This window comes from Pseudomonas sp. TWI628, assembly GCF_039673865.1.
Taxonomy (GTDB): domain Bacteria; phylum Pseudomonadota; class Gammaproteobacteria; order Pseudomonadales; family Pseudomonadaceae; genus Aquipseudomonas.
Map to the genome: position 1 here is coordinate 1 of NZ_JBDJMM010000031.1, position 54,679 is coordinate 54,679.

General features: G+C 62.7%; 59 protein-coding genes and 1 pseudogene (1 of these 60 cut by a window edge). 50 read left to right on the forward strand and 10 right to left on the reverse strand.

Going from position 1 to position 54,679, the window contains the following annotated elements:
- The 14 genes from bamA to ispD form a co-directional block, all read left to right on the forward strand.
- Positions 1-1,225, forward strand: a 1,225-nt coding sequence (gene bamA / locus ABE528_RS21855; RefSeq protein WP_346654042.1) for an outer membrane protein assembly factor BamA, incomplete at its 5' end; no start/stop codon positions are given.
- A gap of 44 nt (positions 1,226-1,269) precedes the next feature.
- Positions 1,270-1,773, forward strand: a complete 504-nt coding sequence (locus ABE528_RS21860; RefSeq protein WP_003252311.1) for an OmpH family outer membrane protein — start codon at positions 1,270-1,272, stop codon at positions 1,771-1,773.
- A 1-nt stretch (position 1,774) separates the two neighbouring features.
- Complete coding sequence (gene lpxD, locus ABE528_RS21865) at positions 1,775-2,830, forward strand: UDP-3-O-(3-hydroxymyristoyl)glucosamine N-acyltransferase (protein ID WP_346654043.1); 1,056 nt, start codon at positions 1,775-1,777, stop codon at positions 2,828-2,830.
- A gap of 113 nt (positions 2,831-2,943) precedes the next feature.
- Positions 2,944-3,384 (forward strand): 3-hydroxyacyl-ACP dehydratase FabZ, encoded by a 441-nt coding sequence (fabZ, locus tag ABE528_RS21870; protein WP_003252314.1) that lies wholly within the window; start codon positions 2,944-2,946, stop codon positions 3,382-3,384.
- Positions 3,381-4,157: an acyl-ACP--UDP-N-acetylglucosamine O-acyltransferase gene (lpxA, locus tag ABE528_RS21875; protein WP_152957228.1), complete on the forward strand. Its 777-nt coding sequence runs from the start codon at positions 3,381-3,383 to the stop codon at positions 4,155-4,157. The genes fabZ and lpxA overlap by 4 nt, the downstream gene beginning before the upstream one ends.
- Before the next feature lies 1 nt (position 4,158).
- Positions 4,159-5,286, forward strand: coding sequence for a lipid-A-disaccharide synthase (lpxB, locus tag ABE528_RS21880; protein ID WP_346654044.1), 1,128 nt, complete (start codon positions 4,159-4,161; stop codon positions 5,284-5,286).
- A 1-nt stretch (position 5,287) separates the two neighbouring features.
- Positions 5,288-5,911 (forward strand): ribonuclease HII, encoded by a 624-nt coding sequence (gene rnhB, locus ABE528_RS21885; RefSeq protein ID WP_152957230.1) that lies wholly within the window; start codon positions 5,288-5,290, stop codon positions 5,909-5,911.
- Positions 5,912-6,000: 89 nt separating this feature from the next.
- Entirely contained in the window at positions 6,001-9,525 is a 3,525-nt protein-coding gene (gene dnaE, locus ABE528_RS21890; protein WP_346654045.1) for a DNA polymerase III subunit alpha, read from the forward strand.
- A 105-nt stretch (positions 9,526-9,630) separates the two neighbouring features.
- Positions 9,631-10,578, forward strand: a complete 948-nt coding sequence (gene accA / locus ABE528_RS21895; RefSeq protein ID WP_346654046.1) for an acetyl-CoA carboxylase carboxyl transferase subunit alpha — start codon at positions 9,631-9,633, stop codon at positions 10,576-10,578.
- Positions 10,579-10,633: 55 nt separating this feature from the next.
- Positions 10,634-11,917, forward strand: coding sequence for a tRNA lysidine(34) synthetase TilS (gene tilS / locus ABE528_RS21900; protein ID WP_346654047.1), 1,284 nt, complete (start codon positions 10,634-10,636; stop codon positions 11,915-11,917).
- A 269-nt stretch (positions 11,918-12,186) separates the two neighbouring features.
- Positions 12,187-13,815, forward strand: a complete 1,629-nt coding sequence (locus tag ABE528_RS21905) for a CTP synthase (protein WP_152957234.1) — start codon at positions 12,187-12,189, stop codon at positions 13,813-13,815.
- Positions 13,816-14,015: 200 nt separating this feature from the next.
- Positions 14,016-15,305: a phosphopyruvate hydratase gene (eno, locus tag ABE528_RS21910; RefSeq protein ID WP_346654048.1), complete on the forward strand. Its 1,290-nt coding sequence runs from the start codon at positions 14,016-14,018 to the stop codon at positions 15,303-15,305.
- Positions 15,306-15,461: 156 nt separating this feature from the next.
- Positions 15,462-15,743 (forward strand): cell division protein FtsB, encoded by a 282-nt coding sequence (gene ftsB / locus ABE528_RS21915; RefSeq protein ID WP_023534037.1) that lies wholly within the window; start codon positions 15,462-15,464, stop codon positions 15,741-15,743.
- Positions 15,740-16,447: a 2-C-methyl-D-erythritol 4-phosphate cytidylyltransferase gene (gene ispD / locus ABE528_RS21920; RefSeq protein ID WP_346654049.1), complete on the forward strand. Its 708-nt coding sequence runs from the start codon at positions 15,740-15,742 to the stop codon at positions 16,445-16,447. The genes ftsB and ispD overlap by 4 nt, the downstream gene beginning before the upstream one ends.
- 35 nt (positions 16,448-16,482) lie before the next feature.
- On the opposite strand, the gene ABE528_RS21925 is transcribed toward ispD, so the two are convergent.
- Entirely contained in the window at positions 16,483-17,379 is an 897-nt protein-coding gene (locus ABE528_RS21925; protein ID WP_152957236.1) for a LysR substrate-binding domain-containing protein, read from the reverse strand.
- Positions 17,380-17,487: 108 nt separating this feature from the next.
- On the opposite strand from ABE528_RS21925, the gene ABE528_RS21930 reads away from it, so the two are divergent.
- From ABE528_RS21930 to rpoS, 8 genes are all read left to right on the forward strand, one after another.
- Complete coding sequence (locus tag ABE528_RS21930; RefSeq protein WP_103445319.1) at positions 17,488-18,600, forward strand: S-(hydroxymethyl)glutathione dehydrogenase/class III alcohol dehydrogenase; 1,113 nt, start codon at positions 17,488-17,490, stop codon at positions 18,598-18,600.
- Between the two features lie 8 nt (positions 18,601-18,608).
- Positions 18,609-19,463, forward strand: coding sequence for an S-formylglutathione hydrolase (fghA, locus tag ABE528_RS21935; protein WP_152957237.1), 855 nt, complete (start codon positions 18,609-18,611; stop codon positions 19,461-19,463).
- A gap of 76 nt (positions 19,464-19,539) precedes the next feature.
- Positions 19,540-20,013 carry a 2-C-methyl-D-erythritol 2,4-cyclodiphosphate synthase gene (gene ispF, locus ABE528_RS21940; protein WP_152957238.1) on the forward strand — a complete coding sequence of 158 codons (474 nt, stop codon included), beginning with the start codon at positions 19,540-19,542 and terminating at the stop codon, positions 20,011-20,013.
- Entirely contained in the window at positions 20,010-21,068 is a 1,059-nt protein-coding gene (truD, locus tag ABE528_RS21945) for a tRNA pseudouridine(13) synthase TruD (protein WP_346654050.1), read from the forward strand. The genes ispF and truD overlap by 4 nt, the downstream gene beginning before the upstream one ends.
- Complete coding sequence (surE, locus tag ABE528_RS21950; protein WP_346654051.1) at positions 21,056-21,805, forward strand: 5'/3'-nucleotidase SurE; 750 nt, start codon at positions 21,056-21,058, stop codon at positions 21,803-21,805. Before truD ends, surE begins: the two co-directional genes overlap by 13 nt.
- A 41-nt stretch (positions 21,806-21,846) precedes the next feature.
- Positions 21,847-22,485 (forward strand): protein-L-isoaspartate(D-aspartate) O-methyltransferase, encoded by a 639-nt coding sequence (locus ABE528_RS21955; RefSeq protein ID WP_178120103.1) that lies wholly within the window; start codon positions 21,847-21,849, stop codon positions 22,483-22,485.
- Positions 22,486-22,645: 160 nt separating this feature from the next.
- The gene (locus ABE528_RS21960) at positions 22,646-23,509 is read left to right on the forward strand and encodes a peptidoglycan DD-metalloendopeptidase family protein (protein ID WP_346654052.1); all 864 of its coding nucleotides are present in this window, start codon (positions 22,646-22,648) and stop codon (positions 23,507-23,509) included.
- Between the two features lie 109 nt (positions 23,510-23,618).
- The gene (gene rpoS / locus ABE528_RS21965; protein ID WP_016392283.1) at positions 23,619-24,626 is read left to right on the forward strand and encodes an RNA polymerase sigma factor RpoS; all 1,008 of its coding nucleotides are present in this window, start codon (positions 23,619-23,621) and stop codon (positions 24,624-24,626) included.
- Between the two features lie 502 nt (positions 24,627-25,128).
- Here rpoS and fdxA read toward each other — a convergent pair.
- Positions 25,129-25,452 carry a ferredoxin FdxA gene (gene fdxA, locus ABE528_RS21970; protein ID WP_346654053.1) on the reverse strand — a complete coding sequence of 108 codons (324 nt, stop codon included), beginning with the start codon at positions 25,450-25,452 and terminating at the stop codon, positions 25,129-25,131.
- 140 nt (positions 25,453-25,592) lie between these two features.
- On the reverse strand, positions 25,593-28,166 hold the full coding sequence (mutS, locus tag ABE528_RS21975; protein ID WP_346654054.1) for a DNA mismatch repair protein MutS: 2,574 nt from the start codon (positions 28,164-28,166) through the stop codon (positions 25,593-25,595).
- Between the two features lie 140 nt (positions 28,167-28,306).
- Here mutS and ABE528_RS21980 point away from each other — a divergent pair, with 140 nt between their 5' ends.
- The 21 genes and pseudogenes from ABE528_RS21980 (at position 28,307) to recX (ending at position 44,633) form a co-directional block, all read left to right on the forward strand.
- On the forward strand, positions 28,307-29,053 hold the full coding sequence (locus ABE528_RS21980; protein ID WP_152956405.1) for a S24 family peptidase: 747 nt from the start codon (positions 28,307-28,309) through the stop codon (positions 29,051-29,053).
- Between the two features lie 475 nt (positions 29,054-29,528).
- Positions 29,529-29,867, forward strand: coding sequence for a phage holin family protein (locus ABE528_RS21985; RefSeq protein WP_060479503.1), 339 nt, complete (start codon positions 29,529-29,531; stop codon positions 29,865-29,867).
- An 11-nt stretch (positions 29,868-29,878) separates the two neighbouring features.
- Positions 29,879-30,376 carry a hypothetical protein gene (locus ABE528_RS21990; protein WP_152956406.1) on the forward strand — a complete coding sequence of 166 codons (498 nt, stop codon included), beginning with the start codon at positions 29,879-29,881 and terminating at the stop codon, positions 30,374-30,376.
- Positions 30,373-30,933: a phage baseplate assembly protein V gene (locus ABE528_RS21995; RefSeq protein ID WP_152956407.1), complete on the forward strand. Its 561-nt coding sequence runs from the start codon at positions 30,373-30,375 to the stop codon at positions 30,931-30,933. Before ABE528_RS21990 ends, ABE528_RS21995 begins: the two co-directional genes overlap by 4 nt.
- Before the next feature lie 72 nt (positions 30,934-31,005).
- Positions 31,006-31,332, forward strand: coding sequence for a GPW/gp25 family protein (locus ABE528_RS22000; protein WP_346654055.1), 327 nt, complete (start codon positions 31,006-31,008; stop codon positions 31,330-31,332).
- Positions 31,329-32,210, forward strand: a complete 882-nt coding sequence (locus ABE528_RS22005) for a baseplate J/gp47 family protein (protein WP_346654056.1) — start codon at positions 31,329-31,331, stop codon at positions 32,208-32,210. The genes ABE528_RS22000 and ABE528_RS22005 overlap by 4 nt, the downstream gene beginning before the upstream one ends.
- 1 nt (position 32,211) lies before the next feature.
- Positions 32,212-32,820, forward strand: coding sequence for a phage tail protein I (locus ABE528_RS22010; RefSeq protein WP_346654057.1), 609 nt, complete (start codon positions 32,212-32,214; stop codon positions 32,818-32,820).
- Positions 32,813-33,610, forward strand: a pseudogene (locus tag ABE528_RS22015) (phage tail protein); the annotation flags it as partial. The gene ABE528_RS22010 and the pseudogene ABE528_RS22015, both read left to right, overlap by 8 nt.
- Before the next feature lie 1,347 nt (positions 33,611-34,957).
- Entirely contained in the window at positions 34,958-35,389 is a 432-nt protein-coding gene (locus ABE528_RS22020) for a phage tail protein (RefSeq protein WP_346654058.1), read from the forward strand.
- 85 nt (positions 35,390-35,474) lie between these two features.
- Positions 35,475-36,641, forward strand: a complete 1,167-nt coding sequence (locus ABE528_RS22025) for a phage tail sheath family protein (protein WP_346654059.1) — start codon at positions 35,475-35,477, stop codon at positions 36,639-36,641.
- A gap of 13 nt (positions 36,642-36,654) precedes the next feature.
- Positions 36,655-37,164 (forward strand): phage major tail tube protein, encoded by a 510-nt coding sequence (locus tag ABE528_RS22030; protein WP_027920000.1) that lies wholly within the window; start codon positions 36,655-36,657, stop codon positions 37,162-37,164.
- Positions 37,165-37,174: 10 nt separating this feature from the next.
- Positions 37,175-37,477, forward strand: a complete 303-nt coding sequence (locus ABE528_RS22035; protein WP_346654060.1) for a phage tail assembly protein — start codon at positions 37,175-37,177, stop codon at positions 37,475-37,477.
- A gap of 125 nt (positions 37,478-37,602) precedes the next feature.
- On the forward strand, positions 37,603-39,267 hold the full coding sequence (locus ABE528_RS22040; protein ID WP_346654061.1) for a hypothetical protein: 1,665 nt from the start codon (positions 37,603-37,605) through the stop codon (positions 39,265-39,267).
- Between the two features lie 9 nt (positions 39,268-39,276).
- The gene (locus tag ABE528_RS22045; RefSeq protein ID WP_152956415.1) at positions 39,277-40,122 is read left to right on the forward strand and encodes a phage tail protein; all 846 of its coding nucleotides are present in this window, start codon (positions 39,277-39,279) and stop codon (positions 40,120-40,122) included.
- Positions 40,097-40,303, forward strand: a complete 207-nt coding sequence (locus ABE528_RS22050; protein ID WP_346654062.1) for a tail protein X — start codon at positions 40,097-40,099, stop codon at positions 40,301-40,303. Before ABE528_RS22045 ends, ABE528_RS22050 begins: the two co-directional genes overlap by 26 nt.
- A gap of 4 nt (positions 40,304-40,307) precedes the next feature.
- Positions 40,308-41,342 (forward strand): contractile injection system protein, VgrG/Pvc8 family, encoded by a 1,035-nt coding sequence (locus ABE528_RS22055; protein WP_346654063.1) that lies wholly within the window; start codon positions 40,308-40,310, stop codon positions 41,340-41,342.
- A 27-nt stretch (positions 41,343-41,369) separates the two neighbouring features.
- Positions 41,370-41,918 (forward strand): glycoside hydrolase family 19 protein, encoded by a 549-nt coding sequence (locus ABE528_RS22060; protein WP_152956418.1) that lies wholly within the window; start codon positions 41,370-41,372, stop codon positions 41,916-41,918.
- 5 nt (positions 41,919-41,923) lie between these two features.
- Positions 41,924-42,415 (forward strand): lysis system i-spanin subunit Rz, encoded by a 492-nt coding sequence (locus ABE528_RS22065; protein WP_346654064.1) that lies wholly within the window; start codon positions 41,924-41,926, stop codon positions 42,413-42,415.
- A gap of 82 nt (positions 42,416-42,497) precedes the next feature.
- On the forward strand, positions 42,498-42,980 hold the full coding sequence (locus ABE528_RS22070) for a nicotinamide-nucleotide amidohydrolase family protein (protein ID WP_346654065.1): 483 nt from the start codon (positions 42,498-42,500) through the stop codon (positions 42,978-42,980).
- Between the two features lie 103 nt (positions 42,981-43,083).
- Positions 43,084-44,151, forward strand: coding sequence for a recombinase RecA (recA, locus tag ABE528_RS22075; protein ID WP_054883434.1), 1,068 nt, complete (start codon positions 43,084-43,086; stop codon positions 44,149-44,151).
- An 11-nt stretch (positions 44,152-44,162) separates the two neighbouring features.
- Positions 44,163-44,633: a recombination regulator RecX gene (gene recX / locus ABE528_RS22080; protein ID WP_152956420.1), complete on the forward strand. Its 471-nt coding sequence runs from the start codon at positions 44,163-44,165 to the stop codon at positions 44,631-44,633.
- Positions 44,634-44,697: 64 nt separating this feature from the next.
- Here recX and ABE528_RS22085 read toward each other — a convergent pair whose 3' ends face one another.
- The gene (locus ABE528_RS22085; RefSeq protein WP_346654066.1) at positions 44,698-45,816 is read right to left on the reverse strand and encodes an LOG family protein; all 1,119 of its coding nucleotides are present in this window, start codon (positions 45,814-45,816) and stop codon (positions 44,698-44,700) included.
- A 303-nt stretch (positions 45,817-46,119) separates the two neighbouring features.
- Here ABE528_RS22085 and ABE528_RS22090 point away from each other — a divergent pair, with 303 nt between their 5' ends.
- Positions 46,120-46,323, forward strand: a complete 204-nt coding sequence (locus ABE528_RS22090) for a hypothetical protein (protein WP_152956422.1) — start codon at positions 46,120-46,122, stop codon at positions 46,321-46,323.
- On the opposite strand, the gene ABE528_RS22095 is transcribed toward ABE528_RS22090, so the two are convergent.
- Positions 46,324-46,743 carry a quorum-sensing-regulated virulence factor family protein gene (locus ABE528_RS22095; RefSeq protein WP_152956423.1) on the reverse strand — a complete coding sequence of 140 codons (420 nt, stop codon included), beginning with the start codon at positions 46,741-46,743 and terminating at the stop codon, positions 46,324-46,326. It lies immediately after the preceding gene.
- Between the two features lie 225 nt (positions 46,744-46,968).
- Between ABE528_RS22095 and ABE528_RS22100 the strand changes: the two genes are divergently transcribed.
- From ABE528_RS22100 to ABE528_RS22110, 3 genes are all read left to right on the forward strand, one after another.
- On the forward strand, positions 46,969-47,679 hold the full coding sequence (locus tag ABE528_RS22100) for a tRNA-uridine aminocarboxypropyltransferase (protein ID WP_152956424.1): 711 nt from the start codon (positions 46,969-46,971) through the stop codon (positions 47,677-47,679).
- A 179-nt stretch (positions 47,680-47,858) separates the two neighbouring features.
- Complete coding sequence (erdR, locus tag ABE528_RS22105) at positions 47,859-48,509, forward strand: response regulator transcription factor ErdR (protein WP_152956425.1); 651 nt, start codon at positions 47,859-47,861, stop codon at positions 48,507-48,509.
- Positions 48,510-48,582: 73 nt separating this feature from the next.
- Complete coding sequence (locus tag ABE528_RS22110; protein ID WP_010952700.1) at positions 48,583-48,948, forward strand: diacylglycerol kinase; 366 nt, start codon at positions 48,583-48,585, stop codon at positions 48,946-48,948.
- Here ABE528_RS22110 and finR read toward each other — a convergent pair.
- Positions 48,945-49,871, reverse strand: coding sequence for a LysR family transcriptional regulator FinR (gene finR, locus ABE528_RS22115; RefSeq protein ID WP_152956426.1), 927 nt, complete (start codon positions 49,869-49,871; stop codon positions 48,945-48,947). The two genes, ABE528_RS22110 and finR, sit on opposite strands and share 4 nt — an antisense overlap.
- Positions 49,872-49,989: 118 nt before the next feature.
- On the opposite strand from finR, the gene fpr reads away from it, so the two are divergent.
- On the forward strand, positions 49,990-50,769 hold the full coding sequence (gene fpr / locus ABE528_RS22120; protein ID WP_110637249.1) for a ferredoxin-NADP reductase: 780 nt from the start codon (positions 49,990-49,992) through the stop codon (positions 50,767-50,769).
- Positions 50,770-50,837: 68 nt separating this feature from the next.
- On the opposite strand, the gene tsaA is transcribed toward fpr, so the two are convergent.
- From tsaA to ABE528_RS22140, 4 genes are all read right to left on the reverse strand, one after another.
- Positions 50,838-51,533, reverse strand: a complete 696-nt coding sequence (gene tsaA, locus ABE528_RS22125) for a tRNA (N6-threonylcarbamoyladenosine(37)-N6)-methyltransferase TrmO (RefSeq protein WP_152956427.1) — start codon at positions 51,531-51,533, stop codon at positions 50,838-50,840.
- Positions 51,534-51,539: 6 nt separating this feature from the next.
- Complete coding sequence (locus ABE528_RS22130) at positions 51,540-52,001, reverse strand: DUF1456 family protein (protein ID WP_346654067.1); 462 nt, start codon at positions 51,999-52,001, stop codon at positions 51,540-51,542.
- A gap of 47 nt (positions 52,002-52,048) precedes the next feature.
- Complete coding sequence (locus ABE528_RS22135) at positions 52,049-52,759, reverse strand: rRNA pseudouridine synthase (RefSeq protein ID WP_152956429.1); 711 nt, start codon at positions 52,757-52,759, stop codon at positions 52,049-52,051.
- Positions 52,760-52,878: 119 nt separating this feature from the next.
- Entirely contained in the window at positions 52,879-53,334 is a 456-nt protein-coding gene (locus tag ABE528_RS22140) for a GNAT family N-acetyltransferase (RefSeq protein ID WP_346654068.1), read from the reverse strand.
- Between the two features lie 210 nt (positions 53,335-53,544).
- On the opposite strand from ABE528_RS22140, the gene ABE528_RS22145 reads away from it, so the two are divergent.
- Together ABE528_RS22145 and ABE528_RS22150 are read left to right on the forward strand one after the other, a co-directional pair.
- The gene (locus ABE528_RS22145; protein ID WP_346654074.1) at positions 53,545-54,276 is read left to right on the forward strand and encodes a hypothetical protein; all 732 of its coding nucleotides are present in this window, start codon (positions 53,545-53,547) and stop codon (positions 54,274-54,276) included.
- Between the two features lie 192 nt (positions 54,277-54,468).
- Positions 54,469-54,679, forward strand: partial view of a DUF6502 family protein gene (locus ABE528_RS22150; protein ID WP_152956432.1) — the 5' portion only. Its footprint extends 635 nt past the window's final position; only the first 211 of its 846 coding nucleotides appear in the window; its start codon is at positions 54,469-54,471; its stop codon lies beyond the right edge, outside the window.

Genomic DNA, 54,679 nt, shown 5'->3' on the forward strand with positions numbered 1-54,679 from the left:
GGCTTCGACCTACCTGATCGACCAGTCCAAGACCCGTCTTGAGCGCCTGGGCTTCTTCAAGGAAGTCAACGTCGAGACCCCGGCGGTGCCAGGCACCGACGACCAGGTCGACGTCAACTACAGCGTCGAAGAGCAAGCCTCCGGCTCGATCACCGCCAGCGTCGGTTTCGCCCAGAGCGCCGGCCTGATCCTCGGTGGTTCGATCAGCCAGAGCAACTTCCTCGGTACCGGTAACAAGGTGTCCATCGGCCTGACCCGTTCGCAATACCAGACCCGTTACAACTTCGGCTTCGTTGACCCCTACTTCACTGCCGACGGCGTGAGCCTGGGCTACAACGCCTTCTACCGCAGCACCGACTACAGCGACCTTGACGTCGACGTGGCCAGCTATGCGGTGGACAGCGTGGGTGCCGGTGTCAGCCTTGGCTACCCGATCAGCGAAACCTCGCGCCTGACCTACGGCCTGAGCGTTCAGCAGGACAAGATCAAGACCGGTAAGTACACCGTTGACGAGATCTTCGACTTCCTCAAGCAGGAAGGCGAAAACTTCACCAACTTCAAGGCCTCGATCGGCTGGTCCGAGTCGACCCTGAACAAAGGTGTGCTGGCGACCCGTGGTCACTCCCAGAGCCTGACGCTTGAGAGCACCATTCCGGGCAGCGACCTGTCGTTCTACAAGCTCGACTACCGCGGCCAGCTGTTCAAGCCGATTACCAATGACTACACCCTGCGCCTGCATACCGAACTGGGCTATGGTGATGGCTACGGCAGCACTTCGGGCCTGCCGTTCTATGAAAACTACTACGCGGGTGGCTTCAACTCCGTGCGTGGTTTCAAAGACAGCACCCTGGGTCCGCGCAGTACGCCTAGTACCGGCAAGAACCCTGGCACCATCGCCGACCCGGATCAGGATCCGCTGCCGTTCGGTGGTAACGTGCTGGTGCAAGGTGGTGTCGAATTGCTGTTCCCGCTGCCGTTCGTCAAGGACCAGCGCTCCCTGCGCACCTCCGTGTTCTGGGACGTGGGTAACGTGTTCGATACCAATTGCGGCAGCAAGCCGGATTGCGAAAAGGTCGGTTTCTCGGGCATGGCCAGTTCGGTCGGTCTGGGTGTGACCTGGATTACTGCTCTGGGCCCGTTGAGCTTCAGCCTGGCGATGCCGGTGAAGAAGCCGAGCGATGCCGATACCCAGGTGTTCCAATTCTCTCTGGGCCAGACCTTCTAAGGTCGGCCCTTGCTTAACGACAACGGTTTTTCCAGGAGTGCATCGTGCGTAAATTGGCTCAACTGGCCGTAGTGGCCGCGGCGCTGGTCGCCACCCCGGCTTTCGCCGAAATGAAGGTCGCCGTGCTGAACTATCAGATGGCCCTGCTCGAATCCGATGCCGCCAAGAAGTACGCGGTCGATGCCGAGAAGAAGTTCGGCCCGCAACTGACCAAGCTGAAAAGCCTGGAAAGCAGCGCCAAGGGCATCCAGGACCGTCTGATCAAAGGCGGCGACAAGATGCAGCAGCAGGAGCGTGAGCGCCTGGAGCTCGAATTCAAGCAGAAAGCCCGTGACTTCCAGTTCCAGTCCAAGGAGCTGAACGAGGCCAAGGCCGTTGCTGATCGCGACATGCTCAAGCAGCTCAAGCCGAAGCTGGACGGCGCCGTCGAGGAAGTGATCAAGAAGGGCGGTTACGACCTGGTTCTCGAGCGCGGCGCGGTCATCGATGTCAAGCCTCAGTACGACATCACCCGCCAAGTCATCGAGCGCATGAACCAAGCGCGTTGATATGACCGTGACCATGACGCTCGGCCAGCTGGCCGAGGCCCTCGGGGCCACACTCAAAGGCCCTGAGGCGCTGCAGATTACCGGGCTGGCCACCTTGCAGGAGGCCGGCCCCGGTCAATTGAGCTTCCTCGCCAACCCGCAGTACCGCAAATACCTGGACAACTGCCAGGCCGCTGCGGTGCTGCTCAAGGCTGCGGACGCCGAAGGCTTTGCCGGCAATGCCCTGATCGTGGCTGACCCGTACCTGGCTTATGCGCGCATTTCCCACCTGTTCGACCCCAAACCCAAGGCTGTGGCGGGTATTCATCCCAGCGCCGTGGTGGCGGAGGATGCCCAGGTGGATGCCAGTGCCAGTGTCGGGCCGTTCGCGGTCATCGAAAGCGGTGCGCGTATCGGCGCCAACGTCAGCATCGGCGCACATTGCTTCGTCGGTGCCCGTTGCGTGGTCGGTGAAGGCGGCTGGCTGGCACCGCGGGTCACGCTGTATCACGACGTGACCATCGGCAAGCGTGTGGTCATTCAGTCGGGTGCCGTGATCGGCGGCGAGGGCTTCGGCTTCGCCAACGAGAAAGGCATCTGGCGCAAGATCGCCCAGATTGGCGGCGTCACCATTGGCGATGACGTGGAAATCGGCGTCAACACTGCCGTTGACCGTGGCGCGCTGTCCGACACCCGGATTGGTGATGGGGTCAAGCTCGACAACCAGATCCAGATCGCCCACAACGTGCAGGTCGGTGATCACACGGCCATGGCTGCCTGTGTCGGGATCTCCGGCAGTACGCGCATCGGCAAGCATTGCATGCTGGCGGGTGGCGTGGGCCTGGTGGGGCATATCGATATCTGCGATAACGTATTCGTCTCCGGGATGACCATGGTCACCCGTTCGATCACCGAACCAGGGTCCTATTCATCCGGCACGGCCATGCAGCCCCTGGCTGACTGGCGCAAGAGCGCGGCGCGAATTCGCCAGCTCGATGACATGGCCAAGCGGCTCCAGCAGCTGGAAAAACGTGTCGATACCGTGACCTCAGGTGGCCAGCCGACATCAGAAGGCTGATACCATTTCCTGAGCAAGAGTGAACAGTCGCTAGCTGGCTCCTCTTTGGACTGCAAAAGGAGCGTGTGGTCAGCACCTGCGCTCCCTATTCTTATTACAGGCTTCCCCCCGAAATGATGGACATCAACGAGATTCGCGAATACCTGCCTCACCGCTACCCGTTCCTGCTGGTAGATCGCGTGACGGATCTGGACTTCGAGGCCCAGAGCATTCGTGCCTACAAGAATGTCAGCATCAACGAGCCGTTCTTCAATGGCCATTTCCCGGCACACCCGATCATGCCGGGCGTCCTGATCATCGAAGCCATGGCCCAGGCGGCCGGCATCCTTGGTTTCAAGATGCTCGATGCCAAGCCGGCCGATGGCACCCTGTACTACTTCGTCGGTTCCGACAAATTGCGCTTCCGTCAGCCGGTACTGCCGGGCGACCAGCTGGTGCTGGAAGCCAAGTTCCTCAGCCGCAAGAGCATGATCTGGAAGTTCGAGTGCCGCGCCCTGGTCGACGGCAAGCCGGTGTGCTCGGCTGAGATCACCTGTGCGGAACGCTCCCTATGAGTTCGATTGATCCGCGGGCGATCATCGATCCGTCGGCCAAGCTGGCCGATGGCGTCGAGGTTGGCCCGTGGTCGATCGTCGGCCCCGACGTCGAAATCGGCGAGGGCACCGTCGTTGGCCCCCATGTAGTGCTCAAGGGGCCTACCCGGATTGGCAAGCACAACCGTATCTACCAGTTTTCCTCGATTGGTGAAGACACCCCTGATCTCAAATACAAGGGTGAACCGACGCGCCTGGTGATCGGTGATCACAACGTGATCCGCGAAGGTGTGACCATTCACCGTGGTACGGTCCAGGACCGTGCGGAAACCACCTTGGGTGATCACAACCTGATCATGGCCTATGCCCACATCGGCCACGACAGTGTCATCGGCAACCACTGCATCCTGGTCAACAACACCGCGTTGGCCGGGCATGTGCACGTGGGTGACTGGGCGATCCTGTCCGGTTTCACCCTGGTGCATCAGTATTGCCACATCGGCGCCCATGCGTTTTCCGGCATGGGCACGGCGATCGGCAAGGACGTGCCGGCCTTCGTCACGGTATTCGGCAGCCCTGCCGAGGCCCGCAGCATGAACTTCGAAGGCATGCGCCGCCGTGGTTTCAGCGATGAGGTCATCCATGCCCTGCGCCGTTCCTACAAGATCGTCTATCGCCAGGGGCTGACCGTGGAAGAGGCGATCAAGGAGCTGGACGAGCTGGCCGCCAAGCACGAGCAGGTCGAGCTGTTCCGCCAGTCGATCGTGAACTCCGCCCGCGGCATCACCCGCTGACATGGCGCAGCTTTGCGTAGCCCTGGTCGCGGGTGAGGCCAGCGGCGATATTCTCGGTTCCGGTCTGATGCGCGCCCTCAAGGCGCGCCATCCCGATGTTCGCTTTATTGGTGTGGGTGGCCCGTTGATGGAGGCCGAAGGCCTTCAGTCATACTTCCCCATGGAGCGCCTCGCAGTCATGGGCCTGGTCGAAGTGCTGGGTCGCCTGCGTGAGCTGCTCAAGCGGCGCAAGCTGCTGATCCAGACCCTGATCGACGAAAAGCCCGATGTGTTCATCGGCATCGATGCCCCCGATTTCACCCTCAATATCGAACTGAAACTGCGTCAGGCCGGGATCAAGACTGTGCATTACGTCAGCCCGTCGGTCTGGGCGTGGCGGCAGAAACGTGTGCTGAAGATCCGCGAAGGTTGCGACCTGATGCTCACGCTGCTGCCCTTCGAAGCACGTTTTTACGAAGAGCAGGGTGTGCCGGTGCGATTTGTCGGCCACCCGTTAGCCGATACCATTGCGTTGACGGCGGACCGTCAGGCTGCGCGAAACGAACTGGGCCTGACTGATGGGCCGGTGGTGGCGTTGATGCCGGGTAGCCGTGGTGGTGAGGTCGGGCGCCTGGGGGCACTGTTCCTCGACGCCGCCCAGCGCCTGCGCGAGCTGGTGCCTGGTGTGCGTTTCGTGTTGCCGTGTGCCAACGCAGCGCGGCGTGCCCAGGTCGAGCAGATGCTCGAAGGCCGCGATCTGCCGTTGACCCTCCTTGATGGCCAGTCGCACCAGGCCCTGGCCGCCTGCGACGCGGTGCTGATCGCTTCGGGTACCGCCACGCTGGAGGCGCTGCTGTACAAGCGCCCGATGGTCGTGGCCTATCGCCTGGCACCGTTGACCTACTGGATTCTCAAACGCCTGGTGAAAAGCCCCTACGTGTCGCTGCCCAACCTGCTGGCCCAGCGTGAGCTGGTGCCTGAGTTGCTGCAGGATGCCGCGACCAGCGAAGCGCTGGCACAGACCCTGGCGCCGCTGGTCACCGACGGTGCCCGGCAGACCGAACGCTTCGACGAGATTCACCGCACCCTGCGCCGCGACGCCTCCAACCAGGCGGCCGACGCGGTGCTCGCCCTGCTCAAGGATCGCTGACATGCAGATTGGACTGGACTTCAACCTGGTCGAAGACCTGGTCGCCGGCGTCGACGAAGTCGGCCGCGGCCCGCTGTGCGGTGCAGTGGTCACGGCGGCGGTGATCCTCGACCCGGCTCGGCCGATTCTCGGCCTGAACGATTCGAAGAAACTCACCGAAGCCAAGCGCGAGGCGCTGTTCGACGAGATCTGCGAAAAAGCCCTGAGCTTCTGCATCGCCCGCGCCGAAGTCGAGGAAATCGACCGGCTGAACATCCTGCAGGCGACCATGCTGGCCATGCAGCGAGCGGTGGAAGGGCTGCACGTGACGCCGAAGCTGGCACTGATCGACGGTAACCGTTGCCCGAAGCTGGCAGTGCCGGCTGCGCCGGTGGTCAAGGGCGATAGCCAGGTACCGGCAATCGCTGCCGCCTCGATCCTGGCCAAGGTGACCCGTGATCGGGAGATGAGCGCGTTCGAGCTGATCTATCCGGGTTACGGGATGGGTGGGCATAAAGGCTATCCGACGCCTGTGCACCTCGAAGCCCTCGCGCGCCTCGGTCCCACGCCCATTCATCGGCGCTCGTTCGGCCCGGTGCGGGCCGCCTGGGAAGCCCGCGAAGGCATCACCAACGCGTTGATCTGATGAACTGGGGCCGCTATGCGGCCCCAAATGTTTTAAGCAATTACGCTACAATCCCGCCCTTGTCGTTCAGCACTGCTACAGGACTTTCCATGTCGGTTCCCTTCGTTCACCTGCGCGTCCACTCCGAATTCTCGTTGGTCGACGGCCTGGTGCGGATCAAGCCGCTGGCCAAGGCGCTGGCGGGGATGAACATGCCGGCGGTGGCGATCACCGACCAGAGCAACATGTGCTCGCTGGTCAAGTTCTACAAGACCGCCATGGGCGCCGGGATCAAGCCGATCTGCGGTGCCGACCTGTGGCTGGCCGGCGCCGACCCGGATGCACCGCTGTCGCGCATCTGTTTCCTGGCCATGGACCCCAAGGGCTATCGCAACCTCACCGAGTTGATCTCCCGTGGCTGGACCGACGGCCAGCGCAACGGCCTGGTGATCCTCCAGCGTGAGTGGATCGCCCCCGCCAGCGAAGGGCTGATCGCCCTGTCCGCCGGCAAGGAAGGCGATATCGGCATGGCCCTGATGAATGGTCGCCAGGATGAAGCCGAAGCCCTGCTGCGCGACTGGATGGGCATGTTCCCGGAGCGCTTCTACGTCGAAGTGCAGCGCACCAACCGCGCCGGCGACGAAGAATACGTTCACGCCGCCGTGGCCCTGGCCGACCAGCTCGGCGCGCCACTGGTCGCCACCAACGACGTGCGCTTCATCAAGCAGTCCGACTTCGACGCCCACGAAACCCGCGTTTGCATCGGCGAGGGCTGGACCCTCGACGATCCGCGACGCCCGCGTGGCTACAGCGACCAGCAGTACCTGAAGTCGGCCGAGGAAATGGCCGAGCTGTTCAGCGACCTGCCCGATGCCATTGCCAACACCGTCGAGATTGCCAAGCGCTGCAACATCCAGGTGCAGCTGGGCAAATACTTCCTGCCTGATTTCCCGACGCCCAACGGCATGGGCATCGATGACTACCTGCGCCACGTCTCCCACGAAGGCCTGGAGGAGCGCCTGGCGGTGCTCTGGCCGAAAGAGACCACCCCGAATTACGAAGAGAAGCGCCAGGTCTACCTGGACCGCCTGAAGTTCGAACTGGACATCATCATCCAGATGGGCTTCCCCGGTTACTTCCTGATCGTTATGGACTTCATCAAGTGGGCCAAGAACAACGACGTGCCGGTTGGCCCGGGGCGGGGTTCGGGTGCGGGCTCGCTGGTGGCCTACGTGCTGAAGATCACCGACCTCGACCCGCTGGCCTACGACCTGCTGTTCGAGCGCTTCCTCAACCCTGAACGTGTTTCCATGCCCGACTTCGACGTCGACTTCTGCATGGACGGCCGGGACCGGGTGATCGACTACGTGGCCGAAGCCTACGGCCGCAACGCGGTGAGCCAGATCATCACCTTCGGCACCATGGCCGCCAAGGCGGTGGTGCGCGACGTGGCGCGGGTGCAGGGCAAGTCCTATGGCCTTGCCGACCGCCTGTCGAAGATGATCCCGTTCGAAGTGGGCATGACCCTTGAGAAGGCCTACGAGCAGGAAGAGATCCTGCGTGACTTCCTCAAGGGCGACGAGGATGCCCGTGAGATCTGGGATATGGCACTCAAGCTCGAGGGTGTCACCCGTGGTACCGGCAAGCACGCCGGTGGCGTGGTCATCGCCCCGACCAAGCTCACCGACTTCTCGCCGATTGCCTGCGACGAAGAGGGCGGCGGCCTGGTGACCCAGTTCGACAAGGATGACGTCGAGGCTGCCGGCCTGGTGAAGTTCGACTTCCTCGGCCTGCGTACCCTGACCATCATCAAGTGGGCGATGGAGATCATCAACCGCGAGCAGGCCAAGAAGGACCTGCCCGCCCTCAATATCGACTTCATCCCGCTGGACGACCGCAAGACCTACGAGCTGCTGCAGAAGGCCGAGACCACAGCGGTGTTCCAGCTCGAATCGCGGGGCATGAAGGAGCTGATCAAGAAGCTCAAGCCCGACTGCCTGGAAGACCTCATCGCACTGGTCGCACTGTTCCGCCCGGGCCCGCTGCAGTCGGGCATGGTGGACGACTTCATCAACCGCAAGCACGGTCGTGCCGAGCTGGCCTACCCGCACGCGGACTACCAGTACGAAGGCCTGAAACCGGTGCTGGCACCGACCTACGGCATCATCCTGTACCAGGAACAGGTGATGCAGATCGCCCAGGTGATGGCGGGCTATACCCTCGGCGGCGCCGACATGCTGCGCCGGGCGATGGGTAAGAAAAAGCCTGAGGAAATGGCCAAGCAGCGCGGTGGTTTCATCGAAGGTTGTGTGGCCAACAATATCGATGCGGACTTGGCCGGTAACATCTTCGACCTGGTAGAAAAGTTCGCCGGCTACGGCTTCAACAAATCCCACTCCGCCGCCTATGGCCTGGTGTCGTACCAGACTGCCTGGCTGAAGACCCATCACCCGGGGCCGTTCATGGCCGCAGTACTGTCGGCGGACATGCATAACACCGACAAGGTGGTGGTACTGGTCGAGGAAGTGCGCAGCATGAAGCTGCGCCTCGATGCGCCGGACGTGAACTTCTCCGACTTCAAGTTCACCGTCAACAACGACGGCCGCATCGTCTACGGCCTGGGTGCGATCAAGGGCGTCGGCGAAGGCCCGGTGGAAGCCATTGTCGAGGCGCGTGCCCAGGGTGGCCCGTTCAAGGACTTGTTCGACTTCTGTGAGCGCATCGACCTCAAACGGGTCAACAAGCGTACCCTCGATGCGTTGATCCGCAGCGGTGCGCTGGATCGCCTGGGCCCGCATTTCCATGATGAGATCAAGGCCTATCAGGCCAATATCGACCTCAACCGTGCGACCTTGCTGTCTGCCTTGGGCGAAGCCATCAAGGCCGCCGAGCAGGCGGCCCATACCGCTGACAGTGGCCACGTCGACCTGTTCGGCGGCATGTTCGACGAGGCAGATGTCGACGTCTACGCCAACCACCGCAAGGTGCGCGAACTGACCCTCAAGGAGCGCCTGAAAGGCGAGAAGGACACCCTGGGGCTGTATCTCACCGGCCATCCGATCGATGAATACGAGACCGAGATCCGCCGTTTTGCCCGCCAGCGCATCATCGACCTCAAGCCGTCGCGCGAGACCCAGACCATTGCCGGGATGATCATTGCCTTGCGGGTAATGAAGAACAAGAAGGGCGACAAGATGGGCTTCGTCACCCTGGATGACCGTTCCGGGCGCATCGAGGCCTCGCTGTTTGCCGATGCCTACATCGCGGCACAGTCCTTGCTGCAGAACGATGCCATGGTGGTGGTCGAAGGCGAGGTCAGCAACGACGACTTCTCTGGCGGCCTGCGCCTGCGGGTGAAGCAGGTGATGACCATGGAGGACGCGCGCACCAAGCTGGCCGAGAGCCTGCGCCTGAAGGTGGCACACGAGGCCCTCAAGGGCGATCGCCTGAAGTGGCTGGGCGAACTGATCACCCGCCATCGCGGGGCTTGCCCGATCACGCTGGAGTACACCGGCAGCGATGCCAAGGCCATGTTGCAGTTCGGCGAGCAGTGGAAGATCGACCCGGCCGATGGCTTGATTCAGGCGCTGCGTGACCAGTTCGGGCGTGAGAACGTCTTCCTGCAATATCGTTGAATCGACGAAATTTAATCTCGACCTATATGCGCCTGATCCCTTAAGGTAGGGCGCCAAACGGATCAACCGGCCGGCCGCCTGGCCGTAGACCCAAGACGGATGACTATGAACCCGAATTTTCTCGATTTCGAACAGCCGATTGCCGACCTGCAAGCCAAGATCGAAGGCCTGCGCCTGGTAGGTAACGACAACTCGCTGAACATCAGCGATGAAATTGCCCGTCTGCAAGACAAGAGCAACACCCTGACCGAAAGCATCTTCGGCAACCTGACCAGCTGGCAGATCGCCCGCCTGGCCCGTCATCCACGTCGTCCATACACCCTGGACTACCTGGATCACATCTTCACCGAGTTCGAAGAACTGCACGGTGACCGCCACTTCTCCGACGACGCCGCCATCGTTGGTGGTACTGCGCGCCTGGACGGCAAGCCGGTCATGGTCATCGGCCACCAGAAGGGCCGCGAAGTGCGCGAGAAGGTGCGCCGCAACTTCGGCATGCCGCGCCCTGAAGGCTACCGCAAGGCCTGCCGCCTGATGGAAATGGCCGAGCGCTTCAAGATGCCGATCCTGACCTTCATCGACACCCCGGGCGCCTACCCGGGCATCGACGCCGAAGAGCGCAACCAGAGCGAGGCCATTGCCTGGAACCTGCGCGTCATGGCCCGCCTGAAGACCCCGATCATCGCCACCGTGATCGGTGAGGGTGGTTCCGGCGGTGCACTGGCCATCGGCGTGTGCGACCAGCTGAACATGCTGCAGTACTCCACCTACTCGGTGATCTCGCCGGAAGGCTGCGCCTCGATCCTGTGGAAGACTGCCGACAAGGCTGCCGACGCTGCTGAAGCCATGGGCATCACCGCCGAGCGCCTGAAGAGCCTGAACATCGTCGACAAGGTCATCCCGGAGCCGCTGGGCGGCGCCCACCGTGACCCGGCCAAGATGTCCGAAAGCATCCGCGCCGACCTGGTGCAGCAGCTGGACATGCTCGCCAAGCTCGACAACGACGCGCTGCTGGCCCGTCGTTACGACCGCCTGATGAGCTACGGCCTCTGATAGAGCGCCGGGGCCGCAGAGCGGCCCCGGCAATCTCAAGCCGAGTGAGGCCCCAATGATCAACCTCACTCCCTGGCTGAAAGCCCCCGCCTGGTACATCGCCTTCTCTGGCGGCCTCGATTCCACCGTCCTCCTGCACTTGCTGGCCAGCCACGCCCGCAATCAGCAGATACCCCCGCTGCGCGCCCTGCATGTCCACCACGGCCTGCAAGACGCCGCCGCCGCCTGGCCCGCTCACTGCCAAGCCATCTGCGACAAGCTCGGCATCGAACTTCAGGTCATCCACGTCCAGGTCGCCCCCGGTGCCAGCCTCGAACAGGCCGCCCGCGACGCCCGCTATGCCGCCTTGGCCAAAGTCCTCGGGCCCGGCGACATCCTGTTCACCGCCCAGCACCGGGACGACCAGGCTGAAACCTTGCTCTTCCGCCTGCTGCGCGGTGCTGGCCTGCGTGGCCTGGCGGCGATGCCCGGACAGCGCCCGCTAGGGCAGGGCCGCCTGGCCCGGCCATTGCTGAGCACCTCGCGCCAGCAGTTGCATGACTATGCCCAGGCCAATGAGCTGGTGTGGATCGAAGACCCGACGAATGTTGATACCGCCTTCGACCGCAACTATCTGCGCGCAGCGGTGTTCCCGCATTTGCACCAGCGTTGGCCGCAGGCCAGCCAGAACTTCGCCCGTTGTGCAGAGCATCTGAGTGAGGCGCTGGGGCTGCTCGATGAACTGGCGCAAGGCGATCTGGCCAAGGCCGGGGAGGGCGCCGCGCCAGCCTGGGCGGCCTTGCAGTCGCTCGAACTGGCGGCGCTCACCCGCTTGTCTCCCGCACGGCAGCGCAATGCCCTGCAGCACTGGCTGAGCCAGCGAACCCGCTTGCCCGATACCCGTCATTGGGCCGGCTGGGCGGACCTGCGCGATGCTGCGGCAGATGCACAGCCGGCCTGGCAGCTAGCCGACGGTCGGTTGCTGCGCAGTCATGGCCGTATCTGGTGGTTGAGTGGTGACTGGCTGCAGCAACCCACGGGCGAGTACGCCTGGGCCGACCCTGGGGCGGTCCTGGAATTGCCGGGCAATGGCAGTGTGCGACTTGATGTCGCCGCGCCGCTGGGCGAACTGCATGTCGCCTACCGCCAGGGCGGCGAGGTGCTGGACATCCCCGGCCGTGGCCGGCGCGACCTCAAACGCCTGCTCAACGAGCTGCAGGTCCCGCACTTTGTGCGTCCGCGCCTGCCGTTGCTGTATTGCGGCGAGCGCCTGCTGGCGGTGGCCAATCTGCCTTCGCTGGCGCAGGCAGATTGCCAGCTTCACTGGCAGCCGCCGACGAACGCGCAAGGTTTGAGCTGAAGGGTACATTCCGGTAGACTACCCTCCCTTCTTGATACAACTTCTGTGGCTTCCCCGGAAACACAGCAGTTGCCGATTACCAAGCAGTTTTTTGCTGGGCTGATTCTGGAAATGACGAGCGAGCTCCATGCCGGGGATACCCCTGGTCTGTACAGACGCGGCAGTTTTTCGAGATGCACTGTGATTGACGCAGGTGATCGGGGGCTTCGGCCTTCCTTCGCTTTCTCCGGCGGCGCTGGCCGCCTTAACGCAGACTTCTAGGGTTTTTCATGACGCGCTACATATTCGTCACGGGCGGTGTTGTTTCTTCATTGGGGAAAGGCATTGCCTCGGCTTCCCTGGCGGCCATCCTGGAAGCGCGGGGCCTGAAGGTCACCATGCTCAAGCTGGATCCGTACATCAACGTCGATCCGGGCACCATGAGCCCGTTCCAGCATGGTGAAGTGTTCGTCACCCACGATGGCGCCGAGACCGACCTCGACCTGGGCCACTACGAGCGGTTCATCCGCACGACCATGACCCAGAACAACAACTTCACCACCGGCCGTATCTACGAGCACGTGCTGCGTAAAGAGCGTCGTGGTGACTACCTGGGCGCGACCATCCAGGTCATCCCGCACATCACCGACGAGATCAAGCGTCGCATCATCAAGGGCGCTGGCGATGCCGACGTGGCCCTGGTGGAAATCGGCGGTACCGTGGGTGACATCGAGTCGCAGCCGTTCCTCGAGGCGATCCGCCAGCTGCGCGTCGAAGTGGGCTCCAAGCGCGCCATGCTGATGCACCTGACCCTGGTCCCGTACATCGCCACCGCTGGCGAGACCAAGACCAAGCCGACCCAGCACTCGGTCAAGGAACTGCGCTCCATCGGCCTGCAGCCTGACGTGCTGATCTGCCGTTCCGACCACCCGGTCGACGCCTCGTCGCGTCGCAAGATCGCGCTGTTCACCAACGTCGAAGAGCGTGCGGTGATTTCGCTGGAAGACGTCGACACCATCTACAAGATCCCAGGTGTGCTGCACGCCCAGGGCCTGGACGACTTCGTCGTCGAGCGCTTCGGCCTGCAGTGCAACAGCGCCGACCTGTCCGAGTGGGACAAGGTGGTCGATGCCAAGCTCAACCCTGAGCACGAAGTCACCATCGCCATGGTCGGCAAGTACATGGAGCTGCTGGACGCGTACAAGTCGCTGATCGAAGCGATGAGCCACGCCGGTATCACCAACCGCACCAAGGTCAACCTGCGTTACATCGATTCCGAAGACATCGAGAACCAGGGCACCAGCCTGCTCGAAGGCGCCGACGCGATCCTGGTGCCGGGCGGTTTCGGCCTGCGTGGCGTGGAAGGCAAGATCACCGCGGTGCAGTATGCCCGTGAGAACAAGGTCCCGTACCTGGGTATCTGCCTGGGCATGCAAGTGGCGGTGATCGAGTTCGCCCGTAACGTGATGGGCTGGAAAGACGCCAACTCCACCGAGTTCGACCGCAACAGCGGCCACCCGGTGGTCGGCCTGATCACCGAGTGGGCCGATGCCACCGGTGCCGTCGAGACCCGTACCGAAGCCTCCGACCTGGGCGGCACCATGCGCCTGGGCGCACAGGACTGCCAGCTGGCTGCCGGTTCCAAGGTGCACGACTGCTACGGCAAGGACATCATCACCGAGCGTCACCGTCACCGCTACGAGGTCAACAACAACCTGCTGCCTCAGCTGGTCGAGGGTGGCCTGGTGGTTTCCGGTCGTTCCGAAGACGGCGCGCTGGTCGAAGTGGTCGAGGCCAAGGACCACCCATGGTTCGTTGCCTGCCAGTTCCACCCGGAGTTCACCTCCACCCCGCGTGACGGTCACCCGCTGTTCAGCGGCTTCGTCAAGGCGGCCCTGGCCCAGAAGAACAAGGCCTGATTTTTTCAGGTCTTTGATGAGTTTTCCGACGGTTAAAGCCGCGCAAGGCTCATTTCTCGGGTAAAGTACGCCCCGATCTACCCCTGACCGTTCGGTCAGGGGTTGCTTCTGCCAGGCCTGCCTGCTGCGTCCCCGCCTGGTGCAAGGCAAGAATTCCCTAAAGTTGCGTTGTTTTCGTCAATTCTGGAGTGCTTACAACAATGGCAAAAATCGTCGACATCAAAGGTCGTGAAGTTCTCGATTCGCGTGGCAACCCCACCGTGGAAGCCGATGTACTGCTCGACAACGGCATCATCGGCAGCGCTTGCGCGCCGTCCGGTGCTTCCACCGGCTCGCGCGAAGCGCTGGAGCTGCGTGATGGCGACAAGAGCCGTTACCTGGGCAAGGGCGTGCTGAAGGCCGTCGCCAACATCAACGGCCCGATCCGTGACCTGCTGCTGGGCAAGGATCCTTCCGACCAGAAGGCCCTGGACCGCGCCATGATCGAACTGGACGGTACCGAGAACAAGGCCAAGCTGGGCGCCAACGCCATCCTGGCCGTGTCCCTGGCTGCTGCCAAGGCCGCTGCACAGGACCAGGACCTGCCGCTGTACGCGCACATTGCCAACCTGAACGGCACCCCGGGCCAGTACTCGATGCCGGTGCCGATGATGAACATCATCAACGGCGGCGAGCACGCCGACAACAACGTCGACATCCAGGAGTTCATGGTGCAGCCGGTTGGCGCCAAGACCTTCTCCGACGGCCTGCGCATGGGCACCGAAATCTTCCACCACCTCAAAGCTGTGCTGAAGGCCCGTGGCCTGAACACCGCTGTGGGTGACGAAGGTGGTTTCGCCCCGAACCTGGCTTCCAACGAAGACGCGCTGGGTGCCATCGCCGAAGCGGTCGAGAAAGCCGGCTACAAGCTGGGCACCGATGTGACCCTGGCCCTGGACTGCGCGGCTTCCGAATTCTACGAAGACGGCAAGTACAACCTGTCCGGTGAAGGCAAGTCGTTCGACGCCGAAGGTTTTGCCGACTACCTGAAAGGCCTGACCGAGCGCTTCCCGATCATCTCGATCGAAGACGGCCTGGACGAGTCCGACTGGGCTGGCTGGAAGATCCTCACCGACAAGATCGGTGAAAAGGTGCAGCTGGTCGGTGACGACCTGTTCGTGACCAACACCAAGATCCTCAAGGAAGGCATCGAGAAGGGCATCGGTAACTCGATCCTGATCAAGTTCAACCAGATCGGCTCGCTGACCGAAACCCTGGAGGCCATCCAGATGGCCAAGGCTGCCGGCTACACCGCGGTGATCTCGCACCGTTCCGGTGAAACCGAAGACTCGACCATTGCCGACCTGGCCGTGGGTACCGCTGCTGGCCAGATCAAGACGGGCTCGCTGTGCCGCTCCGACCGCGTCTCGAAGTACAACCAGCTGCTGCGCATCGAAGAGCAACTGGGCGCTAAAGCGGTTTACCGTGGTCGTTCCGAGTTTCGCGGCTAAGCAAGAGATGGTAAAAAGACAGCAGCCGAGGCTGTCGGAAGTTTCATACTGAAATTTCTGACGCTTCATGCGGGTTTCTGTCGACGAAGCCTGGCCTCGGCCAGGCTTCGTGCTATATGACGCCCGTGTGCGGCGGTCTTTAACCTGGATACCTTGATGCGCAGTCCCTATTGGTTGTTCCTTGTCCTGCTCCTGCTGCTCGGTGGCCTGCAGTACCGCCTTTGGGTGGGTAACGGCAGCCTGGCGCAAGTGGCCGAGCTCAAGCAGCAGATCGACGAACAGCACGCCGAGAACGAACGGCTGCTGGAGCGTAACCGTGTGCTCGATGCCGAGGTGCTGGAGTTGAAGAAAGGTATGGAGACCGTCGAAGAACGGGCTCGTCATGAACTGGGAATGGTCAAAGAGGGCGAAACCCTCTTCCAGCTGCCGCAAAAATGATCGAACCACTACCGGCCTTCTGGGCCGTGATTCCTGCTGCGGGCGTCGGTGCCCGCATGGCTGCCGACCGCCCCAAGCAATACCTGGAGCTGGCCGGGCAGACCATTCTCGAGCACAGCCTCGACTGTTTTCTTGGCCACCCCTCGCTCAAAGGCGTGGTGGTCAGCATTGCCGAACACGACCCATACTGGCCTGGCCTGCGTTGCGCCAGCGACCCGCGCATCCAGCGCGCAGCCGGGGGGGACGAACGCGCCGATTCGGTGCTCAATGCCTTGTTGTTGTTGCATGCCCAAGGGGCGTCGGACGACGACTGGGTGCTGGTGCACGATGCGGCGCGGCCGAACCTGGCGCGCAGCGACCTCGACAAGCTGCTGTCGGAACTGGCCGACGACCCGGTAGGCGGGCTGCTGGCGGTGCCGGCGCGCGATACCCTCAAGCGCGCCGATGGCAATGGGCGGGTAGCCGCGACGGTGGATCGCAGCACCATCTGGCAGGCCTATACGCCGCAGATGTTCCGCCTGGGTGCGCTGCATCGGGCCTTGGCCGAGAGCCTGGTTTCCGATGTGGTGGTGACCGATGAAGCGTCGGCCATCGAATGGTCGGGGCAGGCGCCGCGGCTGGTCGAAGGGCGCAGCGACAACATCAAGGTCACCCGGCCGGAAGACCTCGAATGGTTGCGCCAGCGCTGGGCTGGACGGCGCTGAAATGGCCGGGGACGCTGTGCGGTCCCAGCGTCATGTCAGGTCACCCGATACTCCGGCAATCCCGCCAGCCCTTCCTTCAGATAATCCACCAGTCGCCTGACCTTCGGCGACAGATGCCGCTGCTGCGGATACAGCGCCCACACCGCCGTATTCGGCGGCTGATGCCCCTCCAGCAGTGATACCAGCGCCCCACTGTTCAGATGCTCGAGCACGTAATAGTCCGGCAACTGGCATAACCCCATCCCCAGCAGCGCCGCATCCAGTACCGCCTGGCCACTGTTGCAACGCCAGTTGCCCTGTACCCGTTGGCTGATCTCGCGGCCATCCTGCTGCAAGGCCCAGAGGTCGGAGCTGCCGATCAGGCAATTGTGCCGGGCCAGTTCCGACAGGCTGTGCGGCCGCCCGTACCGCTCCAGGTACGCCGGCGACGCGCACAGGTACATGCGCCGCGGCGCAAGGCGCGTGGCTACCAGCCGTGAGTCTGCCAAGCGGCCCAGGCGGATCGCCAGGTCCATGCCTTCGTGCAGCAGGTCGAGGGTGCGGTTGCTCAGTTCCACTTCGACCCGCAGTTGCGGATACAGCGCCATGAAACGCGTTACCAGCGGCACGATGAAGCGCTCCCCATAGGCCACCGCGCAGGTCATGCGCAGCAGGCCCTTGGGTTCGCTGGCCAGGTCGCCCATGGCGCGCAGCGCTTCCTCGCGGCCGTCCTGCAGGCGCTGGCAATGCTGCAGAAAGGTTTGCCCGGCTTCACTCAAGGCCACCCGGCGGGTACTGCGGTACAGCAAACGGGTCTGCAGGCGTTCTTCCAGGCGGGCGATCTGCCGGCTGATGTGCGACGACGACACGCCCAGGCGCTCGGCTGCCGCCGTGAACTGGCCAGACTCGGCCACGGCGACGAATTCGTCGATGCCTTCCCAGCGGCTGCTCATCAATTATCCCTGTATGGCAATAATGTTTTGGCTTTGCCTGGATTATTCATCAAAAGCGCCTGGATTACACTGCTGGACTGAACCGATCCTCTGTCTGGAGACCCTGTGATGATCAAGTCCCGTGCTGCCGTTGCCTTCGAGGCCAAGAAACCCCTGGAAATCGTCGAAGTCGACGTAGCCATGCCCAAGGCCGGCGAAGTGCTGCTGCGCGTGGTCGCCAGCGGTGTCTGCCACACCGACGCCTACACCCTGTCCGGCGCCGACCCGGAAGGTATCTTCCCGTCGATCCTCGGCCATGAAGGCGGTGCGATCGTCGAAGCGATTGGCGAGGGCGTGACCTCGGTGGCGGTGGGCGATCACGTGATCCCGCTGTATACCCCCGAATGCGGCAAGTGCAAGTTCTGCCTCTCGGGCAAGACCAACCTGTGCCAGGCCATCCGTGCCACCCAGGGCAAGGGCCTGATGCCGGACGGCACCACCCGCTTCTCGTACAAGGGCCAGCAGCTGTTCCACTACATGGGCACCTCGACCTTCTCCGAGTACACCGTGCTGCCGGAAATTTCCGTGGCCAAGATCCAGAAGGAAGCGCCGCTGGAGAAGGTCTGCCTGCTCGGTTGCGGTGTCACCACCGGTATCGGCGCGGTGCTCAACACCGCCAAGGTCAAGCCAGGTGACACCGTGGCCATCTTCGGCCTCGGCGGCATCGGCCTGTCGGCTGTAATCGGTGCAGTCAAGGCCAAGGCCTCGCGCATCATCGCCATCGACATCAACCCGGCCAAGTTCGAGATCGCCCGTCAGTTGGGCGCTACCGACTGCATCAACCCGAAAGACTACGACCGCCCGATCCAGGAAGTGATCGTCGACCTCACCGACGGTGGCGTGGACTTCTCCTTCGAGTGCATCGGTAACGTGCAACTGATGCGCGCGGCCCTGGAATGCTGCCACAAGGGCTGGGGCGAGTCGGTGATCATCGGTGTGGCCGGTGCTGGCCAGGAAATCGCCACCCGTCCGTTCCAGCTGGTAACCGGCCGTGTCTGGCGCGGTTCGGCATTCGGCGGCGTACGCGGCCGCAGCGAGCTGCCAAGCTACGTGGACATGGCCGAGAAGGGCGAGATCCCGCTGGATACTTTCATCACCCACACCATGGGCCTGGAAGACATCAACAAGGCCTTCGACCTGATGCATGAAGGCAAGAGCATCCGCAGCGTGATCCACTTCTGAGGTCAGCCATGAGCCTGGATAACATCTCCTGCCAGAAGAGCTTCGGCGGCTGGCACAAGCGTTACCGGCATCACTCCAGGGTGCTGGGCTGCGACATGGTGTTCGCCGTCTACCTGCCACCGCAGGCCGAGCAGGGCGAGAAGCTGCCGGTGCTGTACTGGCTCAGCGGCCTCACCTGCACCGACGAAAACTTCATGCAGAAGGCCGGCGCCCAGCGCCTGGCCGCCGAGCTCGGGCTGATCATCGTCGCCCCCGACACCAGCCCGCGTGGCGAGCAGGTGCCAGGCGACCCTGACGGCGCCTGGGACTTCGGCCTCGGCGCTGGGTTCTACCTCAATGCCACCCAGCAGCCTTGGGCGCAGCATTACCGCATGCACGACTATGTGGTGCAGGAGCTGCCAGCACTGATCGAGGCGCACTTCCCGGCCTCTGGCCAGCGCAGCATCAGTGGCCACTCCATGGGGGGCCATGGCGCGCTGGTGTGCGCCTTGCGCAACCCGGGGCGCTATCGCTCGGTGTCGGCGTTCTCGCCTATCAGCAACCCGATGGATTGCCCGTGGGGCGAGAAGGCCTTCAGCCGCTACCTGGGTGAAGACCGTGCGCGCTGGCGAGAGTGGGATGCCAGTGTGCTGCTGGCGGAAACGCCTGCAGGCGAGTGCCCGCCATTGCTGGTGGACCAGGGCGACCGTGATGACTTCCTCGAGAAGCAGCTCAAGCCTGAAGCGCTTGAGCAGGCCGCCCGCAAAGGGGGGCATGCGCTGACCCTGCGCCTGCAGCCTGGCTATGACCACAGCTACTATTTCATCGCCAGCTTCATCGATGAGCACCTGCGCCATCATGCGATGGCGTTGGGGCGGGTGTAACAGCCCGGTCCAAAAGCCGCCCAACCACCTGCAAAGCAGGTAGAATCACGCCCTGACTCAATCAGGGCGTTTTTCTATGCGTATTGGCCACGGCTACGATGTGCACCGTTTCTGCGACGGTGATTTCATTACCCTGGGTGGGGTGCGTATTCCCCACAAATACGGCCTCCTGGCCCATTCCGACGGTGACGTGCTGCTGCACGCCCTGAGCGATGCCTTGCTCGGCGCTGCGGCTCTGGGCGACATCGGCAAGCACTTCCCCGATACCGACCCGCAGTTCAAGGGCGCCGACAGCCGCGTGCTGCTGCGTCATGTGGTCGCTATCGTCAAGGCCAAGGGCTGGCAGGTCGGCAACGTCGACACCACCATCGTTGCCCAGGCACCGAAAATGGCCCCGCATATCGAAACCATGCGCCAACTCATTGCCGAAGACCTGCAGGTCGAACTCGACCAGGTCAATGTCAAGGCCACCACCACCGAGAAGCTCGGCTTCACCGGCCGCGAGGAGGGCATTGCCGTGCATGCGGTCGCCCTGCTGCTGCCAGCATGACCGAACTGGACCTGCTGGGCCCGCGCGCGTCGGGTGAATCGTTGGGGAGCGCAGTGCTCAAGGCCGTGGCCGAAGACTTCCAGGTCGACGAGGTGCTGGACATTCCGCTGTCCGGCCAGGGCGAGCACCTGTGGCTGTGGGTCGAGAAGCGAGACCTCAACACCGAAGAAGCCGCCCGACGCCTGGCCCGTGCCGCCGGCGTACCGGTGCGCGCCATCAGCTATGCCGGCCTCAAGGACCGCCAGGCCCTGACCCGCCAATGGTTCAGCCTGCACCTGCCGGGCAAGGCCGACCCGGACCTGTCGCGTGCCGAAGACGACACCCTGCGTGTGCTCAAGCAAGTGCGTCACCAGCGCAAGTTGCAGCGCGGTGCCCACTCGGCAAACGGCTTCACGCTGCGCCTGACCGCCCTGGCAGCTGAGCGCCAGGTCCTCGACGCACGCCTGGAGCAGCTCAAGCAGCAGGGCGTGCCGAACTACTTCGGCAGCCAGCGTTTCGGCCACGGCGGTGGCAACGTCCACGATGCCCGGGACTGGGCATCGCGCAAGGCCCTGCCGGAGCAGCGCAACGTGCGTTCGCGCCTGCTTTCGGCGGCGCGCAGCTATGTGTTCAACCAGGTGCTGGCGGCGCGTGTCGCCGATGGCAGCTGGCAGCGCGCCCAGGTCGGGGATCTGTTGGCGTTCACCGATAGCCGTAGTTTCTTTCCGGCGGGTGAGCAGGAATGTTCCGACCCTCGGCTAGGGATTCTTGACCTGCATCCCACTGGCCCTATGTGGGGTGAAGGCCCTTCGCCTGCGGCTGGCGCGACCTCCGAGCTGGAGACGGCGATCAGCGAGCGGCACCCGGCACTTTGCCAATGGCTCGCGTATGCGGGCATGAGTCACGAACGGCGCATCCTGCGGCTCCCTATTGGCGGCCTGACGTGGCATTATCCCGAGCCTGATATCCTGCAACTGGAATTCGTCCTTCCGGCCGGATGCTTCGCCACCGTGGTGGTGCGCGAACTCGTCGATCTGGTGCCGGCAGGGCAGACGGACAGCCCATGCGTATTCTGATTTCGAATGATGACGGTGTTACGGCACCTGGCCTCGCCGCGCTCCACGGTGCGCTGGCGGATTATGCCGAGTGTGTGGTGATCGCCCCGGATCAAGACAAGAGCGGCGCCGGCAGTTCGCTGACGCTGGACCGGCCGCTGCACCCGCAGACCCTGGCCAACGGCTTCATCAGCCTCAACGGCACGCCGACCGACTGCGTGCACCTGGGGCTCAATGGGCTGTTGCCGGAGGCGGTGGATCTGGTGGTTTCGGGCATCAACCTGGGGGCCAACCTGGGTGATGACGTGATCTATTCCGGCACGGTGGCCGCCGCGCTGGAGGGCCGCTTCCTGGGCGGCACCTCGCTGGCGTTCTCGCTGTTGTCGCGCCAGCCCGACAACCTGCCGACGGCTGCCCACATCGCCCGGCGCCTGGTCGAAGCGCTGCCGCGCCTGCAGCTGCCGCCGCGCACCGTGCTCAACGTCAATATCCCCAACCTGCCGCTGGAGCACATCCGGGGCATCCAGCTGACCCGCCTCGGTCATCGGGCGCGGGCGGCGGCGCCGACCAAGGTGGTCAACCCACGCGGCAAGGAAGGCTACTGGATCGCCGTGGCCGGGGATGCCGAGGATGGCGGGCCGGGCACCGATTTCCATGCCGTCATGCAAGGCTACGTATCGATTACCCCGTTGCAGCTGGACCGCACGTTCAACGATGCCTTTGAACAGCTCGACGGCTGGCTGGAGGGCCTGCTCTGATGCGTGAACAGGACGATCTGCAGCGCCGTGGCGGTATCGGCATGACCTCGCAGCGCACCCGCGAGCGGCTGATCCAGCGCCTCTACGAGGAAGGCGTGACGAACCCCAAGGTGCTCGACGTGATTCGCCGTACACCGCGCCACCTGTTCGTCGACGAGGCGCTGGCGCACCGGGCATACGAAGACACGGCGCTGCCGATCGGGCACAACCAGACCATCTCCCAACCGTTCATGGTGGCGCACATGAGCGAACTGTTGCTGGAAGCCGGGCCGTTGGACAAGGTGCTGGAGATCGGCACCGGTTCCGGCTACCAGACCGCGATCCTGGCGCAGCTGGTCGAGCGGGTATTCTCGGTGGAGCGGATCAAGGTGCTGCAGGATCGGGCCAAGGAGCGCCTGGTCGAGCTCAACCTGCGCAATGTGGTGTTCCGCTGGGGCGACGGCTGTGATGGCTGGCAGGCGCTGGCGCCCTACAATGGCATCATCGTCACCGCGGTGGCAGCGGAAGTGCCGCAGGCGCTGCTCGATCAGCTGGCACCGGGAGGGCGCATGGTGATTCCGGTAGGCCAGGCGGGTGAGGTGCAGCAGCTGATGCTGATCGTGCGCGAAGAGCACGGTTTCTCCCGTCGCGTACTGGGCGCGGTGCGTTTCGTGCCGCTGCTCAACGGCCCGCTGGCCTGAACCGCCAGGAATATTTGCAGCAGCAACGAATTCTTGCGGCGCGGCCCTGTCTATCTGGCGGGGCCTGGGCCCTGCCAATGCCGCGTGGCTTGGTTATAATTGCAACAATATTGCATTTCTTATCGACTTATCGATTTTCGGCACCATGAGGGGAGCGCGGGTGGGGCACACAGTCATTCGGCAGCGCAAGGATCGGTCGGCTTTCAAGCTTCTGCTGATTGCACTGACCATGGGCACCTTGCTGACAGGTTGCTCCAGCACCAGCACGAGCTCCAGCGGTGCGCGCGTGGTCGATCGAAACACGGCTGCGCCCAAGCGACCGGCAGTGACTTCGGGGCAGTACATCGTCAAGCCTGGCGATACGCTGTTCTCCATCGCCTTCCGCTATGGTTGGGACTACAAGGAGCTGGCTGCGCGTAACGGCATTGCTGCGCCGTACACCATCCGCCCGGGCCAGGCTATCCGTTTCAGCAGCGGCTCCAGCGGTAGCAGCACCGTGGTCTCCAGCCCGTCCTCATCGAGCAGGACAACGGTCATTCGTCGCCCTGCCGGAACACCTATCAGCCCTTCTGAAAACGGCGGAAAGTCGACGCCAACAACCCCCGCCACGCCTGCTCCGGTCGTTACCACGGTGCCCGCCGCAGAGCGTGCGGTGGGGAACTGGACATGGCCGGCCAATGGCGTGCTGATTGGAAAATTTGCTTCAAACGGTAGTTTGAATAAAGGCATTGATATCGCCGGTGATTTGGGACAGCCTGTTTTTGCTGCGTCTGATGGTACGGTGGTCTACGCCGGGAGTGGTTTGAGGGGCTACGGCGAGCTGATCATCATCAAGCACAGCGACACCTACGTCAGTGCCTACGGTCACAACCGCAGGCTGTTGGTTCGGGAGGGGCAGCAGGTCAAGGCAGGGCAGTCGATTGCTGAAATGGGGTCCACGGGCACAGATCGGGTGAAGCTGCATTTCGAGATTCGCCGCCAGGGCAAACCCGTCGATCCGCTCCAGTTCCTGCCACGCCGTTGATCGTTGTACCCCGGCCTGTTCCTTGGATGTAGAGGGGACAGGCTCCTGCGCTGCCAGGGAGACAGGCGCCGCAAGAGTCTGAGTTCGAACTCAGCAAAGGACTATAACAATGGCTCTCAGTAAAGAAGCGCCGGAGTTTGACATCGACGATGACGTCCTCCTCATGGAGACGGGCATCGTTTTGGAAACGGATGTGGTGTCAGACGAACCTGCTGTACCTTCGGTTCGGACCAGGGCGAAGTCGGGCTCTTCGCTCAAGCAACACAAGTACATCGATTACAGTCGGGCGCTCGATGCCACCCAGCTGTATCTCAACGAGATCGGGTTCTCGCCTCTGCTTTCGCCGGAAGAGGAAGTTCACTTTGCGCGCCTGTCGCAAAAGGGTGATCCTGCCGGCCGCAAACGCATGATCGAAAGCAACCTGCGCCTGGTGGTGAAAATCGCCCGTCGTTACGTCAACCGTGGCCTGTCACTGCTCGACCTGATCGAGGAGGGCAACCTGGGGTTGATCCGTGCGGTGGAGAAGTTCGACCCGGAGCGCGGTTTCCGCTTCTCGACCTACGCGACCTGGTGGATCCGCCAGACCATCGAGCGGGCGATCATGAACCAGACCCGCACGATTCGCCTGCCGATTCACGTGGTCAAGGAGCTCAACGTCTACCTGCGTGCCGCGCGGGAACTGACCCAGAAGCTCGATCACGAGCCTTCGCCTGAAGAAATCGCCACCCTGCTGGAGAAACCTGTCGCCGAGGTCAAGCGCATGCTGGGCCTGAACGAGCGCGTGTCTTCGGTGGACGTGTCGCTCGGCCCGGACTCTGACAAGACCCTGCTCGACACCCTGACCGACGACCGCCCGACCGATCCGTGCGAACTGCTGCAGGACGATGACCTGTCGCAGAGCATCGATCAGTGGCTGGGTGAGCTGACCGACAAGCAGCGGGAGGTTGTGGTACGCCGCTTCGGCCTGCGTGGGCATGAGAGCAGCACCCTGGAAGACGTTGGCCTGGAAATCGGCCTGACCCGCGAACGGGTGCGGCAGATCCAGGTGGAGGGGCTCAAGCGCCTGCGCGAGATCCTCGAGAAGAACGGGCTTTCCAGTGAGTCGCTGTTCCAGTAAGCCAGGCTTTACGCTGTCTGAAGCGCCCCGATGACCTCGGGGCGTTTTTGTTTGTGCTTTCTGGGTAAGGCGGTTAGCAATCCGGGGCTGAGCAATGTGTACGGCGCTACCCCTGATGCATGGCGTGTAAGCCTTTGCTTACTCTTTTTGTAAGCCATCTGTGTAACTACCAGTAAATCAACGTCGCTTTCAGATCTGGTTTTTTCCTAACCAACTGAAATATAGATATTTTTTGGCTGTGTGGAAATGTGTCCCCAGTAACATCCCGAGAGATCTCGCAGTTGCCTGCCTCAAGGAACTCGCTAGTATTCGAACTGTGCACACGGACATGCACAGGCTTTCAGGGAGAAAGCCAAGGACGTCGCAAGAAGCGATTTCATCAGGACGATGTTTGGGACAAGCAGGGACTACGGAAAAAATGTGGGCGGGTCAAACCGCCCCTTTTTTTTGCCCGCAGAAAATGAAAAAAGGCCCGTTGCGGGCCTTTTTCGTGTCCGGGCGCTTAGCGCTCCAGGTCGGCGATCTTGCCGGTCTTGCCGTCCCACTCTTCAGCGTCGGGCAGGGGGTCCTTACGCTCGGTGATGTTTGGCCAGACTTCTGCCAGCTCGGCGTTGAGCTCGATGAAGTTTTCCATGCCTGCGGGGACCTCGTCTTCCGAGAAGATCGCCTGGGCCGGGCACTCAGGCTCGCACAGTGCACAGTCGATGCACTCGTCCGGGTGAATCACCAGGAAGTTCGGGCCTTCGTAGAAGCAGTCCACCGGACAGACTTCCACGCAGTCGGTGTATTTGCATTTGATGCAGTTGTCGGTGACGACGAAGGTCATTTCTAGTTCTCTCCTCAGGCGACGGCGGCGGCCCTTCCTCTCGGGGCCGCGCGGTTTACGGGCATGTGGCTGCAGGCCAGGCTAATAACCTGCAGCACCAGCAAACCGCGGCGGATTCTACCAGCTTGTAGTGGGCGCCGTTATAACAGGTTCTTTAGTTGATATAGCATTTCGATAGCTTGACGCGGGGTCATGTCATCCAGGTCCAGCTTGCCCAGCTTCTCGATGGCCGGGTGTGGCAGGCTGGCGAACAGGTCGCTCTGGTGCGGGACTTGCGGCTCGTCCTTGGCCTTTTTCGTTACCGGTGCTTCATGGGGCAGGCTGGTGGTTTCCAGGCGGCCCAGGTGCTCGCGTGCGCGCAGGATCACTGGCGCCGGCACGCCCGCCAGCTGCGCCACGGCCAGGCCGTAGCTCTGGCTGGCCGGGCCAGGCAGCACGTGGTGCAGGAAGACGATACGTTCGTTGTGCTCGGTAGCGTTCAGGTGCACGTTGGCCACCAGCGGTTCACTCTCCGGCAGCACGGTCAGCTCGAAGTAGTGGGTGGCGAACAAAGTGTAGGCACGCAGCTGGGCCAGGCGCTCGGCAGCGGCCCAGGCCAGCGACAGGCCGTCGAAGGTACTGGTGCCGCGGCCGACTTCGTCCATCAGCACCAGGCTGCGGTCGGTGGCGTTGTGCAGGATATTGGCGGTTTCGCTCATCTCGACCATGAAGGTCGAACGCCCGCCGGCCAGGTCGTCGCTGGAGCCGATACGGGTGAAGATGCGGTCGACCAGCGACAGCTCGCAGCTGGCGGCCGGGACGAAGCTGCCGATGTGCGCCATCAGCACGATCAGGGCGGTCTGGCGCATGTAGGTGGACTTACCGCCCATGTTCGGGCCGGTGATGATCAGCATGCGCGTGTTGTTGTCCAGGCCCAGGTCGTTGGCCACGAACGGCGTGGTCAGCACCTGCTCGACTACCGGGTGGCGGCCCTGCTCGATGCGCAGGCACGGCTCGTCGGTGAAGCGCGGGCAGTTCAGGTCGAGGGTCAGCGCACGCTCGGCGAGGTTGCTCAGCACGTCGATCTCGGCCAGCGCGGCGGCGCTGTCCTGCAGCGGAGCCAGGTGGCTGATCAGGGTTTCCAGCAGCGCGTCGTAGAGCATCTTCTCGCGCGCCAGGGCGCGGCTCTTGGCCGACAGCGCCTTGTCCTCGAAGGCCTTGAGCTCGGGCGTGATGAAACGCTCGGCGCCCTTGAGGGTCTGGCGGCGGATGTAGTCGCCCGGCGCCTGCTCGGCCTGCTTGGTCGGCAGCTCGATGAAGTAGCCGTGCACACGGTTGTAGCCGACCTTGAGGTTGGCCAGGCCGGTGCGGGCCTTCTCGCGGGTTTCGAGGTCGATGAGGAACTGGCCGGCGTTCTCGCTGATCGCCAGCAGCTCGTCCAGCTCGCTGTCGTAGCCGGCCTTGAGCACGCCGCCGTCGCGGATGACCGCTGGCGGGTTGTCGATGATTGCGCGCTCCAGCAGGCTGGCCAGCTCCGGGTAGGTACCGGTAATGGCGGCCAGGCGTGCCAGGTGCGGTGCTTCCAGCTCGCTCATGGCGTTCTGCAGCTCGGGCAGGGCACCGAGGGCATCGCGCAGGCGCGCCAGGTCACGCGGGCGCGCATTGCGCAGGCCGATACGGGCGAGGATGCGCTCGATATCGCCGATTTCCTTGAGTTGCGGCTGCAGCTTTTCGAAGCGGTAGCCGTCAAGCAGGCAGCGGATCGAGTCCTGGCGTGCCTGCAGCACCTTGAGGTCGCGCAGCGGGCGGTTCAGCCAGCGGGTCAGCAGGCGGCTGGCCATGGCCGTCTGGCAGCGGTCGATCACCGATTGCAGGGTGTTGTCACGGCCACCGGCCAGGTTGACGTCCAGTTCCAGGTTACGGCGGCTGGCGCCGTCGAGGATCACCGTGTCGTCCAGGCGTTCGTGGCGCAGGCTGCGCAGGTGCGGCAGGGCCGTGCGCTGGGTTTCCTTGGCGTAGGTCAGCAGGCAGCCGGCAGCGCCGATGGCCAGGGTCAGCTTGTCACAGCCAAAGCCCTTGAGGTCCTTGGTCGCGAACTGCTGGCACAGGGCCTTGCGTGCCGAATCGCGGTCGAAGTCCCACGGCGCGCGGCGCCGGGCACCCGGGCGCTTCTCGGCGGGCAGGTCGCGCGGCCAGTCGTCGGGGATCAGCAGCTCTACCGGGTTCAGGCGCTCGAGTTCGGCCAGCAGGTTTTCCCAGCCTTTGATCTCCTGCACGCTGAAGTTGCCGCTGGTGATGTCCAGCACCGCCAGGCCGAACAGGCGTTCGTCGCCGAGCAGGGCGGCGATCAGGTTGTCGCGGCGCTCGTCGAGCAGAGCCTCGTCACTGACCGTGCCGGGGGTGATGATGCGCACCACCTGGCGTTCCACCGGGCCCTTGCTGGTGGCCGGGTCGCCGATCTGCTCGCAGATCACCACCGACTCGCCAAGCTTGACCAGCTTGGCCAGGTAGCCCTCCAGCGAATGGAATGGAATGCCGCACATGGGGATCGACTGGCCGGCCGACTGACCGCGCGCGGTCAGGGTGATGTCCAGCAGTTTCGCGGCTTTCTTCGCATCTTCGTAGAAGATCTCGTAGAAGTCGCCCATGCGGTAGAACATCAGCTGGTCCGGGTGCTGGTTTTTCAGCTTCCAGTACTGCTGCATCATTGGTGTGTGTGCGGAAAGATCAGACATTCAGGGCCTTACAGCGGGTGATCTGGTTGGCGATTGTGAAACCGGCAATGGTACAGGCTTTTTCAACCAGATGCAGGCGCGGGCCATGGGGCATGCGCGCGCAGCCAGGTGCATTGCATTTGCCGGCGCATGCCTGCATTATGCACGCTATGCAAAAACGCAACGTAGCTACCGTACTCAGAGAACTGCTTGACCGCCACGGCCTGTCCCCGACGGAGCTGTACCGGCGCACGGGCGTCCCTCAATCCACCCTGTCGCGGATTCTCGGCGGCAAGATCGTCGACCCTTCCGATAAGCACGTGTCGAAGATCGCCGACTACTTCGGTGTGAGCACCGAGCAGTTGCGCGGGCGCGCCGAGCTCGGCGAGTCGCGCGAAGCCGCGCTGCCGGCCCACGGCCATGCGGACCTCAGCGACATCAGCCTGTGGGACGATGAAACCCCCATCGAGGATGACGAGGTGTCGGTACCTTTCCTACGCGAGGTCGAATTGGCAGCAGGATCAGGAAGATTCGTCATCGAAGAGAGCGAGCGTGCGCGGCTGCGTTTCGGCAAGCGCAGCCTGCGCCACAATGGCGTGCAGTTCGACCAGGCCAAGTGTGTGACCGTGCGTGGCAACAGCATGCTGCCGGTGCTGCGTGATGGTGCGACGGTGGGGGTGAACACCGGCAAATGCACGATTGGCGACATCATCGATGGTGACCTCTACGCCATCAACCATAACGGCCAACTGCGGGTGAAGCAGGTCTATCGCCTGCCTACCGGCATCCGCCTGCGCAGTTTCAACCGCGATGAACACCCCGACGAGGACTACAGCTTCCAGCAGATGCAGGACGAGCAGATCAGCCTGCTCGGCCATGTGTTCTGGTGGGGCATGTACGCTCGCTGACCACCCCCTCCCAAAGAAACCCGCTTCGGCGGGTTTTTTTTCGCCTGCAGAAAATCCCTACAAGGCAGGCAGCGCATGGCCTGCATGCATATCAGCAAAAATAGATGCATAGAAATTTGAAGAAATGCATTGACTGCATATGCATGAATGCATAGCCTGTGTCTCAAGCCGGACGGAAACCGGTTGTTACACAGGCAGCGATGGACAGGCCTCAACTGTCCAGAGGGTTGGCAACTGGCCCGGGTGTGCAGCGTAAAGCACCACGAACAGTTATCCGGCGGGCAGGCGGCCGCGGTCGGAGTCACCAATTTGTAGCGCAACCGCGCGGCGTCACCAGTCGTGGCCGGCGGTTCAACAACGCATTACTGAAGAGCCTGGCGAGCCGGGCTTTTTGGAATGCCGAGGCTTTTGAAGATGAGCATCCATAACCCGTCTGTTGGCCCTCGCCAACAGGCATTACACAGGAGACAGGACCGTGACGAACGAGCAACAAGCGTTGCTGGAAATGCCGCTCTGGCTGGTAATCGTCCTGGCATTGCTGGGCGGCCTGAGCGGCGAGATGTGGCGGGCTGACAAGGCCGGTGCCACGGGCTGGTCGCTGCTGCGACGGCTGGCGCTGCGCTCCGGGGCCTGCATGGTCTGCGGCGTGTCGACGGTGATGCTGCTGTATGCCGGTGGCCTGTCGATCTGGGCGGCCAGTGCATTTGGCTGCATGACTGCGGTTGGTGGCGCCGATGTCGCCATGCGCCTGTACGAACGCTGGGCGATCCGGCGCCTGGGCTTGCGCGACAGCACGCAGGCCGACGAGCGATAAGGAGAATATGCATGAGCGAACTGGCCACTTTGCATGCGGCCGTGACCGCAACCATTCGTGAGGCGATGCCGGAACTGGCATCGGTCGATGCTTATACCGCTGTAGGAAATGCCCCTGAACGACCGGCGCTGCGCCACGGCATCGTGCAAATGACGGCGGATGCCGCACCGCGCGATGGTCGTTCGGTGTTGATCGCCACCTTCGAGGCGGACATCACCGCCGACAGCGCCAACCCCGAAGCGCGGCTGCAGGGCAGCCTGCTCGCCGCACAACTGATGGACCTGCTGCGCCAGCAGCATTGGGCACTGGACTTCGTCGAGGCCAGCCGCAACGTGCAGGCGCAGTTCGAGGGCAGCGCCTGGACCGTGCGCTGGGACCAGCCGGTGCTGCTTGGCGAGGCGCGCTGGAACTGGCCGGACCAGCCACCCGGTAGCCTGGTGTTGGGTTTTGCGCCCGATATCGGTTTGGGTAACGAGGCGCAGTACATCGCCCCCGAGGACCTGTCATGAGCTACGTCAGCGCCATGCATGACCGCATGCTGGCGTGCCTGGTCATCCCCTGCCGGGTGGTGGCGGTGGACCTTGTCGCCGCCCGGGTGCGGGTGTCCGATGGCAGCGGCTGGACCAGCGCCTGGCTGCGCTGGCACGCCCAGGCAGCCGGCCAGGCGCGGCACTGGCGAGCCCCCAGCCTGGGCGAGCAGGGCGTGCTGTTCAGCCCCAGCGGCGAGCCGGCCCAAGGCACGTTCCTGCCCGGCCTGTATGGCAATGCCGGCAGTGCGCCGGACGCCCGCGAGCATGCCGAGGTCTGGCGTTTTGCCGATGGCGGTTCGCTCAGCTATGACTGGCAGGCCAGCCACTACGACATCCAGCTGCCTGGTGGCAGCGCGACCATCAAGGTCGGCGCCAGCACCGTGCAGGTCAGCGAGGCTGCGATCAGCCTGCAGGCGGTGGCGATCAACCTCACTGGCAAGGTCACGGTCGACGGCCCGCTGCAGGTCAGCGGCGACATCAACGGCGGTGGGCGGATCATCGACACCGCCGGCAACACGGCCAACCACAAACATTGAATCAAGCCCGCGCATGCGGGCTTTTTCATATCAGGAGAATGCCATGCATACCCATGAACAGGGCGGTGCACCATGATCGGTATGGACCGCCGCAGCGGCCAGCCGCTTTCCGGCATCGATCATTTGCGCCAGTCCATCGAAGACATCCTCAGCACCCCGCTGGGCAGCCGCCGCATGCGCCCGGAATACGGCAGCCAGTTGCGACGCTTCGTCGACTTGCCGGTCAACGAAGGCTGGAAGAGTGCCGTGCAGGCCGAAGTGGCGCGCGCACTGGGCCGTTGGGAGCCACGGTTGCAACTGGAGCGGGTCAAGGTCGTCGCCGTGCTCGACGGCCAGGTCAGCCTGGCCTTGAGTGGCCGCTATCTGGGCGACGAAGCCATGGTGGAGGTGAGCGTATGAGCCAGGTCGACCTGTCACAACTGCCAGCACCTCAGCTGCTGGAGGACCTCGACTACGAAGCCCTCTATCAGGCCGATCTGGACACCTTCCGCGCTTACCTGGGCGACGCCTGGACCGCCAATCTGGAGAGCGACCCGGTCACCAAGCTGCTGGAAGTCGGCGCCTACCGCAAGCTGCTCAACCGGGCCCGCATCAACGATGCCGCCAAGGCGTTGCTGCTGGCCTACGCCCAGGGCAGTGACCTGGACCAGTTGGCGGCCAATGTCAGCCTGCAGCGCCTGGTGATCCAGGCCGAGGACCTGGCCAGCGTCCCGACCGTCGAGGCCTTGCTGGAGTCGGACGATGCCCTGCGTGAGCGGGTACAACTGGTCTACGAAGGCCTGACCACTGCCGGCCCACGCAACAGTTACATCCTGCATGCCCGCAACGCTTCAGGGCAGGTGGCTGACGCCACCGCTGAAAGCCCGTCGCCGGCCGTGGTGGATGTCACCGTGCTGGGCCTGGAAGGCAATGGCCAGGCCAGTGCCGAGCTGCTGGCGCAGGTAGCGACGTACCTTAATGATGACGATGTTCGTCCGGTCGCTGATCGGGTCAATGTGCGCAGCGCTGAAATTCTGCCTTATCGCATCGATGCTGTGTTGTACCTGGCCGACAGCGGTCCTGAATACGAGGCGATTCTCACCGAGTGCCAGCGCCGTCTCGAGGCCTGGATCAACCCACGGCGTCGCCTGGGCGTGGAAGTGGCCCGCTCGGGCATCGATGCCCAGCTGCATATCGACGGTGTCAGCCGGGTCGAGTTGAGCGGCTGGGCCGACATCCGCCCGAGCAAGGCTCAGGCAGCCTGGTGCACGGGCTACACCCTCAAGCGGGGTGGCTGACATGCACAGCTTGTTGCCGCTCAACCGCAGCGCACTGGAGCGGGCCATCGAGGTGGCGGCCGATGAGGACCTGAAAGTCAGCCTGCGCCGGCTCTACAGCCCGGACAGCTGCCCCGCGCACCTGCTTTATCACCTGGCCTGGGCGTGGTCGGTGGACCGCTGGGAAGACAGCTGGAGCGACGAGATCAAGCGTTCGGTGATCCGCTCGGCGTTCTTCGTCCACGCCCATAAAGGCACCCTCGGTGCGCTCAGGCGTGTGGTGGAGCCGTTCGGCTACCTGATCGAGGTGGAGGAGTGGTGGCAAGCCACACCGCCCGCACAGGCGGGCACCTTCGCCCTGAAGATCGGCGTTTCCGATGCGGGCATCAGCGAAAGCACCTACCAGGAACTGTCATCGCTGATCGATGACGCCCGGCCAGTCAGCCGCCACCTGACCGGGCTGGTGATAAGCCTCGAAAGCCGAGGCGCCATTCATGTCGGCTGCGCGATCCAGGACGGCGACGAACTGGACATCTACCCGCTGACGCCACGTGACATCGAAGTCATGGGCGTTGTAGGCCGGGGCGGCCGTGAACATACAATCGATACCTTGGACATTGCACATGGTTGACCAGACTTCTCAGTTCTACGCCATCCTCACCAATGTGGGCGCGGCGAAACAGGCCAATGCCGATGCCTTGGGCATTGCCTGGAAAATCACCCAGATGGGTGTCGGCGACGCCAACGGCAGCGACCCCACCCCCAACGCCAGCCAGACCAGCCTGATCAACGAATGGCGCCGCGCGCCGTTGAACCAGCTGAAGGTGGATGACAAGAACAGCGCGATCATCATTGCCGAGCAGGTCATTCCGGCGGATGTCGGCGGCAAGTGGATCCGCGAGATTGCGCTTTATGATGCCGATGGCGACATGGTCGCCGTGGCCAACTGTGCGCCGACCTATAAACCGTTGTTGAGCCAGGGCTCGGGGCGTACCCAGGTGGTGCGGATGAACCTGGTGGTGAGCAGCGCCAGTAATGTGCAGCTGAAGATTGATCCGGCGGTGGTGCTGGCTACTCGGGAGTGGGTTACCGAAGAGTTGGCGAAGCAAGACTTCAAGCATTCTGTGCTGGCGGCGACTACGGCGAATATTGCCTTGGCCGGGTTGCAGACGATCGATGGCGTGGCGCTTACTGCAGGGGCGCGGGTGTTGGTAAAGAACCAGACCGCAGCCAAGGACAATGGTCTGTATCTGGTGGTGGCGAACGGTGCATGGACCCGCTGCGCTGATGCGGATACCAGTGCCAAGGTGACGCCGGGCATGCTGGTGTTGGTTGAGCGCGGTACTGTCAACGCTGACAGCGCATGGCAGCTGGTGACCGATGCACCGATTAACCTGGGTATCACCGCCCTAGCGTTTGAAATGGCTTTTGGACGCACCGGAGTGACCCCCGGCACTTTCCGTAGCGTGACGATTGATGCCTGCGGGCGGGTAACCGCGGCCACCAACCCGACCACGGTAGCTGGTTACGGGTTGACTGACGTGTATACCAGCACTCAGATCGACACTGTCTTAGAACTCAAGGCGCCATTGGCAAGCCCGGCGCTGACCGGCCTGCCGACAGCGCCAACCCCAGTTGCTGGGACCAATACCAACCAGCTCGCAACGACGGCCTTTGTAGCAGCGGCAATATCTGCATCTGGGCCGGTGTTTACTAACACAGATGATTTCACTGACTGGAATAGCATTGTAGCTGCAGGTTGGAATGCAAAGATCTTGTCACGCAATGCACCGAACAGCCCAGGTACCGAGGTTTCTTACTGGTATTGCCTTGTACTGGTTTACAGCAGCGGAAGCCTTACACAGGTTGCATTCCCTTATAGTGCCGATAGCTTGAACAGCGGCATCAAAACCCGAAGCAGATATCAGGGTGTTTGGGGGGCTTGGGTAACGCCTTACACGAGCGTCAACGTAGCGCCAGTAATCAAAAACCTTTTGGCCACTTCTACGTCGGCTGCGGCGCTGTCTGCCATCGGAGCCGCACCTTTAGCGAGCCCGGCCTTTACTGGTGTTACGGCAGCCCCTACGCCAGATCAGTTCGACGCGACGACCAAGCTTGCCACTACGGCATTCGTACAGCGGGCGATTGGCGGATATCAAAATGGTTATGCCTATACGACCGCAGGCCAGACAATCGTTGCCTCCCGCGTCAACTCGCTGATCAACTTGAATACCGGTGCAACTAATATCACACTTCCTCTACTTTCAAGCGTGCCAACTGGTTCGGTTGTCTACATCCGGTCTAGCAATACCTCCACCATTAGAAGTCAAGGGGCTGACGTAATCTATGTTAATACCGCAAAGGTCGCGGAGAGCTCAGTAGAAGTTGGTGCCAACAGCAATATAATCTTTATCTCCGCGGGCAGTCTATGGTTCATAGCTGGTAACGCCTCTCTGACCCATGACTCTTCTTTGTTTGGCGCCCTGCTGTCTGCAAATGGCTATCAGAAGCTGCCTAGTGGTCTGATCGTTCAATGGGGTACTGGCGTTACGAACAATGGCACCGGCACCTGGACTTTTCCCATCGCATTTCCCAACGTAGCATTAAGGGTGTTTGCCACCCAAGATGGGGTTGGCTCTGGTTCGACGATGTATGCGGTAGGTGCCCACCCGGTAAACCAGACTACGGCGAACCTTGCTAGCGCCCTGGCTTCTGGTGGCGACGCAATAACGCTATTCGCTATCGGCTATTAATCAGAAGGATTACCTATGGCCATTTTTAGCTCTAAGTCGACACGCGGGTTTTACGACGACGCCATTAATTCAGTTATTCCCGACGATGCAGTGGTGATTACCCCAAGGCTTCACGCGGAAATCATCGCTGGCCCTGAAAACAACAAGATGATTGAGTGGGGCGATGATGGTGTTCCCTTATTGATAGATCGGCCGGCACCAACCGATGTAGAGCTCGCGATCATGGAGCGTCAATGGCGCGATGGTGAGTTGTCGACGTGGCAGTGGCTGCGCGACCGACACCGAGACGAGCAGGAACTTAGGCGAGCAACCACAATGAGCGATGATTGCTTTACCGAGCTGCTGACTTATCTACAAGTGCTGCGCGACTGGCCCCAGTCCGAAGCTTTCCCCGACTCTCAGCAGCGGCCACAACCGCCCAGCTGGATCAATCTCTATACCGAATGACGCCTCGCACTGCCGGGGCGTTTTTACATCTGGCTAAACCTACCCAGGCCCTGCACCGCAGGGCCTTTTCACATCTGGAGAATTTATGAGCGGATTTTTTCACGGCGTCACCGTGACCAACGTAGACACCGGCGCCCGCAGCATCGCGCTGCCGTCTTCCTCGATCATCGGCCTGGTCGACACCTTCACCGAAGGTGCTGGTGTCACGGCCAAGGCCAACGACCTTGTTCTGATCACCAGCGAGCGCGAAGCCGTCGCCGCCTTCGGCGAAAACGCCGCCATCACCAAGGCCTGCCGCGCCATCTACACCCGCGCCAAGGCGGTCATCGTCGCCTGCGGTGTAGCCAAGCTCGAAGATGCCGCCGAGCAAACCGCCGCGATCATCGGCAGCGTTCAGGCCGATGGCAAACGCACCGGCTTGCAGGCGCTGCTCGACGGTAAGAGCCGTTTCAACGCCCAGCCGCGTCTGCTGGTCGCGCCACGCCACAGCGCCACCCAGGCGGTCGGCACCGCATTGGTAGCCCTGGCCGACAAGCTGCGCGGCATCGCCATCATCGACGGCCCCAACACCACCGACGAGGCGGCCATCGACTACGCCAAGAACTTCGGCGCCAAGCGCGCCTTCCTGGTCGACCCGGGTGTGCGGTACTGGGACAACGGCGAGGACGCCACCGTCGACGCACCGGGCTCGGCCTGGGTTGCCGGCCTGTTCGCCTGGACCGACAGCGAATACGGCTTCTGGGCCTCGCCGTCGAACAAGGAGTTCGTCGGCATCACCGGCACCGTCCGCCCGGTGGAGTTCCTCGATGGCGACGACAGCTGCCGCGCCAACCTGCTGAACAACGCCAACATCGCCACCATCATCCGCGACGACGGCTTCCGCCTGTGGGGTAACCGCACCCTGTCCAGCGACCCGAAATGGGCTTTCGTCACCCGTGTGCGGACCATGGACATCGTCATGGACGCGATCCTCTACGGCCACAAGTGGGCCGTCGACCGCGCCATCACTGCCACCTACGTCAAAGACGTCACCGAAGGCCTGCAGGCCTTCATGCGCGACCTGAAGAACCAGGGCGCAATCATCAACTTCGAGGTCTTCGCCGACCCGGAGCTGAACACGGCCAGCCAGCTCGAGCAGGGCAAGGTGTACTGGAACATCCGCTTCACCGACGTGCCGCCTGCCGAAAACCCCAATTTCCGCGTTGAAGTCACTAACCAGTGGCTGACCGAAGTCCTCGATTCCGCCGCTTAAGGAGCGCATCCACATGGCAATGATTCCCGAAACCCTGGCCAACCTGAACCTGTTCGTCGATGGCGTCAGCTTCCAGGGCGATGTACCCAGCCTGACCCTGCCCAAACTCACCCTGAAGATGGAAGAACACCGCCCCGGCGGCATGGACATGCCGGTCGAGATGGACCTGGGCATGGAGAAACAGGAGGCCGCGTTCACCACCACTGGCGTGCGCCGTGAAGCACTGAAATTCTTCGGCCTGGCCGATGGCAGCGGCTTCAACGGTACCTTCCGCGGCGCCTTCAAGGGCCTGAAGGGCAAGATCAACCCGGTGGTGGTCACCCTGCGTGGCACCCTGAAGGAAATCGACATGGGCGACTGGAAGTCCGGCGACAAGGCCGAGATCAAGCACAGCGTTGGCCTGACCTACTACAAGCTCGAAGTCGATGGCCGCCTGATCTACGAGATCGATGCACTGGGCATGAAGCGCGTGATCGATGGCGTCGATCAGCTGGCCGCCCAGCGCGCTGCGCTCGGCCTGTAAGGAGGCGACCATGGCTCAAGCGAAAAAGCAGCCGCAATGGCTGACCCTCAGTGCCGACCGCGTCACCGTGCGCTTGTCGCGCCCCTGCGAAGCCAACGGCGTGCAGGTCGACAGCCTGACGCTGCGGGCACCGACTGTGCGCGATATCCGCAATGCCCAGGCCGGTGGTGCCGCTGATGACGAGCAGCGTGAGCTGAACCTGTTCGCGTCGCTGGTCGAGGTTGGTATCAAGGACCTCGAAGGCCTTGCCCTGAAGGATTATGGCCGCCTGCAAAGCGGCTATTTTCGCCTGGTGCAGGACGACGAACTTTGACCCGGCCCGGCAGAAGGCCGCAGCCAAGCGGCTGGCCAAGGAGCTGAACTTTTCCGCGAGCGAAATCATGACCATGTCGTACGGCGACATGGTCTGGTGGCTCGCACCGTGACAAGGAGGAACCTATGGCGAACACACAGGTGTTCACCCCCGGGCTCGGCGTCACCGTCATCAACCCCTTGGGCCTTGCCATCGAGCAGCTGCGCCGGGATGTCGAACGCCTGCGCAGGCAGGCCGACGGCACCCGGCTGGGCCGGCTTATCGGCGAGGTGATCCGCCTGGGGTTGGAGCTCGGCAAGGTACGCCAGGTCGAACGCCAGCTGGCGTTGGACCAGGAGCAGCAACACGAAGACCAGATCGCCCGGCTGGGCATCGAAGCGGACGAAGTAGAGCGCCTGCGTCAGCATTATCTTTTACTGGATCGAGTAATTGCTGGGCTGGCTCGGCTCAAACCTTTGACCCTGCAAGGGCAGCAGCAAGGTGTAGCGCCGAAAAGCGCAAGCGATCCGGCCCCCACGGCGTCTGATGCTTCGTCCGAGAAACCCTCGCGGAATCGCAGGTCGACCGCTGAGAGTATCAAGGTCGCCGCGTCGGTGCTGGGCGTTGGCGCGATTGTGGGGACACGCATGGCCTATGAGGTTGGCCGTCGTTTGCCAGCCGAAAAGCAGCAGCGCGCACAGGCTGCAATCAGTAGTCGATTGAAATCAGGCACGTTCAACGCTGGCATTTCGGCGACCAAGGCCTGGTTTGACGGCAAGACGCCCGAGGACAAGGCCAAGGGTATTGGTGCGGCCACCGGGGAGTTGGGCGGTACTCTCCTGGGCGCTTCGATAGGGGCGGTATTCAGCAAGAACACGGAAGTTCAGGAGCTCGCCGGCATTGTCGGTGGCCACCTAGGTGAATGGGCAGGTGAACTGATCGGTGGGCACCTGTTTGATCTGGTGATGTATCAGGACAATCCCGATCGGCCGGCGCAAGGCACATCGGCAGCGACAGTCGTCGACGCAGACCCCGCTGTTGAATATGCCGCGCATCGCGCGGAAGGCAAGACCGTCGAGCATGTACAGGAGATGCTCGCTACGCGAGTACCGAGCTCCCCCGGTCCTGCTTTCTCCGGCGCATTCAGCATGCTGGCAAGTATCGCTGCTGCTGGTTCTCCAGGGCAGGGCTTCGGATTTGGCTCTGCTTTCCCCCCCCTTACGCAGGTGCGCAGCAGCCCTCCAGGTGCAGCCAAGAGCCTGTTCAAGCGCGTGCCTGTCGGTGCGCTGCTGGATACTTCCATGCAACTGGTGCAGACCTACCGCAGTGATGCCACCCCTGTGCAGAAGATGCAAGGCTACGGCAGTGCGGTCGGCGGGCTGGGCGGCACCTTGGCTGGCGCGGCTGTCGGTGCCGCGATCGGCTCGGTGGTGCCCGTGATCGGTACGGCAATAGGCGGCCTGCTCGGCGGGGCGTTGGGGAGTATGGGTGGCGAGAGCCTTGGCGGGTGGTTTGGCAAGGCTCTGGGTACAGGACTTGGCATTGAGAACAGCCCTGCTGGCAAGCACTCGGAGCCTGAACCAGTGCGATCCGTCGCAGAGCAGTCGCCGTCGTCTGCGCCCTCCAGCGCAGCATTGCCAGCCCCGATCAACCAGCAATTCACCTTCACCGCCAACATGCCGGTGACCTTCAACAACAGCTTCGACGACCCGACCACCCTGCAACAACTGGAAGCCATCGCCCGCCGCGTGCTTGACGACCTGATGCGTCAGGCGCGTTCGGTGCAGATGGCCGATCAACCACAGCCATGAGGAGGACCCATGACCTACCTGGAACAGTTGCAAGGCGGCCTGCATGCACTGGTCAAGGCGGGCGAGGAGGGGCGTCGGCGTGCCGACGCCATGCTCGACCCGATGAACCAGGCGGTTGGCCATGCCAAGGAGGCGGCCAGCGAACTCGAAGCCCTGCCATGGATCGGCCCGGAAATCGGCAGGCGCCTGCAACGCACGATGCGCGCCATTGATTCGGCCAAGCAGCGCGTCGACAAGGTGATTGCCAAGTATGACCAGACCCTCGACGTGGTGCGCAAGGTGCGCGACCGCGTCGATGCCTTCGCCGAACACCTGGGCAAGGCCGGAGCGGCCATTCGGCGGGTGATCGGCGATGTGCGCTCGGTCGCCAACGGTGTGCTCTCGACGTTTGGCTTTGCGCCGCAGGTTACCCCGGCGGCAGAAGCGATCAAGCCGTTCCCGCACCTGCTGGTACTGCAGCCGCTCAAGGCCAACGCTGCGCCGTACTACTTCAACCTCGATACCGCCGCCTTCGACCAGCTGCGCCGGCAAACGCGGTTTCGCTGGGCCGGGCAAGAGCGCTTGAGCCGCGAGAACGCCCAACAGGCCGTGAGCCTGGGCGAAGAAAGCATCAGCATTCGTGGTGCGATCTTCCCTGGCTTCAAGGGCGGATTGGGCCAGTTGCAGGCGCTGCGCGGCATCGGTCGCCAGCTGCTGCCGCTGTCGCTGACCACAGGTTACGGCGAAGTGCTCGGCACCTGGTGCCTGACCAGCATCGAGGAAGAACAGGGCGCCTTGCTGGCCGGCGGCATTCCCCGCAAACAAGGTTTCTCACTGGAGTTCGTCAGCTATGGACAAGACCTGCAAAACGTCTGAGGGCGATGTGCTCGATACCCTCTGTCACCACTATTACGGGCACCTCGACGGCAGCGTCGAGGCAGTGTTGCAAGCCAACCAGGGGCTGGCCGACGAGGCCCAGCCGTTTCGCAGTGGTGTGACGCTCCGCTTGCCGACGCTGGCGCTGGTCTCGGCCAACGCCGTGCAGTTGTGGGACTGATGCCATGCAACCCGTATTTCGCATCCAGGCCGATGGCAAGGACATTACTGCGCTGATCAATGACCGCCTGTTGCTGCTGCGCACCACCGACAAACCAGGCATGGAGTCGGATGATTTCGAGCTGCGCATTGACGCCCGTGACGGCGTTGTGGCGTTGCCGGCGCGCGGTGCGCTGATCGAGGTGCATCTGGGATACGCCGGCCAGCCGCTGACCCGGCTGGGGCGTTATACCGTCGATGAGGTCGAACTGTCCGGCCCGCCCGATACCTTGGTAATTCGCGGCAAGGCCAGTGACCTGCGCGGCAGTGGCAGGACCATTCGCAGTGGCAGCTGGGAGGCCGTGCCGCTGCAGCGCATCGTCGCCGAAATCGGCGCGCGTAATGGCTGGCAGATGGTCTGCCCGGTGCTTGTGCAGGTGCCGCGGGTCGATCAGTACAACGAATCGGATTTCAATTTCATCACGCGCCTGGCCCGCCAGTACGACTGCACCGCCAAGCTCGCCGATGGGCAATTGCTGGTGCTGCCGCGCCAGGCCGGGCAGAGCGCCAGCGGCAAACCCCTGGGCATGGTCGGCATCGCCCGCAACGAGGTCAGCCAGTGGCATTTCCGGCTGGATGACAAAGCGGCGCGCAAAGCCGTGCGCACCCGTTATCAAGACGTTGCCGGTGGTGAGTCGAAGACCGTCGAGTTGGTCAACGCTGAGGCTGTTGACGGCCAGCGGCCGGCGCATACCGACCGTCACCTCTACCCCAACCGCGCTGCCGCCGAGCAGGCGGCCAAGGCGCGCCTGGCCAGTTTCAACCGCGATACTGCCCAGGTGCGCCTGGACCTGCCGGGGCGTACCGACCTGTTCGCCGAACGCAGCATCGACCTGCAGGGCTTTGTCGATGGCCTCGACGGGCAATACCAGATCGATTCGGTGGAGCAGGTGTTCACCGCCTCGGGCTGGCGCACCACGGTGCAGGGCAATGGCGGCAAGGCGGGCAAGGTACAGGCCAAGGGGGCAGCGCCCCGTCGACAGGCCGCGATCAAGGCTTGAAGGACGATACAGGGAAGGAGTGCAGACATGCTCACTGAAATGCAATTGCTACAGATTTTGCCGAACGCCCGCCCCGTTGCGGGCGTTTTTCTTTCGGCACTGAACGTCACCCTGCCGCGCTGGGAAATCGACAACCCCAAGCGGGTGGCGGCGTTCATCGCCCAGGTCGGCCATGAGTCCGGCCAGTTCCGTTACGTGAAGGAGCTGGGCAGTGACCGCTACCTGGCACGCTACGACACCGGCAACCTGGCCTTGCGCCTGGGCAATACGCCGCAGGCCGATGGCGATGGCCAGCTGTACTGCGGGCGCGGCCTGATCCAGGTGACCGGGCGCAACAACTACCAGGCCTGCAGCCGCGCACTGTTTGGCGACGAGCGCCTGCTGGCGCAACCGCAATTGCTCGAACAACCGCGCTGGGCCTGCGAGTCGGCGGCGTGGTTCTGGCATTCGCGTGGGCTTAATGCCTTGGCTGACCGCGGTGAGTTCAACCGCATCACGCGTCATATCAATGGTGGGCTCAATGGGCTGGAGGATCGTCTCAAGCTTTGGGCACGTGCGCGCGAGGTGTTGTGTTGAGCCGAATGCAGCTTGGTCTTGGTGTATTGCTGTTGATGTTGTCCGCAGCGCTGGCCTGGCAAGTGCAGGGCTGGCGCTACGGGCGGCAACTGGCGCAGCTGGCGCAAGCACAGGCTGCTGCCGAGGCTGCCCGGCTGTTCGCCGAACGCGGGCAGCGCCGGGCACTTGAGCAACGTCTGGAACAAAGTGAAACCCGTCATTACAAGGAGCTTTCCGATGCGCAACAGTCTCAGGCTCGCCTGCGTGATCGTCTTGCTACTGCCGATCTGCGCCTGTCGGTCCTGGTCGAGCGCGAAACCGTCTGTAACGCAGTGCCTGCCGCCGCCAGCGCCGGCAGCGTGGATCATGCAACCGTACGCGCCGGGCTTGAGCCAGCGCATGCTCGACGAATTATCGCCATTACCGATGAAGGTGACCGGGGGTTGATTGCGTTGCGGGCTTGTCAGGATTATGTACGGGAGGTGCGGGGCATGCATCCAGGGTGCACGCCAGACTAAAACATGGCGCCGTAGAATTCTGCCCATCCCACTCCCTTTCACCAGATGCTACGGTGTCCCCACCCGCTCAAGGAACCCACCCATGGACCCGATCACCGCCCTCTCCACCCGCCTCGGCGAACACCTGCGCCGCTTCAACGCCCAGGTAACCACCGCCGAATCCTGCACCGGCGGTGGCATCGCCGAGGCCATCACCCGTGTGCCCGGCAGCTCGGCCTGGTTCGAAGCCGGTTACGTGACCTATTCCAATGCCCAGAAAACCCGCCAGCTGAACGTCCCCGAGGCGCTCTTCGCCGAGGTTGGCGCGGTCAGCCAGGAGGTGGTCGAGGCCATGGCCCGTGGGGCCCAGGCCGCCAGCGGTGCACGCTTTGCCGTGGCCGTCAGTGGCGTGGCCGGGCCGGACGGCGGTTCGCCGGCCAAACCGGTGGGGACCGTGTGGCTCGCCTGGGCCGATGGCAGCCACGTCTGCAGTGAGCGCCGGCACTTCGACGGTGACCGCGAAGCGGTGCGCCGACAGACGGTGATCGCCGCGTTAGACGGCTTGTTACAGCTTGGTGCCGAGTAAATCGACGACAGGGGTTTGCTCGCGCGCTTGCCTGTGGAATAATACTGGCTACTTATACAGGTATTCCGGCCGTCAGGGCCAAGTCGAACACGTGAGGATTTCAATGGACGACAACAAGAAGCGCGCCTTGGCTGCGGCCCTGGGTCAAATCGAACGCCAATTCGGCAAAGGCGCGGTCATGCGCATGGGCGACCACGAGCGCCAAGGCATCCCGGCCATTTCCACCGGCTCCCTGGGCCTGGACATCGCACTCGGCATCGGCGGTCTGCCAAAAGGCCGTATCGTTGAAATCTACGGCCCGGAATCCTCGGGTAAAACCACGCTGACCCTGTCGGTCATCGCCGAAGCCCAGAAGAACGGCGCAACCTGCGCCTTCGTCGACGCCGAACACGCCCTCGACCCTGAATACGCCGGCAAGCTGGGCGTCAACGTCGACGACCTGCTGGTCTCGCAGCCGGACACCGGCGAACAGGCCCTGGAAATCACCGACATGCTGGTGCGCTCCAACGCTGTTGACGTGATCATCGTCGACTCCGTGGCTGCACTGGTGCCGAAGGCCGAGATCGAAGGCGAAATGGGCGACATGCACGTCGGCCTGCAGGCCCGTCTGATGTCCCAGGCGCTGCGCAAGATCACCGGTAACATCAAGAACGCCAACTGCCTGGTCATCTTCATCAACCAGATCCGCATGAAGATCGGCGTAATGTTCGGTAGCCCGGAAACCACCACCGGTGGTAACGCCCTGAAGTTCTACGCCTCGGTGCGCCTGGACATCCGCCGCACCGGCGCGGTCAAGGAAGGCGACGAAGTGGTCGGCAGCGAAACCCGCGTCAAGATCGTCAAGAACAAGGTATCGCCACCGTTCCGTCAGGCCGAGTTCCAGATCCTTTACGGCAAGGGCATCTACCGCAACGGCGAAATCATCGACTTGGGTGTGTCTCAAGGCTTGGTGGAGAAGTCCGGTGCCTGGTACGCCTATCAGGGCAACAAGATCGGTCAGGGCAAGGCCAACGCGGCCAAGTACCTGGCAGAGAACCCGGCTATTGGTGCCGAGATCGAGAAGCAGATTCGCGAGAAGCTGCTCAAGGCTGGCGCTGTTGCCGAAGCTGGCAAGGCTGCAGCCGCTGAAGCCGATGCCGACGACATGGCAGACGCCGACGCCGGTTATTGATAGCAGCTGGTATGTCCGCCGTACTCGACACCCCCGTCGCCGTCAGGCGGACAGCCATGGACCTGCTCGCGCGCCGCGAGCATGGTCGTGTCGAGCTGACGCGCAAGTTGCGTCAGCGCGGTGCCCCGGATGAACTGATCGAGCCCGCGCTCGATCGGCTCGCCGAAGAAGGGTTGCTTAGCGAAGCCCGTTATCTCGAAAGTTTCATCCGATACCGTTCCAGTGCCGGCTATGGTCCTGCGCGTATTCGCGAGGAACTTGGCCAGCGCGGGCTGAACCGAAGTGATATCGAGCAGGCCCTGCGTGAAAGTGAAGTGGATTGGGCGGCGCTGTTGCGGGATACCTGGCAGCGCAAATTCGCTGGGCAACGCCCCCAGGAGCCACGAAGTCGCGCCCAGCAGACCCGGTTCCTTGCCTACCGCGGTTTCCCCATGGACATGATCGGCAGGCTGCTCAGTGGCCGGGATCTGGATGATTACTAGTCAAATGGCCTCATCGCCGGCACACCAGCGATGAGGCCATTTGCTTTATCACGAAAATGGCCCTTCAGCTGACCTTCAACGCCTCCCGAGCCCGCTGGGTGGTATGCATCGGTTCTGGTTTGGCCCAGTTTTCCGGCAAGTTGATGAAGTCGACCAGTTCCCGCAGTCGTCCCTGATCACGGCCATTGAAGGCAAACGTCAGCCGCGTCAGATGGCTGAAGTTGCCCACCTCGTGTTCGGCACCGCTGTCCGCTTGCTGGTGGTACCGGCCACTCAGGCGCAAGTCGGCAAACCCCTCCTGTATTTCATGCAGTGCAGCCTCGCTGAGCCGATGGTGCATGCGGATCACGAACTGGTTTTTCAGCCAGCGGCTGGAGTGGTAGTTGCTGTAGAACTGGTTGATTTCCTCCACGGCCTCGTCGGCGCTGTGCACCAAACGCAGCAGCTTCAGGTCGCTGGGCAGGATGTAGCGGTTTTCTTCGAGCTGGCGGCTGATGAACGCCAGGCAATCGCGCCAGAAGGTGCCGCCTGGTGAGTCCAGCAGTACCACTGGCACCAGTGGGCTCTTGCCGGTCTGGATCAGTGTCAGCACTTCAAGTGCTTCATCCAGGGTGCCGAAGCCACCGGGGCAAAGCACCAGTGCATCGGCTTCCTTGACGAAGAACAGCTTGCGAATGAAGAAGAAGTGGAAGGGCAGCAGCTTGTCGGTGCCATCCACCGTGGCATTGGCGTGCTGCTCGAAAGGCAGGGTGATGTTGAAGCCCAGGCTATGGTCACTGCCGGCGCCTTCGTGGGCCGCCGCCATGATGCCGCCGCCAGCTCCGGTAATGACCATCAGCTCGGAGCGGGCGAGGGTTGCCCCCAGTTCACGGGCCAGGGCGTATATCGGGTGTTCCACGGGGGTGCGTGCCGAGCCGAACACGGTGACTTTGCGTCGCCCCCGGTAGCGCTGGAGCATGCGGAACGAGTGGTCCAGTTCGCGCAAGGCCTGCAGGGTGATCTTGGCGCTCCAGCGGTCGCTGTCGTCATGGGCCATGCGCAAGACGGTGAGCATCATGTCGCGGTACAGCGGCAGGTTGGGGCTGCCTGGCGCGACCAGCTGCAACTGCTGGTCGATGTTGCTCAGGTCGATGCCGTGGTCACTGAAGTGATTGAACAGGTGTTCATTCGATTGGTAAGGCATTCAACGTCTCCTTCTGCAGCAAAACCTCTGACCGGGCCGATGGTGTGGCTCGGCCGCGACACTACGTGTGTCGCTGGCTGCCGTGACTCGAGTGTGCATCCCGAGCATTGCAGTAGGCCTTCAAGGCCGTGGTACAGGGGTGTCTGTCCAGCTTGTCGTTTTTCGGGCCTTCGCTATCAATCTAGACCGTTGCACCTGATCGTGCAGGTGCGAACACGATGGCCACTCGTCGGCCTGTGGCCAGCCTCGGCGAGGGTTTGGTTAACTGGAGAAGCGAAACGTGTCGATGCAGGAGGTGGCAGTATGCATCGCTTGATCATCGAGGTAGACCGGCAGCTCTATCAGCAGCTGGAAAATGCAGCCCAGGATCACCATGTGAGTCTGGAAGCGGAGTGCCGTCGCAGGCTGGCAGCACTCGAGTGCCAGTCGCGCTATGTGCAGGCGCTGCTGGCAGAGATGCGCGCCGACGAAGAACCGCAGCGCGCCGAGGGAGAGCGGGTTATCTAGTCACTTCTTCTTGTTGCCAGCGGTGCAGCTGGCAGCATCGAAGGCCTGGTCCATGACCGGTTGGTTGGTCTTGTACACGCTGAAGCGATAGACCATCACCGCACCTTTGGACATCAGGTTACGGAAACCACTGTTGCGGCACACGCTGTCACCTAGCTGGCTGCGGACTTGCTCTGGGTTCTGCTGCATGCGTGCGGCATGCTCGGCACGCACGCTGAGGTGGTTGACCAGCGCCTTGCCTTCAACGGTATAGCCCTGATCGAGAATGTCTTCGTTGATGGCGCGTGGGGTGCCGACACTGCTTTCCGTGGCGACCTTCTGCAGCAGCTTGTTGAGCTCGAACTCTTGCTTGGAGGCAGCCTGGGCTGCCAGTGGCAGGGTGAGCAACAGGCTCAGGGTCGGGACGATAAGACGCAGCATGAATCTCTCCTGGTTCGATGACTGGCGCTTTGACATGCGCCGGCGGCGGGCGTTCCATGAAACCCGCTGCATCGCAGGCAAATTCACGGTGGCCAATAGCGCCGATTATAAGGGACCGGCTGGCTCCGCTGCACGGCCAAATGGCGCCTGCTCTGGTAGACTGGCGTTTTGCATCTTCCGAGTCCCTGCAGTGTCCAGTCACAACCCGTCCACAGGCTTGCCAGCATGAGCCACGCGGTAGCACGCCTGCGTGCCGAGCGCCTGGCACGCAGCAACAAACCTTTCATTGCCCGTGGTTCACGCGCCGAGCGTTGCCCCGATTGCCGGGTGATCGCCACCCACTGCCTGTGTGCGTGGAAGCCCACGGTGCAGGCCGACTCCGGCGTGTGCCTGATCATGCATGACACCGAGCCATTGAAACCGACCAACACGGGCTGGCTGATCGCCGACCTGATCGAAGACACAAGCGCCTTCGGCTGGCTGCGTACCTCGGTGGACGAAGGCCTGCTGGCGTTACTCGACGACCCGCAGTGGCAGCCCTACATTGTTTTTCCCGGCGAATTCGTCGCCCAGGAGCGGGTGGTCAGCGAGGTTGCGCGCGAACCGGGCAAGCGCCCGTTGTTCATTCTGCTCGATGCCACCTGGACCGAAGCCCGCAAGATGTTCCGCAAGAGCCCGTATCTTGATCGCTTCCCGGTGCTGAGCCTGCAAGCCGAGCAGATGTCGCGCTATCGCCTGCGTCGGTCCAGGCGCGACGACCATTTCTGTACCGCCGAAGTGGCGGCCATGTGCCTGGACTTGGCGGGTGACAGCCAGGCATCCCAGGCGCTGGATGCCTACCTGGACGTATTCAGCCTGCATTATCTTAGCGGCAAGCGTCGCCTGCCACTGGATGATCAGGACGACACCCACCAGCGTTTGCATACCTTCCTATAGTCCAAGGGGCATATGTCTCACTTTGGTTCATAATGACGGGGCTGGCAGCCAGGGTGGGCGAGACGGCAGGGTAGTTGGCTTGACCACCTCCGGCCGTGCTCGGCATCCTTGGCGCCGATTCCCCGCCAGGCGCTTCACTACCTCGCATGCGCCTGGCACAGAACAGGATCCATAGATCGATGGCCACATACGAAATCCTGATAGCCGATGACCACCCGCTGTTTCGTAGCGCGCTGCGCCAGGCCGTTACCCTCGGCCTGGGCGCCGATGTGCGCCTGGTTGAAGTGGCGAGCATCGCCGAACTGGAAACCCGCCTGAGCGAAAAGGCCGACTGGGACCTGGTCCTGCTGGACCTGAACATGCCCGGTGCCTATGGCTTCTCCGGGCTGGTCCTGCTGCGCGGCCAGTACCCGCAGATTCCGGTGGTGATGGTCTCGGCGCAGGAAGAGGCCGCCGTGGTGGTCAAGTCCCGCGAGTTCGGTGCCAGTGGCTTCATTCCGAAGTCCAGCGGCCTTGAAGTCATTCAGGATGCCGTGAGAAAGGTGCTCGATGGCGAGGTCTGGTGGCCACCGCAAGCCTTCGAAAAGGTCGATGTCTCGGCCGAAGCCAAGGCCGCCAGCGAGGGCCTGGCCAGCCTCACCCCACAGCAGTTCCGCGTACTGACCATGGTCTGCGAAGGCTTGCTGAACAAGCAGATCGCCTATGAGCTGAGTGTGTCGGAAGCGACCATCAAGGCCCATGTAACCGCTATCTTCCGCAAGCTGGGCGTGCGCACCCGCACTCAGGCTGCGCTGTTGCTGCAACAACTTGAATCGGTTGCCAGCAGCTGAAGGCGCCTGGATTCACGCTTTTTTGACCCGTGCCACACTAGTCTGCTGGCCTTTCTGTTGTGAAGTGACTCACATGACATCGCCATTCAAAGGCCAGACCGGCCTGAAACGCATCTTCAACGCCGCCGGCTACTCGCTGGACGGCCTGCGCGCCGCCTTCAAGGGCGAGGCCGCCTTCCGCCAGTTGGTACTGCTCAACGTGCTGCTGATCCCGATCGCCTTCTGGCTACCGGTCAGTCGTGCCGAGCGGGCAATCATGATTGCCGTGTGCCTGCTCGGCCTGATCGTCGAGCTGTTCAACTCGGCAGTGGAAGCAGCCATCGACCGCATCTCGCTGGAGCGCCACCCGTTGTCGAAGAACGCCAAGGACATGGGGAGCGCCGCACAACTGGTGGCACTGACCATGGTCGCGCTGGTGTGGGGTGTGATTCTGCTCTAAGCGATCGGCGGCAAGACGATCTCGTCACTGCGGGTAAAGCCCGCAGTGAAGCTGCGGCACAACTCCAGGAATTCACGCATCGCCGAGGTCTGGTATTTCTGCTTGTGCCAGATGAAGTAGAACTGGCGCATCAGGTCCAGCTCTGGCGTCTCCACCGGTACCAGGCTGCCGCGGCGGAAGGCATCGCGCAGGGCCAGGCGGGAAATGCAGCCGATACCCAGGCCCGATTCCACGGCACGCTTGATCGCCTCGGTGTGTTCCAGCTCCAGGCGGATGTTCAGGCTGGTGCGCTGATGGCGCATGGCCTGGTCGAACGTCAGGCGTGTGCCGGAACCCTGCTCGCGCAGGATCCAGGCCTCCTGCGACAGGGCTTCGACATCGGCGCGACCGGCCTTGGCCAGTGGATGTTGCGGTGCGCAGAACACCACCAGCTCGTCCTCGACCCACGGCTGCACCTCCAGGTCCGGGTGGTTGCAGTCGCCTTCGATCAGACCCAGATCAATTTCGTATTGCGCGACCTGGTGCACGATATGTGCAGTGTTCTGCACATGCAGTTTCACCTGGCTCTCCGGGTGTATCTGCATGAAGCTGCCGATCAGCAGGGTGGCCAGGTAGTTGCCAATGGTCAGTGTGGCGCCGACCGCCAGCGAGCCGAAGCCGGACTTGCCATTGAGCAAGTCTTCGATTTCCTTGGCCTGGTCGAGCAGGGCGACGGCCTGGGGCAGCAACTGATGGCCCAGGGCATTGAGCGCCAGGCGCTTGCCGGCACGGTCGAACAGCTGGCAGCTCGATTGCCGCTCAAGTTCGGTGATGGAAGTGCTCGCCGCCGACTGCGAAAGTGCGAGCACGCTGGCCGCCCGCGACACACTCTGGTGCTGGGCCACGGCGACGAATACCTGAAGCTGACGAAGTGTAAATCGCATATCTATATAACCGATAACACATATCTTGATAATTCAGTTAACAGATATTGTGGCTGCCCCTAAACTATCGCGCAACTGCGCGTCTTACGCGCTGCGTTTTTCTTCAGGAGCCCCATCGATGAGCAACATGAACCACGAACGTGTCCTCAGTGTGCACCACTGGAACGACACCCTGTTCAGCTTCAAGTGCACCCGCGACCCGGGCCTGCGCTTCGAGAACGGTCAGTTCGTGATGATCGGCCTGCAACAGGACAACGGCCGTCCGCTCATGCGCGCCTATTCCATCGCTTCGCCGAACTGGGAAGAGCACCTGGAGTTCTTCAGCATCAAGGTCCCCGACGGCCCGCTGACCTCGCAGCTGCAGCACCTGAAGGAAGGCGACGAGATCATCATCAGCAAGAAGCCAACCGGTACCCTGGTCCTCGATGACCTGAAACCGGGCAAGCACCTGTACCTGCTGAGCACCGGCACTGGCCTGGCGCCGTTCATGAGCGTCATCCAGGACCCGGAAACCTACGAGCGCTTTGAAAAAGTGATCCTGGTTCACGGTGTGCGTTACGTCAACGAAGTGGCCTACAAAGAATTCATCACCGAGCACCTGCCGCAGAACGAGTTCTTCGGTGAGTCGGTCCGTGACAAGCTGATCTACTACCCGACCGTGACCCGCGAGCCGTTCGAAAACCAGGGTCGTCTGACCGACCTGATGCGCAGCGGCAAGCTGTTCAGCGACATCGGCCTGCCACCGATCAACCCAGAGGACGACCGCGCGATGATCTGCGGCAGCCCGAGCATGCTCGACGAGACCAGCGAAGTGCTCGACAGCTTCGGCCTGAAAGTCTCCCCACGCATGCGTGAGCCAGGTGACTACCTGATCGAGCGCGCCTTCGTCGAGAAATAAGACGAACGCAGCAACAAAAAAACGCAGACTCGGGTCTGCGTTTTTTATGCCTGCAAGGCGGGGATTTTTCAGCCTTCCCGCACGACTTCCAGCACCTGGATCTGATCCGGTTGCGGGTAATGCCAGCGCACCTGCACGTCCCAGAACTTCACCCCGTACACCCGCTCTGGTGGGGGTACCTGATAGGCCGGGCGCGGGTCCTGTGCCAGGCATTGCTCGATCAGTTCCACCAATGGCTCGCCAAGGCGCAACCCATGCGCCTGGGCCTGGGGCAGGGCACTGTCGTTCCAGCCAACGGCAATCGCGGCCGGCGCATCACTGGCCATCAGGTTGCTTGCCCCGGCAACGCTGTCGGCGTAGGGGACATACGGTTTGATATCCAGTACCGGCGTGCCGTCCAGCAGGTCGATCCCGGACAGCAGCAGGCGCCCTGGCTCCACGCCCTCCAGGCGCACCACCGACTGGCCGATGCCGTTGGGGCGGTGGGTGGCGCGGGTGGCGAATACGCCCATGCTCTTGTTGCCGCCCAGGCGTGGCGGGCGCACTTTCAGGCGCGGCTTGTCTTCCAGTGCCTGGTGAAACAAGAACAGTAACCAGACATGGCTGACCTGCTCCAGCCCAGCCACCGCATCGCCCTGATCGAACGGCGGTAGCAGCTCGAGCACCCCACGGGCGGCTGGCGCCAGTTGCGGCTGGCGCGGGATGGCGAACTTCTCCTTGAAACAGGAGTGGACGATGCCGACCGGTGCAACCGTATGCTGCATGGCCACTCAGCCGCGCACGCGCAGGGTCAGGCCCTTGAGGAAGTTGCGCAGCAGCTGGTCGCCGCACGGGCGATAGTTGTCATGCCCGACCTTGCGGAACAGCGCGCTGAGCTCAGGTTTGGACACCGGGAAATTGACGGCCTTGAGAATGGCGTGCAGGTCTTCCTCCTTGAGTTCGAAGGATACCCGCAGCTTTTTCAGGATGGTGTTGTTGGTCACCGGCAGTTCGACGGGCTGCGGTGGGCGGCTGTCGTCCTTGCCCCGGCGGTGGATCACCAGGCCGTCAAGGAAATGCGCCATGACCCGCTCGGGGCAACGCACGAAGCCGGCTTCGTCTTCCTTCTTCAAGTAGGTGGCGAGCACGATCGGATTAACTTCGAGGCCGGACAGCGCGATGATTTCGGCCATCTTGGCGTCGTTCACCTTGAGCAGGTAGCGCAGGCTGCGCAGGACATCGTTGTGGTTCATTGCTGCAAAATCCTGTTCAGTAGCCACGCCGGGGCGTGGCGCATTGCTTAGAAACGTTCGGTGGCTGCCAGGTAACGCCATTGCCCAATGGGCAGCTTGCCCATCGATACACCCCCCAGGCGAATGCGGCGCATGCCCAGCACCTCCAGGCGCAGGTAGGCGCATAGCTCGCTGATCTGCCCGGGTTGCGGGTTTTTCACGACCAGGCGCAGGTGGGTCTCGTTCTGCCAGCTGGCCTTGGCCTTGGGCAGTTCCCGGTCATTGCGCGTGGCACCGCGCGCCAGGCGCTCAAGGGCCTGGGGTGTGGTTTCGCCGCGCACTTCGATGATGTATTCCTGCTCCATGCGGCGCAGGTCGGCGTCGATCTTGCGGGTGACCCGCCAGTCCTGGGTGAACACTTGCAGGCCGCTGGCGCCACGTTCCAGCGGTGCCAGGCAGGACAGCCGGGAAAAATGCCCGTGCAACGGCCGTACGCCTTCGCGGTGGGCCTCGCTGAGGTTGCCCATGTTGATGCTGGCACGGGCGGTTTCACTGTCGACGCCGGCCGCTTGATGCATCAGCAGGGTGACCGGCTCCAATGCCTCGGCGCGTGCCCCCGGCAGCAGTTCGACGCGCTGGCTGTCCACCTTGAACTGGGGCTGCTCGACCACCACGCCATCGACCGTGACCCAGCCTCCTTCGATGTACTGCTCGGCGTCGCGGCGGGAGCAACCAAGCTGCTCGATGAGGCGTTTGGACAGGCGGACGGGTTCGGACATGGGGCAATTCGCAAGGCAGGGAAAGACCTACATTGTACCTGCCTGTACGCGGTTGATGATGGGAATCTGTTTCAGATGCGCCATTTTGGACGCAGACCACGGCATATTCGGACGCCGCCCTAGGACGCTGTAGGAATCAGCCTCATGTGCAGCAGGGGATAGGGCTGCCCCAAGCCATCCGTTTCTGAGCGGCCGACCACTTCGAAGCCTTCGTGCAAGTAGAAGCCCAGGGCTTGCGGGTTCTGTTCATTGACGTCCAGGCGTTCGGCATTCAATTCGTCGATCGCATAATGCAGCAGGCGCTTGCCAACCCCCTTGCCACGGTACTCCGGTGCGACGAACAGCATGTGCACGTAGCCGTTGGCGACACCGGTAAAGCCGCAGATGCGTTGACGATCCCTGCAGCAGACCAGCATCACGGCGTCGAGGTAGCGGCGCAGCACTTGCTCGCGCAACAACAGGATGTAGGCATCGGGCAGGAAGTCATGGGTTGCGCGCACCGAGTCTTCCCAAAGCTGCACCAGCTCGCCGTAGTCGCTGTAGCGCGGGGTTTGCAAGGTCAGAACCGAATGCATGCCGGTGTTCCTCCAAGACGATAGGGAAAACATAGCAGGCCCACCACTGGTCGGCTTTTGTGTGCGCCGCTTGAAGCCCGGTTTGTAGAGGTCTATTAATTAAGCGTGGGAAAAATTCCCACGTAAAGAAAAAGTAAAACTGACAACAGATTCCCGGCTTGATTTGGCGTTCTCATGGCGAAGACCTGGAGACGGAAAATGCAAATCCACATGCTGTTCAAAAGGGCTCTACTGGCGGTTGCCGTTGCAGGCGTGCTGTCGACGGCCATCGTATTGGTTCCTGACTCGATTTCTCATGGCTCCAGCGCCTACGCCAAGGATGGTGGCGGTGGCGGGGGTGGTCATGGCGGTGGTGGCGGCGGAGGTGGTCACGGTGGCGGCGGCGGGAGTGGAGGTGGCGGCGGTGGCGGTGGCCACGGCGGCGGAGGCGGTGGCGGTGGCGGAAGCGGCGGTGGTGGTGGGCACGGCGGCGGCGGGAGTGGTGGCGGCGGCGGTGGAGGTGGTCACGGCGGTGGCAGTGGCGGTGGCAGCGGCAGCGGTGGCGGCCACGGTGGTAGTGGCAACGGTGGCGGTCACGCCGGCAACAGTGGCAGCGGCCATGGTGAAGCAGGCCAGGGTCACGACGGCAACTCAAGCTCCGGACGCAGCAGCAGCCATGCTGAAAGGGGTGATGACCATGGCAATCACGTTGGCGGTGAGCCCGGTGACGATCATGGTAATCACGTTGGCGGCGAACCCGGTGACGATCATGGCAATCATGTTGGCGGTGAGCCCGGTGATGATCATGGCAATCATGTTGGCGGTGAACCTGGCGACGATCATGGCAATCACGTTGGTGGTGAACCTGGTGACGATAATGGCAACCATGTGGGTCGCGAACAGGGTGATGACCGCGGTGCTCATGCCGCCGGCGAAGTCGGGGATGACAGCAGCAGGAGCTGATCGGCAGTGAACAGCCCATACAAGACCCAGGGGACGGGTTTTGTATGAGCGGGCCTCGGGCAACCCAGCCCTATCACGCGTTTGCAGTGAGCGCTGACAGCTTTTTCTCATTCTCGGTGGGAAGTGGTTACAGTTCGTGTGGGATGTTTTCCCGCGTCGTATACTGGGTTCAACTGTCAAGGAATGCGCTCCATGCAATCGCCCTCTATCGCCCCGTCCATGTTGAGTGCACTGCGCAGGGTCATGCGCCCTCTGGTGCGCCTGATGCTACGCAAAGGGGTGACCTACACGATGTTCACCGACGTGCTCAAGGAAGTGTTCGTCGATGTGGCCCATCGCGAGTTTCGCCTGGACGGCAAGGTGCCGACGGACAGCCGCATCAGCCTGCTCACGGGTGTGCATC

What these genes read in the sequence shown, in the direction of transcription:
- tsaA (WP_152956427.1), bottom strand. Translation starts at nt 51,533, where the DNA reads ATGCAGCATACGGTTGCACCGGTCGGCATCGTCCACTCCTGTTTCAAG.
- ABE528_RS22100 (WP_152956424.1), top strand. Translation starts at nt 46,969, where the DNA reads ATGAGCCACGCGGTAGCACGCCTGCGTGCCGAGCGCCTGGCACGCAGC.
- fabZ (WP_003252314.1), top strand. Translation starts at nt 2,944, where the DNA reads ATGATGGACATCAACGAGATTCGCGAATACCTGCCTCACCGCTACCCG.
- dnaE (WP_346654045.1), top strand. Translation starts at nt 6,001, where the DNA reads ATGTCGGTTCCCTTCGTTCACCTGCGCGTCCACTCCGAATTCTCGTTG.
- surE (WP_346654051.1), top strand. Translation starts at nt 21,056, where the DNA reads ATGCGTATTCTGATTTCGAATGATGACGGTGTTACGGCACCTGGCCTC.
- ABE528_RS22045 (WP_152956415.1), top strand. Translation starts at nt 39,277, where the DNA reads ATGACCTACCTGGAACAGTTGCAAGGCGGCCTGCATGCACTGGTCAAG.
- ABE528_RS22095 (WP_152956423.1), bottom strand. Translation starts at nt 46,743, where the DNA reads ATGCTGCGTCTTATCGTCCCGACCCTGAGCCTGTTGCTCACCCTGCCA.
- ABE528_RS21995 (WP_152956407.1), top strand. Translation starts at nt 30,373, where the DNA reads ATGAGCTACGTCAGCGCCATGCATGACCGCATGCTGGCGTGCCTGGTC.
- ABE528_RS22070 (WP_346654065.1), top strand. Translation starts at nt 42,498, where the DNA reads ATGGACCCGATCACCGCCCTCTCCACCCGCCTCGGCGAACACCTGCGC.
- ABE528_RS22000 (WP_346654055.1), top strand. Translation starts at nt 31,006, where the DNA reads ATGATCGGTATGGACCGCCGCAGCGGCCAGCCGCTTTCCGGCATCGAT.
- ABE528_RS22040 (WP_346654061.1), top strand. Translation starts at nt 37,603, where the DNA reads ATGGCGAACACACAGGTGTTCACCCCCGGGCTCGGCGTCACCGTCATC.
- ABE528_RS22035 (WP_346654060.1), top strand. Translation starts at nt 37,175, where the DNA reads ATGGCTCAAGCGAAAAAGCAGCCGCAATGGCTGACCCTCAGTGCCGAC.
- ABE528_RS22145 (WP_346654074.1), top strand. Translation starts at nt 53,545, where the DNA reads ATGCTGTTCAAAAGGGCTCTACTGGCGGTTGCCGTTGCAGGCGTGCTG.
- ABE528_RS21925 (WP_152957236.1), bottom strand. Translation starts at nt 17,379, where the DNA reads ATGAGCAGCCGCTGGGAAGGCATCGACGAATTCGTCGCCGTGGCCGAG.
- ABE528_RS21955 (WP_178120103.1), top strand. Translation starts at nt 21,847, where the DNA reads ATGACCTCGCAGCGCACCCGCGAGCGGCTGATCCAGCGCCTCTACGAG.
- mutS (WP_346654054.1), bottom strand. Translation starts at nt 28,166, where the DNA reads ATGTCTGATCTTTCCGCACACACACCAATGATGCAGCAGTACTGGAAG.
- truD (WP_346654050.1), top strand. Translation starts at nt 20,010, where the DNA reads ATGACCGAACTGGACCTGCTGGGCCCGCGCGCGTCGGGTGAATCGTTG.
- ispF (WP_152957238.1), top strand. Translation starts at nt 19,540, where the DNA reads ATGCGTATTGGCCACGGCTACGATGTGCACCGTTTCTGCGACGGTGAT.
- ABE528_RS22060 (WP_152956418.1), top strand. Translation starts at nt 41,370, where the DNA reads ATGCTCACTGAAATGCAATTGCTACAGATTTTGCCGAACGCCCGCCCC.
- ABE528_RS22130 (WP_346654067.1), bottom strand. Translation starts at nt 52,001, where the DNA reads ATGAACCACAACGATGTCCTGCGCAGCCTGCGCTACCTGCTCAAGGTG.
- ABE528_RS22050 (WP_346654062.1), top strand. Translation starts at nt 40,097, where the DNA reads ATGGACAAGACCTGCAAAACGTCTGAGGGCGATGTGCTCGATACCCTC.
- ABE528_RS22010 (WP_346654057.1), top strand. Translation starts at nt 32,212, where the DNA reads ATGCACAGCTTGTTGCCGCTCAACCGCAGCGCACTGGAGCGGGCCATC.
- ABE528_RS21990 (WP_152956406.1), top strand. Translation starts at nt 29,879, where the DNA reads ATGAGCGAACTGGCCACTTTGCATGCGGCCGTGACCGCAACCATTCGT.
- fdxA (WP_346654053.1), bottom strand. Translation starts at nt 25,452, where the DNA reads ATGACCTTCGTCGTCACCGACAACTGCATCAAATGCAAATACACCGAC.
- ABE528_RS22065 (WP_346654064.1), top strand. Translation starts at nt 41,924, where the DNA reads ATGCAGCTTGGTCTTGGTGTATTGCTGTTGATGTTGTCCGCAGCGCTG.
- ABE528_RS22110 (WP_010952700.1), top strand. Translation starts at nt 48,583, where the DNA reads ATGACATCGCCATTCAAAGGCCAGACCGGCCTGAAACGCATCTTCAAC.
- fghA (WP_152957237.1), top strand. Translation starts at nt 18,609, where the DNA reads ATGAGCCTGGATAACATCTCCTGCCAGAAGAGCTTCGGCGGCTGGCAC.
- recX (WP_152956420.1), top strand. Translation starts at nt 44,163, where the DNA reads ATGTCCGCCGTACTCGACACCCCCGTCGCCGTCAGGCGGACAGCCATG.
- ABE528_RS22135 (WP_152956429.1), bottom strand. Translation starts at nt 52,759, where the DNA reads ATGTCCGAACCCGTCCGCCTGTCCAAACGCCTCATCGAGCAGCTTGGT.
- ispD (WP_346654049.1), top strand. Translation starts at nt 15,740, where the DNA reads ATGATCGAACCACTACCGGCCTTCTGGGCCGTGATTCCTGCTGCGGGC.
- finR (WP_152956426.1), bottom strand. Translation starts at nt 49,871, where the DNA reads ATGCGATTTACACTTCGTCAGCTTCAGGTATTCGTCGCCGTGGCCCAG.
- ABE528_RS22090 (WP_152956422.1), top strand. Translation starts at nt 46,120, where the DNA reads ATGCATCGCTTGATCATCGAGGTAGACCGGCAGCTCTATCAGCAGCTG.
- recA (WP_054883434.1), top strand. Translation starts at nt 43,084, where the DNA reads ATGGACGACAACAAGAAGCGCGCCTTGGCTGCGGCCCTGGGTCAAATC.
- tilS (WP_346654047.1), top strand. Translation starts at nt 10,634, where the DNA reads ATGATCAACCTCACTCCCTGGCTGAAAGCCCCCGCCTGGTACATCGCC.
- ftsB (WP_023534037.1), top strand. Translation starts at nt 15,462, where the DNA reads ATGCGCAGTCCCTATTGGTTGTTCCTTGTCCTGCTCCTGCTGCTCGGT.
- ABE528_RS22020 (WP_346654058.1), top strand. Translation starts at nt 34,958, where the DNA reads ATGGCCATTTTTAGCTCTAAGTCGACACGCGGGTTTTACGACGACGCC.
- lpxB (WP_346654044.1), top strand. Translation starts at nt 4,159, where the DNA reads ATGGCGCAGCTTTGCGTAGCCCTGGTCGCGGGTGAGGCCAGCGGCGAT.
- accA (WP_346654046.1), top strand. Translation starts at nt 9,631, where the DNA reads ATGAACCCGAATTTTCTCGATTTCGAACAGCCGATTGCCGACCTGCAA.
- ABE528_RS22055 (WP_346654063.1), top strand. Translation starts at nt 40,308, where the DNA reads ATGCAACCCGTATTTCGCATCCAGGCCGATGGCAAGGACATTACTGCG.
- ABE528_RS21930 (WP_103445319.1), top strand. Translation starts at nt 17,488, where the DNA reads ATGATCAAGTCCCGTGCTGCCGTTGCCTTCGAGGCCAAGAAACCCCTG.
- ABE528_RS22025 (WP_346654059.1), top strand. Translation starts at nt 35,475, where the DNA reads ATGAGCGGATTTTTTCACGGCGTCACCGTGACCAACGTAGACACCGGC.
- ABE528_RS22005 (WP_346654056.1), top strand. Translation starts at nt 31,329, where the DNA reads ATGAGCCAGGTCGACCTGTCACAACTGCCAGCACCTCAGCTGCTGGAG.
- fpr (WP_110637249.1), top strand. Translation starts at nt 49,990, where the DNA reads ATGAGCAACATGAACCACGAACGTGTCCTCAGTGTGCACCACTGGAAC.
- ABE528_RS21980 (WP_152956405.1), top strand. Translation starts at nt 28,307, where the DNA reads ATGCACGCTATGCAAAAACGCAACGTAGCTACCGTACTCAGAGAACTG.
- lpxD (WP_346654043.1), top strand. Translation starts at nt 1,775, where the DNA reads ATGACCGTGACCATGACGCTCGGCCAGCTGGCCGAGGCCCTCGGGGCC.
- rpoS (WP_016392283.1), top strand. Translation starts at nt 23,619, where the DNA reads ATGGCTCTCAGTAAAGAAGCGCCGGAGTTTGACATCGACGATGACGTC.
- ABE528_RS21905 (WP_152957234.1), top strand. Translation starts at nt 12,187, where the DNA reads ATGACGCGCTACATATTCGTCACGGGCGGTGTTGTTTCTTCATTGGGG.
- ABE528_RS22085 (WP_346654066.1), bottom strand. Translation starts at nt 45,816, where the DNA reads ATGCCTTACCAATCGAATGAACACCTGTTCAATCACTTCAGTGACCAC.
- erdR (WP_152956425.1), top strand. Translation starts at nt 47,859, where the DNA reads ATGGCCACATACGAAATCCTGATAGCCGATGACCACCCGCTGTTTCGT.
- ABE528_RS22030 (WP_027920000.1), top strand. Translation starts at nt 36,655, where the DNA reads ATGGCAATGATTCCCGAAACCCTGGCCAACCTGAACCTGTTCGTCGAT.
- rnhB (WP_152957230.1), top strand. Translation starts at nt 5,288, where the DNA reads ATGCAGATTGGACTGGACTTCAACCTGGTCGAAGACCTGGTCGCCGGC.
- ABE528_RS22140 (WP_346654068.1), bottom strand. Translation starts at nt 53,334, where the DNA reads ATGCATTCGGTTCTGACCTTGCAAACCCCGCGCTACAGCGACTACGGC.
- eno (WP_346654048.1), top strand. Translation starts at nt 14,016, where the DNA reads ATGGCAAAAATCGTCGACATCAAAGGTCGTGAAGTTCTCGATTCGCGT.
- lpxA (WP_152957228.1), top strand. Translation starts at nt 3,381, where the DNA reads ATGAGTTCGATTGATCCGCGGGCGATCATCGATCCGTCGGCCAAGCTG.